The sequence below is a fragment of the Pseudomonas sp. WS 5051 genome (assembly GCF_012985715.1).
In the GTDB taxonomy this organism is placed as follows: Bacteria; Pseudomonadota; Gammaproteobacteria; order Pseudomonadales; family Pseudomonadaceae; genus Aquipseudomonas; species Aquipseudomonas bubulae.
Genome location: NZ_JAAQWV010000009.1, coordinates 114,841 through 171,142, shown reverse-complemented (window position 1 = coordinate 171,142; position 56,302 = coordinate 114,841). Strand labels below are relative to the sequence as shown.

Below are 56,302 nucleotides of genomic sequence, written 5' to 3'. Positions count from 1 at the left end.
ATTGCTTGATCTGCGCAGCACGGGCTTTTTGCTCGACCTTCTCCTGCTGCTGGCGGTTCAGTTCCTGGTCGCGCTTGACCTTCTCGGCCTTGGCTTCGGCAGCCAGACGCTGCTGGGTGTCGTCCAGTTCGATCTGGCCTTTGTGGGCCAGACGCTGTTGTTTCTGTTTTTCTTTGCCGGCCTGCTTGGCCTGCTTCTCGTTGACCAGTCCGGCTTTGAGCAACTGGTCGCGTAGGGAAATGCTCATCTACTTACTCACTTAGGCAAACTCAGCCGCAGCTGGGCAAATTCTTTTCCTGGCGCTTGGCTTCACCCCACAGGGCGTCCAGGTCTTCAAGGGTGCAACTTTCAATGGGACGCAGGGTATCGCGCAATGCCTGCTCGATAAACCGGAAACGTCGATCAAATTTTGCATTGGCACCACGCAAGGCGTTTTCCGGGTCCACTTTAAGATGACGGGCCAGGTTGACCACGGAAAACAGCAGGTCGCCGATTTCGTCATGAATGGCCGCCGAATCGTTGTCGGCCATGGCCTCCAGCACTTCATCCAGCTCTTCACGCACCTTGTCCAGCACCGGCAATGCCGCTGGCCAGTCAAAACCGACCTGGGCGGCGCGCTTTTGCAGCTTGGCGGCGCGGGACAGGGCAGGCAAGGCGACGGGCACATCGTCAAGCAAGGACAACTGCTCGGGGGCGGTAGACTTTTCTGCGCGCTCCTCGGCCTTGATCTCATCCCAGCGTACCTTGACCTGTTCTTCGCTCAAGCGCGGCACATCCAGCGGCGCATACAGGTCACCGGTGGGAAAGACATGGGGGTGACGGCGGATCAGCTTGCGGGTAATGCTGTCGATCACCCCGGCAAACTCGAAACGGCCTTCTTCCCGGGCCAGCTGGCTGTAATACACCACTTGAAACAGCAAATCGCCGAGTTCGCCCTGCAGGTGCTCGAAGTCACCCTGTTCAATGGCGTCAGCGACCTCGTAGGCCTCTTCGAGGGTATAAGGCACGATAGTGGCGTACGTTTGCTTGATATCCCACGGGCAGCCGTACTGCGGGTCACGCAGGCGGGCCATGAGGTGCAGCAGGTCGTCGAGGTTGTACATCTGTAATCCTTTGGCACACGCTAACCACACCCTGTGGGAGCGGCTTGCTCGCGATATGAACACCCCGGTACAGCTGACTCACCGAGGTGATGCAATCGCAAGCAAGCCCGCTACCACAAAGGATCAGCGCGGCTCACTACGCCCGATCCGGCGGGTTTCGATGATGTTCGGCAGTTGCGAGATCCGCCCCAGTAAACGCCCCAGCGCATCCAGCCCCGGGATCTCGATGGTCAAGGTCATCAACGCGGTGTTGTTTTCCTTGTTCGAGCGGGTGTTGACCGCCAGCACGTTGATCCGTTCGTTGAGCAACACCTGCGACACATCACGCAACAAGCCCGAACGATCGTAGGCGCGGATTTCGATATCCACCGGATAGGTCGAGACCGGGATCGGCCCCCAGTTGACCTGAATCATCCGCTCCGGCTCACGACTGCCCAGTTGCAGCACCGAGGCGCAGTCCTGGCGGTGAATGCTGACGCCACGGCCCTGGGTGATGTAACCGACAATCGCATCCCCCGGCAGCGGCTGACAGCACCCGGCCATCTGGGTCAGCAGGTTGCCGACGCCTTCGATCTGGATGTCTCCACGCTTGCCCGGCTTGTAGCCCATGGCCTTGCGCGGGATCAGCTCCATCTGCTCGCTGCCGCGCTCAGGCTCGACCTGTTGCTGGGCCAGGTTGATCAACTGCGCCAGGCGCAAGTCGCCAGCCCCGAGCGCCGCGTACATGTCCTCGGCGGTTCGCATGTTGGCCTTGTCGGCGAGCTTCTCGTAATCCACCGCAGGCAGGCCCAAACGGCCGAGTTCGCGCTCGAGCATGGTTTTGCCGGCAGCGACGTTCTGATCGCGCGCCTGCAACTTGAACCAGTGGACGATTTTCGCCCGCGCCCGCGAGGTGGTGACATAGCCCAGGTTCGGGTTCAGCCAGTCGCGGCTCGGCGTACCGTGCTTGCTGGTGATGATCTCGACCTGCTCACCGGTCTGCAGACTGTAGTTGAGCGGCACGATGCGCCCGTTGATCTTGGCACCACGGCAGTTGTGGCCGATCTCGGTGTGAACCCGGTAGGCAAAGTCCAGCGGCGTCGCGCCTTTGGGCAGATCGATGGCGTGACCGTCGGGGGTGAAGATATACACCCGGTCCGGCTCGATATCGACGCGCAGCTGATCGGCCAGGCCACCGATATCGCCCAGTTCTTCGTGCCACTCCAGCACCTGGCGCAGCCACGAGATTTTCTCTTCGTACTGGTTGGACCCGGCCTTGACGTCAGTGCCCTTGTAGCGCCAGTGCGCGCAAACCCCCAGCTCGGCCTCTTCGTGCATGGCATGGGTGCGAATCTGCACTTCCAGGACCTTGCCTTCAGGCCCGATCACGGCAGTATGCAGCGAGCGGTAGCCGTTCTCCTTGGGGTTGGCGATATAGTCGTCGAATTCCTTCGGGATATGCCGCCACAGGGTATGGACGATGCCCAGCGCGGTATAGCAGTCGCGCATTTCCGGCACCAGTACCCGTACGGCACGCACGTCATAGATCTGGCTGAAGGCCAGGCCCTTGCGCTGCATTTTGCGCCAGATCGAGTAGATGTGCTTGGCCCGGCCGCTGATGTCGGCGTCGGTCACGCCGGTGGCTTCCAGCTCGGTACGCAACTGGTTCATCACATCGCTGATAAAGCGCTCTCGGTCGAGGCGGCGCTCATGCAGCAAGGTGGCGATTTGCTTGTACTGCTCGGGCTCCAGATAGCGGAAGGACAGGTCCTCCAGCTCCCACTTGATGTGGCCGATGCCCAGGCGGTGCGCCAATGGCGCATAAATATCGAACACCTCGCGGGCGACGCGGTTGCGCTTCTCGTCCGGGGCATTTTTGACTGCGCGAATCGCGCAGGTACGTTCAGCCAGCTTGATCAGTGCCACGCGCACGTCATCAACCATGGCAACCAGCATCTTGCGCAGGTTTTCGACCTGGCCCTGAGTGCCCAGCACCATCGATTGACGGGGGCTGAGGCTGGCACTGATGGCCGCCATGCGCAGTACACCATCAATCAGTTTGGCCACCACCGGACCGAAGCGCTGGCTGACGGCAGGCAACAGCACCTGCCCTTCGCGCACGCAACGATAGAGAATCGCGGCAACCAGGGAATCCTGATCCAGTTTCAGATCGGCCAATATCTCGGCGATTTCCAACCCGGTACGAAAGCTTGAGGTGCCCTCGGCCCACAGGTTTTTCGCCGCATTGGCTTGCTGCTCGGCCTCGCGTGCAAACTCACACGCTTCTTTCAAGGCTTCACGGTCCAGCGCCACATCGACACTCACCGCATGATCCAGCCATGCCTCGAGGTTGAGACTGCCGTCGGTGTTGATCGGCTGGTGTGCTCTGACCTGTACCATCTTGCTTACCTTCCCTACAGCGCAGGTTCAATGCGCCGAAATCACAGGCCCTGATCCCAACCGCGCGCTACAGGGCATAGCGTCGCGGGTTGCGGGCCCGTTGAAATAGACAGACATCCTAGTCTGCTTCAAATAACGCCATCGCCTCGACATGCGCTGTTTGCGGGAACATGTCGAGGATTGCGGCACGTTTTAACCGGTAACCCTGTTTAATCAGTTCAACCGTGTCGCGCGCCAGGGTGGCCGGGTTGCACGACACATACACCAAACGTTTGGCACCCAGGCCAGACAACTTTCGTACCACTTCATAAGCGCCGTCGCGAGGCGGATCAAGCAGTACGGCACTGAAGCCGGCTTTGGCCCAGGTTGCATCCACCAGCGGCTGTGACAGGTCGGCCTGAAAAAACACTGCATTATGCAGGCTGTTACTGACCGCGTTTTGCGCGGCGCGTTCGACCATGGTCGCAACACCTTCAACAGCCACGACTTCACGCGCTTTTTGTGCCAGTGGTAATGCGAAGTTACCCAGCCCACAGAACAAGTCAAGAATCCGTTCGTCAGCTTGTGGCGCAAGCCACTTTATGGCTTGAGCCACCATGGCTTCGTTGACGCCGGCATTGACCTGGACAAAATCCCCGGGGCGATACGCCAGCTGCAAATCCCATGTTTCCAGACGATAGCCCAAGGCCCGGGTCAAATCGACCGGCTGTGGCTCGCCTTCGCCATGCAGCCACAATTGGGCGTTATGGGTAATGCAAAATGCCTCAAGGACCTGCATGTCGGCAGCGCTCAGCGGCGCCATATGGCGCAGCAAAACCGCAATCGCCGAACCACTGAACAACTCCACGTGGCCCAGTGCCTTGGGGTTGCCCAGTTGACGCAACATGGCGGGCAGCCCGGTCATGATAGGTTGCAAAGCCTGTACCAGAACCAAACAGTGATCGATGGCGACGATGTCCTGGCTGCCAGCAGCACGGAAACCCACGTCCAGGTGCTTGGCCCGCGCATCCCAGCGCACGGCGATACGTGCCCGGCGGCGGTAGCCAAACTCGGGACCGGTCAGCGGCGCTGCCCACTCTTGAGGTTCGACACCGGCCACGCGGGACAGTTGCTCGGCGAGCATGCGCTGTTTCAGTGCAAGCTGCTCTTCATGGGGCAAATGCTGCACGCTGCAGCCGCCGCACTTGCCCGCATGGGCACAGGGTGCCTGGCGACGGATCTCGCTGGCCTTGAAAACACGCTCGGTACGGGCTTCAACGACCTTGCCATGGGCACCCAGCACCCGGGCTTCGACTTCTTCACCGGCCAGAGCCCCCGAAACAAACCAGGTACGCCCTTCAATAAAGGCAATACCGCGGCCGTCGTTGGCCAGGCGCTCGATATTCAAACGCTGTTTCTTGCCCGCAGGCACTTGCGCAGCCTTGGTGCCGCCAGCAGGCTGGAAGCGCAGGCCTCTCTCTTGCTTGGCCATCAGTTGGGCGCATCGTAAATGCCGGTCGACAGATAACGGTCGCCTCGGTCACAAATGATCGCGACCATCACCGCGTTTTCGACTTCCTGGTTCAGGCGCAGCATCGCTGCCACCGCCCCGCCCGAGGACACACCACAGAAAATGCCTTCTTCACGGGCCAGTCGGCGGGTGACGTCTTCGGCTTCGCGCTGGGCCATGTCGACGATGCGGTCTACGCGGTCGGCCTGGTAGATCTTGGGCAAGTACTCGGTCGGCCAGCGGCGGATGCCCGGAATGGCAGCGCCTTCCATCGGCTGCAAACCGACGATCTGCACGCCCGGGTTTTGCTCCTTGAGGTAGCGCGACACGCCCATGATGGTACCGGTAGTACCCATCGAACTGATGAAGTGGGTGATGGTACCGTTGGTCTGACGCCAGATTTCCGGGCCCGTACCGGTGTAGTGAGCCTCGGGGTTGTCACCGTTGGCAAACTGGTCGAGCACCTTGCCCAGGCCCTGGGCCTGCATCTTGTCGGCCAGGTCGCGGGCGCCTTCCATGCCCTCTTCCTGACTGACCAGGATCAGCTCGGCACCGTAGGCGGTCATGGCAGCCTTGCGCTCGGCGCTGGAATTGTCGGGCATGATCAGGATCATCTTGTAGCCCTTGATCGCCGCGGCCATGGCCAGGGCAATCCCGGTATTGCCCGAGGTGGCTTCAATCAGGGTATCGCCAGCCTGGATCTGGCCGCGCGCTTCGGCGCGGGCAATCATCGACAGAGCCGGACGGTCCTTGACCGAGCCTGCAGGGTTGTTCCCTTCGAGCTTGAGCAACAAGGTGTTGGTGGTGTTTCCAGCCAGGCGCTGCAAGCGCACCAGAGGAGTGTTGCCGACGCAATCGGCGATAGTTGGGTACTGCAATGTCATGGCGTATTCGCAATCCAGACCGCGGGGCCGCACATCATACCGACAAACGCCGACAGCCCATATCACGCAAAGTACGGTGCTTATGGTTAAAGGCTATAAGCGCCGCAAACCCATCACAATTATTCCTGTGGGAGCCGGGCTTGCCCGCGATTCTGACGCCGCGGTCTGTCAGGTAAAACGGACTGATACCATCGCGGGCAAGCCCGCTCCCACAGGGATGTCTGTACAGCCGCGGCCTGAGCGTTTAAGCGGCATGTCCGGCAAGCAAACGAACATGCACCCGCAACCCGCCGCCGTGGTTCTCTGCCCACAAACTGCCACCCTGCAGCCGCAGGGCATTGCGCGCAATACTCAGGCCCAGACCAAAGCCGCCATCGCCGGGACGCGAGCCATCAAGGCGGGTAAAAGGCGCAAAGATCCGCTCCAGTTCTTCAGGTGCCACACCTGCGCCCTGGTCATCGAGCCACAGGTGCCACATATTGCCTTCGCGCCGGCCATCAAGGCTGACGATACCCTCGGGTGGTGAATGGCGAATGGCATTGCGCAGGATATTTTCCATGGCTTGAGCCAGGCTGTTGAGATGCCCGCGCACCCAGCAATGCTCATCCACCAGACAAGGCAGTCGCGATTGCGGCCAGCCACTTTCAAAGCGGGCGTTTTCGGTGAGCATCTCCCACAGCGCCTGCACCTGAATGTCTTCCACCGGCAGCGGCCCGCGCTCGGCATCCAGCCAGGCCAGTTGCAAGGTGTCTTCGACCAGCCGTTGCATGCCGTCGACTTCACGGCCCAGGCGCTCACGCAAGGCCTCGCCCCCCTGCTCGCTGTCACAGGCTACCCGCAAACGGCTCAAGGGCGTGCGCAGCTCATGGGACAAGTCGCGGAGCAATTGCTGCTGTTGCGAGACCGTACTCTGCAAGCGCTCGGACATCTGATCGAACGCCCGCGCCAGCTCACCCAGTTCGTCCTGGCGGCTGGTGATCTGGCTCGATAGCCGCGCCCCCAGTTGATCAGCCCGCCAGGCATTGGCCTGTTCGCGAAGATGGTTAAGCGGCACGATCAGCACGCGGTACAGGCCCACGCACAGCAACAGGGTCAGCAAGCCAGGAATTACGCCGTTGGTGACAATCCGCCAGATCACCTGGGAGCGCCCGGGCATAAAGCGTTGCGGCAACTCGATCACCAGGCTGCCCGCCGACGGGTCGCGGGGAAAGGGCACCTTTATCCATGGCCGCGCCGTCTTGATATGGCTGATGGGCCAGTCCAGGCCGCGCAAAAAGGTCAGCCGCTCACTTTCTCGATCACTCAGCGGGTAGCTGCTCAGCGACTGCAGGTCCTGACCAATCACCCCGACCCAGCCCGGCTCCCTGTGCCCCATGCCCTGCAACCACTGGTCGACGCCGGCTTGCTGAGCGCTCTCCCAGGCGCGCTCGGCCTCACCGGCATAGCGCACCAGGGTGCCGTGGGCCTGCTCGGACAAAAAGCCGGTGCGCTTGTCCATATAGCGACCCCAGGACCAACTGAGCCAGATCATCAGCAAGCAGAAAACCACCAGCAAACACGCCAGCTTCCAGAACACCGAATTCTTGCCGGGCACCTTACGGGGCATCGCTGGCACTAAGGACATAGCCCTTGCCCCACACCGTGCGTACTTCATGCTGGTAATAGCCGATAGTTTTGAGCTTTCGCCGGATCTGGCTGATATGCATGTCCAGGCTGCGGTCATGGGCTGCATATCCGCGCTGCAAGACCTGCTGATAGAGAAAGGCCTTGCTCAACACTTCGTCGGCATTGCGCTGCAGGGTATCGAGCAGACGGAACTCGCTGCGGGTCAACCCGGCCCATTGCTCGCCCCGGCGCACATCGCACGCCTCGTCGTCGAACAGCAAACCGCTCTCGGCCGGTGGCAGTTCCTGCACCGTTGGGGCGCCAGGCATGCGATCCAGGGCCACGCGACGCAGGATGGCCTGAATGCGCACCCGCAGTTCGGCCATGCTGAACGGCTTGGGCAAATAATCATCGGCGCCCAGCTGGAAACCGCTGATACGGTCGGCCTCGGCACCCAGCGCCGACATCAGGATCACCGGCAAAGCGTGGGTCTGACGCAGTTGCGTCAGCACCTGCAAGCCATTCATGCCGGGCAGCAGGATATCCATCAGCACCACGTCAAAGTGCTCCTGGCGGGCACGGGCCAGACCTTCCAGGCCATTCTGGCACCAGATAACGTCAAACCCGCAACGCCCCAGCTGCTCGTGCAGATAGGCGCCCAGAACGGGGTCGTCTTCAATGGTCAGTAGGCGCGAGGGGCTAACAGCTACGGGATTCATTAGCGTCTGCAAGTAATTCTCAATCGGCGATTATTCAAGATTGAGCCCCTGCGGGCAACCGGCACGGGCTTTACCCCGTCTGATAAACCGAAATTGATGGCAAATTTTCAAAGATTTGCCGGGCACCATATGGCTACACTGCCACCTGATCCGGGCGGGAAGCCCGGATCACTCTTAAAAGAATGCAGGGCTGGAGAGTTGTGTGCTTAAAAACCTCGGTATCAAAGGCCGCGTATTGCTGTTAACGCTATTGCCCGTCAGTTTGATGGCAAGCGTGCTCGGCGGCTATTTCACCTGGCTGCAACAGTCCGAACTGCAATCGCAACTGTTGCAGCGCGGGGAAATGATCGCCGAACAACTCGCCCCCCTGGTGGCCCCCGCCATGGGGCGCCACGACACCGCATTGCTGGCCCGTATCGCCACCGAATCTCTGGAACAACAGGATGTGCGCGCCGTGGCGTTCCTCAACGCCAACCACGAACCGCTGGCCCATGCCGGGCCGATCATGCTCAATCAGGCTCCACTGGGCAGCAGTACCCATCTGCAACAGCGCACCGACAACGATGCCACGCGCTATTTATTGCCCGTATTTGGCCGCCATCGCAACCTGGCCGGGGATGTGATCCCTAACGAAGCCCATCGCCTGCTGGGCTGGGTCGAACTGGAGCTGTCCCATAACGGCATGCTGCTGCGCAGCTATCGCAACCTGTTTGCCAGCCTGTTGCTGATCGTCACCGGGCTGGTGCTGACCACCCTGCTGGCCTTGCGCATGAGCCGCACCATCAACGCACCGTTGGGGCAAATCAAACAAGCCGTGGCCCAGCTCAAGGACGGGCATCTGGAAACCCGCCTGCCGCCACTGGGCAGCCACGAACTTGACGAACTGGCCTCGGGCATCAACCGCATGGCCGAAACCCTGCACAATGCCCAGGAAGAACTGCAGCACAGCGTCGACCAGGCCACCGAAGACGTGCGCCAGAATCTCGAAACCATCGAAATCCAGAACCTTGAACTCGATCTGGCCCGCAAGGAAGCCCTGGAGGCCAGCCGTATAAAGTCCGAGTTTCTGGCCAACATGAGCCACGAAATCCGCACCCCGCTCAACGGTATCCTCGGTTTTACCCACCTGCTGCAAAAAAGCGAGTTGACCCCGCGCCAGTTCGACTACCTGAACACCATCGAAAAATCGGCCGACAACCTGCTGGGCATCATCAACGAGATTCTCGATTTTTCGAAAATCGAAGCCGGCAAGCTGGTGCTCGACAGCATTCCGTTCAATTTGCGCGACCTGCTGCAGGACACCCTGACCATCCTCGCCCCTTCGGCCCACGACAAGGGCCTGGAACTGGTCAGCCTGGTGTATCGCGACACCCCGCTGTCGCTGATCGGCGACCCGCTGCGGCTCAAGCAAATCCTCACCAACCTGATCAACAACGCCATCAAGTTCACCCGCGAGGGCACCATCGCGGTGCGGGCCATGCTTGAAGACCAGGACGAAAATGAAACCGACGGCAGTGTGCAACTGCGCATCAGCGTGCAGGACACCGGCATCGGCCTGACCGCCCAGGATATCCGCGCCCTGTTCCAGGCTTTCAGCCAGGCTGACAACTCACTGTCTCGCCAGCCCGGCGGCACCGGGTTGGGGCTGGTGATTTCCAAGCGACTGGTCGAACAGATGGGCGGCGAAATCGGCGTTGAAAGCACCCCTGGCGAAGGCTCGGTGTTCTGGATCAGCGTCAGGCTGCCCAAGGCTCGCGATGATGTCGAAGACTTGCCCGGCGCGCCGCTGCTGGGCCGGCGCGTAGCCATCCTGGAAAAACACGACCTGGCCCGCCAGGCCCTGCACCATCAACTGGAAGACTGCGGCCTGGAAGTCACGCCCTGCACTACTCTGGAAAACCTCACCAATTGTGTGACCGGCGCTCACCAGACCGCCCAAGCTATTGATCTGGCAGTTCTGGGCGTAACGGCCAATGACACCCCGCCAGAGCGTCTCAACCAGCACATCTGGGATCTCGAGCACCTGGGTTGCAAGGTACTGGTTCTGTGCCCGACCACCGAGCAGGGCCTGTTCAACGCGGTGGTGGACAACCCTCACAGCCAGCTCCAGGCCAAACCCGCCTGCACCCGCAAACTGCGTCGGGCCCTGGCCGACCTGGTCAGCCCGCGACAAACCCGCAGCGAACCCGGCGAACCGCTGGCCAGCCGCGCGCCGCGCATTCTGTGTGTGGATGACAACCCGGCCAATCTGCTGCTGGTGCAAACCCTGCTTGAAGGCATGGGCGCCAAGGTGACTGCAGCGGACAGCGGTTATGCCGCCATTGATGCGGTCAAGGCACACGATTTCGATCTGGTGCTGATGGATGTGCAAATGCCCGGCATGGACGGGCGCGAGACCACCGAAGTCCTACGCCAGTGGGAAAGCGAGCGCCACTGTACGCCGCTGCCGATCGTTGCACTCACAGCCCACGCCATGGCCAACGAAAAACGCGCCTTGCTGCAAAGCGGCATGGACGACTACCTGACCAAACCGATCAGCGAACGGCAGTTGGCCCAAGTGGTGTTGAAGTGGACGGGCTTGGCCTTGCGCAATCAGGCCAGCGACAACTCGCACGAACCGGCCCGTCACACCACGCAACTGCTCGTCCTCGACCACGATGAGGGGCTGCGACTGGCGGCAGGCAAGGCGGACCTGGCCATCGACATGCTGGCCATGCTGCTGGCTTCGCTGGAAGCCGACCGCGACGCTATCCGCCAGGCCCGTGAGGCCAGAGACAACAACGCATTGATCGAGCGCGTCCACCGCTTGCACGGCGCAACCCGTTACTGCGGCGTACCGCAATTGCGTGCGGCCTGCCAGCGCAGCGAGACCCTGCTCAAGCAGGCAAGCCCCAACGCCGTCGCCGCCCTGGACGAGCTGGATCAGGCCATCACACGCCTGGCCAAAGAAGCACGCAGTACTGCATAGCAAAATCATCGTGTGGGAGCGGGCTTGCTCGCGATTCGGGCGGCGCGGTATGTCAGGTAAACCGCCGTGATGCCATCGCGAGCAAGCCCGCTCCCATAAAAGCCGATTTGTAGTTACAGACCAAGGAAGACCCCATGCGCACGATTCTTTTCAGCAGCCAGACCTACGACCGCGACAGTTTCATCGCGGCCGCACAAGACGACGGTAACGAGCTGCATTTCCAGCCCGCGCGCCTGACCCTGGACACCGTAGCACTGGCCCATGACTACGAAGTGATCTGTCCGTTTATCAACGACGACCTCAGCGCCCCGGTGCTGGAGCAACTGGCTGCTGGCCGCACCCGCCTGATCGCCCTGCGCTCGGCCGGCTACAACCATGTGGATCTGCCCGCCGCCAAACGCCTGGGCCTGAGTGTGGTGCGCGTCCCCGCGTACTCCCCCCACGCCGTCGCCGAACATGCCGTGGCCCTTATCCTGGCGCTCAACCGCCGCTTGCACCGCGCCTACAACCGCACCCGCGAAGGCGACTTCACTCTGCACGGGCTGACCGGTTTCGATCTGGTGGGCAAGACCGTGGGCGTGGTGGGCACCGGCCAGATCGGCGCCACGTTCGGCAAGATCATGGCCGGTTTCGGCTGCAAGCTGCTGTGCTTCGACCCTTATCCAAACGCCGAACTGCTGGCGCTGGGCGCTCGCTACGTCAGCCTGCCCGAACTGCTGGCCGGTTCGCATATCATTTCCCTGCACTGCCCGTTGACCGCAGACAACAAGCACCTGATCAACGCCACCAGCCTGGCCACCCTCATGCACGGCGCCATGCTGATCAACACCGGACGGGGGGCGCTGGTCGACACCCCGGCGCTGATTGAGGCGCTGAAAAGTGGCCAATTGGGCTATCTTGGGCTGGATGTGTACGAAGAAGAGGCCCAACTGTTCTTCGAGGACCGCTCCGACCTGCCCTTGCAGGATGACGTGCTGGCCCGGCTGCTGACTTTCCCCAATGTGATCATCACGGCCCATCAGGCGTTTCTGACCCGCGAGGCGTTGAATGCAATTGCCAGCACGACCCTGAGCAATATCGCAGCCTGGAGAAACGGTACGGCGCAAAACCTGATCGAAGGTTGAGTCTGGACTTTGATGCCTGCGTGCTAGCATAGCGACTTACTTGGAGGACCCATGGTCGAACACGATTTCCGCTACAGCCTGCTTAACCCGCAGCACACCCTGATTGAATGCCGCGCTCTGGCGCCGGGCCTGTATCAAGTCACCGGCAACGGCGGCTCGATTCAAGCCGGTGATGTGCTGATTGTGTCCCTCAAGGGCAGCAAGACCTTGTCCATGCGTTTGAGCGTCGACAAGGTGCGCCACCTGATCAACCCGCGTGGCCAGTGGGTTGCCGTCACCAAAGGGCCGGTGTTCGGCGAATTGGCGATTCATGAATGGCAGGTCAACTGCGATGCTTGCGCCAAAGAGCTGAAGTTCGAGTTCGCAGTCGACGCCAAACTCGGCACCAAGGCGCAAAAGCCCGCAGCCACGGCGCGGATTGCCGAGCTGGGCTGGAGCACTGAAGGCAGCAAGCACCTGTGCCCGCAATGCCAAAAGGCCGCGCAATGAAACGCTTGATCCTGCTGGCCGTGCTGGGCGCAAGCCTGACGGGGTGTGCGGGTGATCCGGTGAAGTTGCAGCAAAACCACACCTACGTGCTGGAGTGGATCGGCGAACGACCGCTGATCGACAACAGCCACCTGACCGTCACCCTGGACGATGCTGGCCGGGCCTATGGCAGTGGCGGTTGCAACCATTGGTTCGCACCTTACACCCTCGACGGCGACAAGCTGACCTTTGGTGGCGTAGGCAGCACCCGCAAAGCCTGTGCGCCGGCGTTGATGGAGCAGGAGCAGCGATTCTTCGAGGCCTTGCAGACCGTACAGCGCTGGGACATATCGCCGATCGAGCAGGTGCGATTCTGGCCTGAACAGGGCAAGCCGCTGCGGCTTTGGCCTGAAGAAGGCTGATACCGCGGCGCTTGAATCACGAGCAAGCCCGCTCCCACAGACTGGTGCCAGCCTGTGGGAGCGGGTTTGTTCGCGATGGCTTCGACTCAGGCCCCTCTCAATTCCTTGATCTTCGCCAACACCCCGGCCGCCGTCTGTTCGCCCATCAACGTTGCCCGCACCTTGCCTTTCTCATCCAGGATATAAGTCACCGGCAAGGCTTCGCTGCGTGGTAAATCGAACACCTCCGCCGGATCCTGCGCCAGCACGGTAAAGGTGATGCCCAGCGCGGTACTCGCGTCGCTCAGCTCCTTGCCCTGCAAACCATCGTAGTTGACCCCGAACACTCCCACCGACTGCCCCTGCAGCTGTTTTTCCAGCGAGTTGAGTTCAGGAATCTCGATACGACACGGGCCACACCACTCGGCCCAGTAGTTGATGACCTTCCATTGCTTGTCCAGACGCTCCGAGGCGATCTTCTGTCCGTGCTGATCGACCCCATAATCATTTCCGCAGCCGGCCAGCAATAATGTGGCGCAGACGGTAACTGCTGCCATGAGTCGCTTAAACATGCGTTGATCCTTCCCGGTAAATACATACAAAAATACATCAGCGAGCGGCCATTTACCGCATACGGTTCAGGCGCGCCCGTCAGGCAGGTAGAATAGCCGCCACCTTACGCAAGATGCGACCCGCACATGACCGATCTGACGCTTTATCACAACCCGCGCTGCTCGAAATCCCGCGGTGCGCTCGAACTCCTCGAAGCCCGCGGCCTGACCCCTACCGTAGTGCGCTACCTCGAAACGCCGCTGAGCGCCGCCCAACTGCGCGACCTGCTGGCCAAGCTGAACATCAGCGCACGGCAATTGCTGCGCAGCGGCGAAGACGAGTACAAGGCCCTCAACCTGGCAGACAGCGGTCTCACTGACGCGCAACTGATCGACGCCATGGCTGCACATCCCAAGTTGATCGAGCGGCCGATCCTGGTCGCAGGCGACAAAGCCGTGATTGGTCGCCCACCGGAAAAAGTCCTGGAGATCCTGTCGTGAGTGCGCCTTATATTCTGGTTCTGTTCTACAGCCGCAACGGTTCGACCAGCGAAATGGCCCGGCAAATTGCCCGTGGCATCGAACAGGGCGGCCTCGAGGCGCGCCTGCGCACAGTGCCGGCCATTTCTGCCGAATGTGAAGCCGTGGCCCCTGCCATTCCGGACGAAGGCGCGATGTACGCCAGCCTCGACGACCTGAAAAACTGCTCGGGGCTGGCCCTGGGCAGCCCGACGCGTTTCGGCAACATGGCCGCACCGCTCAAGTACTTCCTGGATGGCACCAGCAACCTGTGGCTGACCGGCGCGCTGGTGGGCAAGCCGGCCGGTGTGTTCACCTCCACTGCCAGCCTGCACGGCGGCCAGGAAAGTACCTTGCTGTCGATGCTGCTGCCACTGATGCACCACGGCATGCTGGTCACCGGCCTGCCCTACAGCGAATCGGCCCTGCTGCACACCACGGCAGGCGGAACGCCCTATGGCCCGAGCCATCACGCAGGTGCCGACGGCAAACGCGGGCTGGACGAGCACGAAATCGCCCTGTGCCGGGCCTTGGGTCAGCGTTTGGCCACCATTGCCCGCAAACTGGAGAGCAACCGTGGCTAAAAAGCCAAAAGTGCTGCCGCCCATCGAGTGGCTGCAGCCGCGGGTAAGGCTGATGCGGGTAGTGAGCCTGGCGTGCTTCTTTGGCCTGATCGCCCTGCTGTGTGTTTATTACCTGATGTTTGCCAACCTGCACGGCGCGCGCCCGTGGGTGATCCTGCTGATCGAACTGGTGCCCTTGATGTTTGTGGTACCCGGCATGCTGATGGGCAGCCCCCGTGGGCACTCGTTCACCTGCTATGTGGTCAACCTGTACCTGATCAAGGGCGCGCTGGCGGCATTCGACCCGAACCGCCAGGTGTTCGGCCTGCTGGAGATCGCCGCCAGCGTGGCGGTATTTGTCAGTGCATTGCTGTTTGTGCGCTGGCGCTACCAGCTGGATCGACGCCTGAGCGGCGAGTGATGCAGCTGTTGTGGGAGCGGGCTTGCTCGCGAACGGCCTTCGCGAGCAGGCTCGCTCCCACAATTGAAGTTGCTCGGCGGCTTAGTGATTCACCGTAAACGCCAGCATCTGTGACAGCTGGCACATCGGCCGGCCACTTTCGGCGTGCCACTGGTTGAAGGCGTTCTGCACAATCGCCAGGTCACGCAGGCTGGTGGGTGCCTTGTCCACCAGCTTCTGCGCGTTCAGCGCGGCCACCACGTCATAACTTGGCACAAAGGTGTCCTTGCCAACCATGCGTAAAAAGCGTGGAGCCGACAAACCACCCAACTGATGCCCATGCTTGGCCAGGTACTTCCACAAACCGACGATATCAGTCACTGGCCACTGGGCGATAAACGCGCCAAAACTGCCGTACTCGTGGGCAATGTCGAGCACCATCTGGGCATTGCGTGGCACGCTTTTAAGCTTGCCCAGATGGCGAATGATCCGCGCATCCTGCATCAACCGCTCCAGATGCTCGGCGCCCATCAGCACGACTTTCTCCGGGTCGAAACCGAAAAAAACCTCTTCAAATACCGGCCACTTGGCATCAACCACACTGTGTTTGAGCCCGGCACGGAACACCCGCAGGGCCAGGGTCGACAGGTAGCGATCATCGCTGATATGGCGCAACTGTTCCGCAGTTCTCGGGACAGGCAATTGGGCTTCAAGTGCGGCTGACGAACCAAAGCGGTTCAGACAGTATTCGTGCAGCCATTTGTAGTCGCGCATGCCCTCTCCTCTCGGCAATTTACAGATTGAGCAGGTTGACGAAACGCGGCGTTGCGCTTTCGTCGATCTTCAGGCTCGCGAAATCAAACAGGTTACGGTCCGCCAACTGAGACGGGATCACGTTCTGCAGGCTGCGAAAGATACTCTCGGTGCGGCCCGGCGTCTTGCGGTCCCACTCCTGGAGCATGTCCTTGACCACCTGGCGCTGCAGGTTCTCCTGGGAGCCACAGAGGTTGCACGGGATGATCGGGAACTGCTGCCAGTCGGAATAGGCCTGAATATCCTTCTCGTTGCAGTACGCCAGCGGACGAATCACCACATTGCGCCCGTCATCGGAGCGCAGCTTGGGCGGCATCGCCTTGAGGCTGCCATTGAAGAACATGTTGAGGAAGAAGGTTTCGACGATATCATCGCGATGATGCCCAAGTGCCATCTTGGTCGCACCGATTTCATCGGCAAAGGTGTACAGGGTGCCGCGACGCAGGCGCGAACACAGCGAGCAGGTGGTCTTGCCTTCGGGGATCAGCTCCTTGACCACCGAGTAAGTGTCTTTTTCAACGATGTGGTATTCCACACCCAGCGACTTTAGATATGCCGGCAGCACGTCCTCGGGGAAACCCGGCTGCTTCTGGTCCATGTTCACGGCCACGATCTCGAACTGGATCGGCGCGACTTTCTGCAGGTGCAGCAACACATCAAGCAGGGTGTAGCTGTCCTTGCCGCCCGACAGGCAGACCATCACCTTGTCGCCATGCTCGATCATGTTGAAATCGGCAATTGCCTCACCGGTCAATCGACGCAGGCGTTTCTGGAGTTTGATTTGAGAGACCGAGTGAGTGCCCATAGCGCTTCAATTCCGCGAGTTAAGACCAAAAGCCGGGGATTTTACCGAAAAATACCCGGTCAACGAACCCCTTGCCTGCCTAAAGACGCCAATGCGATAAGACCGCCTCTGACAGCACAATAAGCTCTAAGGAGCCGAGGTTATGGGGCGGCAGGTTTCCTATACTTGTCATCAAGGCCGCACGCCTGTCTGCTTCTCAATACGTTCTGGCTGCGCGACCGGCACGCGTCCCACTGGGGGCGATGCGTCTTATACAGGAGCGACAGCCATGATCCATCACGTTGTGGGCCTTTTCACCCACCCCGATAAAGAGTGGCGCGAAATCCGTGGTGATGCCGAAGAAAGCATCGGCCATATGTATTTCACGCACACGTTAATTCTGGCAGCGATTCCAGCCATTTCTGCATTTATTGGCACTACCCAGGTGGGCTGGGTAATCGGTAACCGCGCGCCGGTGATGCTGACTCTGGACAGCGCCCTGTGGATGACCCTGCTGTCCTACGCCGCCATGCTGGTGGGCGTGGCCGTGATGGGCGCATTCATTCACTGGATGGCCCGTACCTACGATGCACAACCCAGCCTGCCGCGATGCGTGGCCTTTGCCACCTACACGGCCACCCCGCTGTTTATCGGCGGGCTGGCGGCGCTGTATCCGCATATGTGGCTGGGCATGATGGTGGGCACCGCTGCCATTTGCTACACGGTGTACCTGCTGTACGTGGGCCTGCCTACCTTTATGAGCATCGACCCGGACGAAGGCTTCCTGTTTTCCAGCTCGGTGCTGGCGGTGGGCCTGGTGGTGCTGGTGGCGATCATGGCATTCACCGTGATCGTCTGGGGCCTGGGCGTCGGGCCGATCTACACCAACTAGGCCACAACCCGTGGAAGCGAACCTGCTCGTGATTGCTGTTCGCGATCAGGCTCGCTTCCACGGGCTCATGAAGACCATTGGGCGCCAACAGGTTCGCAACCCCAGCGCTTGCGGCATAATCGCCGGCTCTGGAGAACCGAACCGCATGCCCGAGCTGCTCAATACCCGCGTCGAAGACTGTTTCCAACAGGCCGAAGTGTTTTTCAAACGCCCCTTCAAACGCCCCGTCGTCAGTTTCAAACTGCGCGGGCAAAAAGCCGGGGTCGCCCATTTGCATGAAAACCTGCTGCGCTTCAACCCGCAGCTGTACCGTGAAAACAGCGAAGACTTCCTCAAGCAGACCGTCCCCCATGAAGTGGCGCACCTGGTTGCCCATCAACTGTTTGGCGAGCGCATCTCGCCCCACGGCGAAGAATGGCAATTAATCATGCGCGGGGTGTACGAACTGCCGCCCAATCGCTGTCATACCTACGCCATCAAGCGTCGCAGCGCCACCCGCTATATCTACCGTTGCCCCTGCCCTGACAGCGACTTCCCGTTCTCGGCCCAGCGTCACGCTTTGGTCAAACAAGGCCGCGGCTACCTGTGTCGACGCTGCCGTAACCCCCTGGTGTTCAGCGGCCTGACCCGGGTCGAATGAGCAGGCATAAAAAAACCCGTCCGAAGACGGGTTTTTTTATGCACTCAAACTTACTTGAGCAACACCGGGGCCGGGCCTTCAGCCACACCCAGATCATCTTGCGGACGGGTATCCTCCAGCGGACGGCCGCCAGAGTTCAGCTCGGTTTGCAGGGTGTCGGTGTCCAGTTCCTTGACCCACTTGGCCACCACCAGGGTTGCTACCGCGTTACCGATCAGGTTGGTCAGGGCGCGGGCTTCGGACATGAAGCGGTCGATACCCAGGATCAGCGCCAGACCGGCTACCGGCAAGTGCCCTACAGCCGACAGGGTTGCCGCCAGTACGATAAAACCACTACCGGTGACGCCAGCAGCACCTTTGGACGACAGCAACAGCACCAGCAACAGAGTGATCTGATGCGTGATATCCATATGGGTGTCAGTCGCCTGGGCGATAAACACGGCCGCCATGGTCAGGTAGATCGAAGTACCGTCGAGGTTGAACGAGTAACCGGTCGGGATCACCAGACCCACTACCGATTTCTTCGCGCCCAGACGCTCCATTTTAACCAGCATGCGTGGCAGGGCCGATTCCGACGAGGACGTACCCAGTACGATCAGCAGCTCTTCACGGATGTAGCGGATCAGCTTCAAAACGCTGAAACCGTGAGCGCGGGCAATACCGCCCAGCACGATCAGCACGAACAGCACGCAAGTGATGTAGAAGCAGATCATCAACTGACCCAGCTGAACCAGCGAGCCTACGCCGTAAGCGCCGATGGTGAAGGCCATCGCGCCCAGCGCACCGAGGGGCGCCAGCTTCATGATCATGTTGATGATATTGAACATCACGTGAGCGAAGCGATCGATAAAGTCCAGTACCGGCTTGCCGTAGGCACCCAGGCGATGCAGGGCGAAACCGAAAATCACCGAGAACATCAGCACTTGCAGGATATCGCCATTGGCGAAGGCGCCAACAATGGTCGACGGGATCACGTTGAGGATAAAGCCTACGATGCTCTGGTCTGCACCTGCCGACACGTAACCGGCAATTTTGCTGGCATCCAGGGTCGACACGTCAATATGCATGCCTGCGCCAGGCTGAACCACGTTAACCACGACCAGGCCGATCAACAGCGCGATAGTCGACACGACTTCGAAGTAGAGCAAGGCATAGCCGCCGGTCTTGCCGACCGATTTCATGCTCTGCATGCCGGCAATACCGCTCACCACCGTACAGAAAATAATGGGCGCGATGACCATCTTGATCAGTTTGATAAAGCCATCACCCAACGGCTTGAGGGCAACACCGGTTTCCGGGTAGTAATGGCCCAACAAGATACCGATAGCGATCGCTACGATTACTTGCACATACAGGGATTTGTACAGTGGCTGACGAGTCGTCATTGCAAAGTTCCTCAAGTGCATCACTCAATCATCATTCCGTCTGAGACTGGTGACACCTAAAGCGCGAACCCTCCTGTACTTGGAGGGATTTGTTTTTGGGGCTGCTCTTACGGCAGCCCTCTCGCACTTATTGCAAGCCGTGGGCCACATTGCGCAAATGCCGCGCAATAGCCTATGGCGCCTGAGTTTGAAGGAAAATTCTTATATATTTTGCAGGTCAGGGTTTGGCGGGATTCCGCCCATTGGGCGTGTTGAAACGCAGAAGGTGGCGGATATCCGCCTGAACCCCACGTACTCCCGTAGCAGCTACCAGGGTTCGTCGATTAGCCCGCCGGGAAATAAATCCTGAACGCCGCGCCGCCCAACGAGGAATCTTCCAGGGTCAAGGTGGCGTCATAGCTTTCAATGATGTCCTTGACCACCGCCAGACCAATGCCCTGCCCCGGATGCTGGCGGTCAAGCCGTTCGCCGCGCTGCAGGATGCGCGCACGCTGATCCGGCGGCACTCCAGGACCGTCATCTTCGACGCAGACCTCAATGCCGTGAACGTTACGGTGCAGACTGATACGTACCTGGCTCAAGCACAGCCTGTAGGCGTTTTCCAGCAAGTTGCCCAGTAATTCCAACAAGGCATTCTGCTCAATCGGCACATGGCTCAGCTCAGGGATGTCATAGCTGACCTTGACCCCCTTGTCGCGATAGACCTTGTCCAGCGTATTGCACAAGCTCTGTACCACCGGCAGCAGTTCGACCTGGTGACGTACCAGACCACTCTTGCGCAAGCTGGCACGCTGCAACTGATAGCCGATTTGCTGGTTCATGCGCTCGATCTGGCTTTGCAGGACCCAGGCCTGTTCACGGTCAGCCGGGCGCTGGGCCATGCTTTCGCTCACGCCCTGCAATACCGCCAGCGGGGTTTTCAGGCTGTGGGCCAGGTCATCAAGAGAATCGCGATAACGTGAGCGCTGTTCGCGCTCGCTTTGCAGCAAGCGGTTCAACGAGCCGGTCAGGCGCAGCAGCTCACGCGGGTGCTGCTCGCTGAGGCTGTCGCGCTCGCCGGTTTCGATTTCATCCAGTTCCTGACTCAAACGTCGCAAGGCACGTAACCCCCACGTCAGACCAATCCATAGCAATGCCAGCAGCACAATCAAAGCTGCGCCGAACCCCAGATAAAGATTTTCCCGCAGGCCTTCCAGTGTGCGGTTGTATTCGCGCATCGGTTGCAGGGCGACAAAGCTGAAGGCAGCACTTTTGCCACCGAGCAACTTGACCTCAACGTCGTAGACAAAAAACTCTTCGCCGTTATCTTCGCGAATACTTGCAAACTCGTTGCCGCGCCCGTCATAGCGCGGCCGGTAATTGATGGTTTCTTCCTGAGTGGCCCGCGAGCGCCACACCAGGTGCCCGTCGCGGTCATAGATATAACCCAGCAGGCGACTGTCCGGCAGATCGAACTGCTCATCGGGCAGCAACGCCGGCATCTTGAGGCGGTTCTTTTCCATCTTTGCCGCTGAAATCAGCGTGGTGACATCTGACGCCAGGCGCTGCTCTATGGCGTCCTTGAGCGCCAGACTGAACGCTCCCTGCATCGCCGGCAACAGCGCCAGCATAAACAACACGGCCAACAGGGTTGCCGCCAGCATCAATCGAACGCGAAGCGAACGAATCATCGGCAGCGCTCAGTAAACAAGTACCCCAGGCCGCGCACCGTATCGATTGGCTTAAAGCCGTTTGCCCCCTCCAGCTTGCGTCGCAGGCGCCCGACCAGCACCTCGATCACATTCGGATCACGCTCCTCGTCATCCGGGTACAGCTGTTCCATCAGTCGGTCCTTGGCCACCACTTGCTGGTGATGGCGCATCAGGTATTCAAGAATCCGGTACTCATAAGCGGTCAGCGCCAGCGGCTCGCCGTCGAGCACCGCCTGCTTGCGGTTAATGTCCAGCACCAGCGCCCCCGCCACTATCGTCGGCTGGGTAAAGCCACTGGAGCGGCGCAGCAAGGCATTGAGCCGCGCATCCAGCTCTTCGAACTGAAAGGGCTTGACCACATAGTCGTCAGCGCCCGCTGCCAGCCCTTCGACCTTGTCCTGCCAATTGCCACGGGCGGTGAGAATCAGGATCGGAAACGTCTTGCCCCGGGCACGCAACTGGCGAATCAGTTCCAGGCCACCTAGCCCCGGCAAACCCAGGTCAATCATCGCCAGGTCATGATTGAACTGTTCGGTCTGGTACAGCGCCTCTTCGGCATTGGCCACCGCTTCGACCACATGGCCACTTTCTGTCAGACGGGTTTGCAAGTGATGGCGCAGCAACGCCTCATCTTCAACCACCAGCAATTTCATCGCGCTCTCCCAAGCCAATCCGCGTCTCGAAGGACGTGTGTCCCATACAGCCTAGCCACACAGTAAGTTGTGTGCCCTGAACATACTCTGAACAATTGCACAGCCGGGCCAAGCCCCGGCACAATGCCCGGCATGAACCGACTCCCCGCCCTGCCTGCCTGCTGCACGCCATTGCGTGACGACTGGCCCTTGCCAGAGGTCCTGCCCGCCAGTGTGTGGCTGAGCACAGACTTTATCCCGGCACAGCTTGAAGACGACGACTTTGCCCGCAGTGCAATCGATATGCCTGCGAGTATTCAACGCTCAGTGGCCAAACGCCAAGCCGAATTTCTGGCCGGGCGCCTGTGCGCCCGCGCAGCGCTGCGGCAACTGGATGGCACTTGCGTGGCTCCCGGCCTGGGTGAAGACCGCGCGCCCGTGTGGCCAGACCATATCAGCGGCGCCATCACCCACAGCAACGGCCGCGCCGGGGCACTGGTAGCCTTTAAACGTGACTGGCAGGCCCTGGGTATCGACCTGGAAACCCTGCTCAGTCTCGAACGCGCCAGGCGCCTGGCCAAGGAAATCCTTACTCCCGATGAGCTTGTGCGTATGGCCGCCGGGCCTGCAGATCAGATTGCGCTGCTGGTCACCTTGACGTTTTCGGTCAAGGAAAGCCTGTTCAAGGCGCTATACCCGCTGGTGCAAAAACGCTTCTACTTTGAACACGCCGAAGTGTTGAACTGGACCCCCCAAGGGCATGTACGCCTGCGTCTGCTCACCGACTTGTCACCTGAGTGGCAACATGGCAGTGAGCTGGATGCGCAGTTTTGCCTGCTGGACGGACAACTGCTCAGCGTGGTGGCGATAAAAGCCTGACCCCGTTGCCCTGTGGCCGCGGGATACGCCCGCCATGCTATCGTGCGCGCCCCTGTTCGAACGGTTTGCCACCATGCCTGTGACGTCTCGCGCCCTGCGTCTGGCGCTGTATTGCCTGTTGATCCTGGCCGGAGCCATTCTGGCTGGCGGCTGGGCGATGCGTCAGGCCAAACAGCACGCACTGGAAGAGAGCGCCAGGCGCGGGCCTGAACAATTGAGCCTGTATGCCAATTCGCTGTACACGGTGATCGAACGCTATCGCGCCCTGCCAGCCGTACTGGCACTGGACCCGGAGTTGTCGGACGCACTGGCGCACCCCATGACGCCGCAGGTGCAGGCGCTGCTCAACCGCAAGCTGGAACGTATCAACGGTGCAGCACAATCTTCGACACTGGAGTTGCTCGACAGCACCGGCCTGGCAGTAGCCGCCAGCAACTGGAACACGTCCAATAGTTACGTCGGTCACAACTACGCGTTCCGCCCGTATTTCAGCCAGACACGCAGCCAGGGTACCGGCAGCTTTTATGCCGTGGGCGTAACCAGCGGCATACCGGGTTACTTTATGTCCAGCGCGGTACAGGGTGCTGACGGCCGGTTTCTGGGCGCCATGGTGGTCAAACTGGAGTTTCCGGAACTGGAGCGCGAGTGGAGCCACGGCAGCGACACGCTGCTGGTCAGTGACAACCGGGGCATTGTATTTATTGCCAATCAGCCCGGCTGGCGCTATCGCCACCTGCGCGAGCTGAACGACCGCGACCGCAGCGCCATCAGCGTGACGCGACAATACGACAAGCAACCGCTAACGCTGATGACCTCGCAGACCTTGCACAGTTTTGGTGACAACAGCTACCTGAGCCGCGTCAATGGCCCGCAGGGCCAGGCTGACTACCTGTGGGGCTCGCAACCCCTGAACATCGAGGGCTGGACGCTGCACTTGCTGCGTCGCCCGGCAATACCGGCCGAAGACAGCCGCAATGCCGCCCTGGCGGCAATCGGCCTGTGGCTGACGCTGGTATTTCTGGGGCTGTTTTTACTCCAGCGCTGGCGGCTCGCCCGTTTGCGCCAGCGCAATCGGGCAGAACTTGAACAACTGGTCGAGGCCCGTACCCGGGATCTGCGCACCGCCCAGGATGGCCTGGTGCAATCCGCCAAACTGGCGGCGCTGGGGCAAATGTCAGCGGCGCTGGCCCATGAAATCAACCAGCCCCTCACCGCCCAGCGCATGCAGCTGGCGACCTTGCGCCTGTTGCTCGATCACGGTCGTATCGATGACGCCTACAAAGCCCTGGAACCCCTGGAGCAGATGCTCACACGTATGGCCGCCCTCACCGGCCACCTGAAAACCTACGCCAGGCAAAGCCCCAGCGGCCTGCGTGAAAAACTGGATCTGGCTAATGTGGTGGATCAGTCCCTGCAGCTGCTGGAGCCGCGCCTGAAGGACGAACAGATCGACTTGCGCGTCAATCTGCAGCGTCCGGCCTGGGTGCGTGGCGACGCAATTCGCCTGGAGCAGGTACTGATCAACCTGCTGCGCAATGCCCTGGACGCCATGGGCGACAAACCGCGTAAACACCTTGAGATCCGTATCGAAGCCGACCAGCAACTGTGGCGCCTGACCGTCACTGACAGCGGCGGCGGAATTGCCGATGAATATTTGGGTAAAATTTTCGACCCGTTCTTCACCACCAAACCCGTGGGCGATGGATTAGGCTTGGGCCTGGCGGTGTCATACGCCATTGTTCATGAAATCGGTGGTCGCCTGACTGCTTGCAATCACGTTGATGGCGCGCAATTCACGCTGACACTGCCCATCGCACAGGAATCTTGAGACATGCTCAACTCGGTGATCGTGGTCGATGATGAGGCCAGTATTCGCAATGCCGTCGAACAGTGGCTGAGCTTGAGCGGCTTTGACGTGCAGCTTTTCAACAACGCCGAAGACTGTCTGCACCGGTTGCCTGCGCATTTTGCCGGAGTGATTGTCAGCGATGTGCGCATGCCGGGCATGGGCGGCCTGGCCCTGCTGACCCGGTTGCAGCAACTGGACGCGGATTTGCCGGTGATCTTGCTGACCGGCCATGGCGATGTACCCATGGCAGTAGAAGCCATGCGTGATGGTGCCTACGACTTTCTGGAAAAGCCCTTCAGCCCCGAAGCCCTGCTCAGCAGCCTGCGCCGCGCGCTGGAAAAGCGCCAACTGGTACTGGAAAACCGCCGCTTGCATGAGCAGGCAGACCTGCGTGAGCAGATCGACGGGCGCCTGCTTGGGGTATCGCGCAGCTTGCAGACCTTGCGCCGTCAGGTCCTGGAACTGGCGCCTCTGCCCGTCAATGTGTTGATTCGCGGCGAGACCGGCAGCGGCAAGGAGCTGGTCGCCCGCTGCCTGCATGATTTTGGCCCACGTGCCGACAAGCCCTTTGTGGCCCTCAACTGCTCGGCAATCCCCGAGCAACTGTTTGAAGCCGAATTGTTCGGCCATGAAAGCGGCGCCTTTACCGGCGCCCAGGGCAAGCGCATCGGCAAGCTGGAGTACGCCGATGGTGGCACCTTGTTTCTGGATGAAATCGAAAGCATGCCACTGGCCCAGCAAGCCAAACTGCTGCGAGTGCTGCAGGAGCAAAAACTCGAGCGTCTGGGCTCCAACCAGAGCATCAACGTGAACTTGCGGGTGGTTGCCGCCACCAAACCCGACCTGCTCGACGAAGCCCGCGCCGGACGCTTTCGTGAAGACCTGGCCTATCGCCTGACCGTGGCCGAATTACGCCTGGCGCCGCTGCGTGAGCGGCGCGAGGATATTCCCTTGTTGTACGACGCCTTTTCACGCAATGCCGCTGAACGCCTGGGGCGCAGTGCACAAGTGCTGAGCGGCCCGCAGCTGTCGCGTCTGCTCAGCCATGCCTGGCCAGGCAATGTGCGCGAGCTGGCCAACGTAGCCGAGCGGGATGTGCTGGGTTTGGGCGAGCCGCAATTGCCCGACACCGACGCGGGGCAATCACTGGTGGCGCAACAGGAAGCCTTCGAGGCGCAGTGCCTGCGCGCGGCGCTGACCCGGCATAAAGGTGATATCAAGGCAGTGCTCAATGAGCTGCAGCTGCCGCGACGTACCCTGAATGAGAAAATGCAACGCCACGGGTTGGCGCGTGAAGCATTTTTAAGTGCCGAATAAACCACCCCCCTGGCCTTTCGGGAGAGGGACGCGGGGCTTTTGTTCAGCCCTAGCGCGCCTTGTCCTCACGCCCGCGCAGTACCTGGTCGGGCATCGCCAGCGCCGCCGCCAGCCCCAGCAATGACACTGCCGCACTGATGCTCAACAGATGACGGAAGGTCAGCAGCAGTTCTGCTCTCAGGCTTTGCAGCGCCGGCCCCTGAACCGCGCTCAGACTGTCGAGCAGTACATTGCCCGAGCTGCCTTCGCCAATCAGCGGCTGGCCCATGACCGGTACCGGTAACGAGTCATGCAGCAATGCCAGCAGCAGGGCCGACATCAAGGCCACCCCCATCGCCCCGCCCAGGGCACGAAACAGGTTGGTGGTGCTGGTCGCCACGCCAATATCATGCTGTTGCACCGAGTTCTGCGCGCCCACCAGCGACGTCGGGAACTGCATGCCGGAAGCTATCCCGCTGAACAGCATAAACACCCCGCTCAACAACTCGGCGCCGGGCGGGCTGAATGCCATGCCCAAAATGGACAGGGGCATCAGCGCCGCCCCGCTCAAGATCATCGGTTTGTAGCGCCCGGTTACCGAAGTCATGCGACCGGCAAAATAAGCCCCCATCGGCAACCCGATGGCCAGCGGCAACAGGTGCAGGGCCGCGCTGTCGGCACCGGCGCCAGTGATGCTCTGATAGCGCAGCGGCATCAACACAATCAGCGAAATAGCCTGAAAACTGGTGAAAAATACCGTGCACCAGCACAGCACCGCATGGCGGTTGGCAAACAGGTGCATGGGCAGCAACGGCTCTGGCGTGCGCCGTTCATGCCAGACAAACAGCGCCAGGGCGATCAGCGCCACCACCAGAAAGCCTGCGACCTGTTGGTCATGCCAGCTTTGGCCCTGACCGATAAAGGTGATGCTCAGCAGCAGTGAAGTCAGGCCCAGGATCATCAACATAGTGCCCAGGTAGTCAATCACGGGTTTGCGCTGCGGCACCGGCAGGCCGACCAGGGTACGGTGGGAGATCCACCAGGCCGCCAGCCCCAGCGGCAGGTTGATCAGGAATACCCAGCGCCATGACAGGTACTCGGTCATATAACCGCCCAGCACCGGCCCGGCAACGCTGGCCAGGGCATACATGCTGCTGAAGTACCCCTGGTAGCGGCCGCGTTCACGGGGCGGGACGATATCGCCGATGATCGCCTGGCTGACAGAAATCATCCCGCCGGCGCCAATGCCCTGAATGATCCGCGCCAGCACCAACTGCTCCATGTTCTGTGCCAGCCCGCAAAACAGCGAAGCCAGGGTAAACAGGCCCATGCCGAACAGCATCAGGCGGCGGCGCCCGTACAGGTCACCGAGCTTGCCGTAGATCGGCACCGCCACGGTCATGGCCACCATATAGCCGGAAATCACCCACGCCAGCTGGCTGACATCCTTGAACTGGGCGGAAATGGCGGGCATGGAGACGGCGACGATGGTCTGATCCAGCGCCCCCAGAAAAATCGCCAGCATCAGGGCAATCAAAATGCTGCGAATGGCCGGTTTGGCCTGGGGAGGCTGGTTCAGACTGGTCACGTGAACACCTGTAGGCGAAGCTTGTATCGGATGGCCCTCAGTGTACTCGATAGGATCCTATTCGATAGCTTCGTAAGGGAGCCCGACGTAATTTTCTGCAATGGTGGTGCGGCCTGCCTCGGAGTCGACGAAATACGCCAGCTCGCTGTCAGTAATGCGCTGGCTGAAGCCGTCGCTGTCCGGAAAACGGTGCAACATCGAGGTCATCCACCACGAGAAGCGCTCGGCCTTCCAGATACGCCGCAGGCACACCTCGGAATAGCGCTCCAGCAAGTCGGTGCGGCCCTCGGTGTAGACCTTGCACAACATAGTGAACAGGGTGCTGACATCGCTGGCCGCCAGGTTCAAACCCTTGGCCCCGGTCGGCGGCACGATATGAGCGGCATCCCCCAGCAGAAACAGGCGCCCGTACTGCATCGGCTCAACGACAAAACTGCGTAGCGGCGCGATACTTTTCTCGAGGGAAGGCCCGGTCACCAGGCGTTCGGCCAGAGCCGTGGGCAGGCGGGTTTTCAGCTCGTCCCAGAAGCGCTGGTCGGACCAGTCCTCGACCTTCTCCCCAGCAGGAACCTGCAGGTAATAACGGCTACGGCTGGCCGAGCGCTGACTGCACAGGGCAAAACCGCGCTCGTGGCGGGCATACACCAGTTCGTCATTGACCGGTGGAGTGTCGGCCAATACACCGAGCCAGCCGAAGGGATACACCCGTTCGAAAATTTTCAGTACATCACTCGGAATCGACTGGCGCGCCACCCCGTGAAAACCATCGCAGCCCGCAATGTAATCGCAGTCCAGGCGCCAGCTTTCGCCCTCTTTATCGAAGGTGACATAAGGTGTATCGGTTTTCATATCGTGGGGCTGGACGTTGCTGGCGCTGTAAAGGGTTTGTGCGCCGACGGCCTCGCGAGCGTCCATCAGGTCGCGGGTGACTTCGGTCTGGCCATAGACCATCACGGTCTTGCCGCCGGTCAGGCCCTTGAGGTCGATATGCACCTGGCGATCATCCAGCGCCAGCTCAAAGCCCGCATGCACCAACCCTTCGGCGTCCATGCGCTGGCTGACACCGGCCTGGCGCAACAGGTCGACCATGCCTTGCTCCAGCACCCCGGCGCGAATCCGCCCGAGGACATATTCGCCGGTCTGGCGCTCGATGATGACGTTATCAATCCCGGCGTTGTGCAGCAGTTGGCCAAGCAGCAGCCCTGAAGGACCGGCACCGATAATAGCGACTTGAGTTCTCATTATTGTTGTCTCTCGCAGACTCGACCCCAAGGGGTGAGTAGATTCTTATAGGTTAGTGCCTGTATTTTTCGCTTGCGAGAGCAGCAATTGAAGGTGATAACCCTGGGATTACCGGTACTTTTCGCCAATCAGTGCGATTATCGGCCGACGATACGACAACAGGTACGACGCCAATGATGCCTTCAGTCCCGGTGTTCAAGCTTTATGGCGAGCAGCAAGACCGGCTTGGCCCCGATCTGCTGCACTGCGAAACCATATCGCTGCGCAGCCGCGTCCACGATTGGGAGATCCGCCCGCACAGGCACGCCGACCTGTGCCAGTTGCTCTATGTCCACCAGGGTCGGGCGCAGGTTGAGGTCGAGGGGCAGCGCCATATCCTGGAGCAATCGGCGGTTCAGGTTATCCCGCCTTTGTGCGTGCACGGGTTTGAGTTTTCGCCCAACGTAGAAGGCTTTGTCCTGACCCTGGCCGCGCCGTTGGTGGCGCAGTTGCAAGCCCAGCTGGGCGACAACATCAGTCTGTTGCAGCGGGTCGCCAGTTACCCCGCAGGCAAGGACGGTGATTACCTCAACAACCTGTTCAGTGAGCTGCAAAGCGAATACGACAGCGTACGCCCTGCCCGCGAAATGCTGCTGCAGTCGCTGGTCAGCGTGCTGTTGGTGTGGGTGGCACGCCAGGTGCTCCAGCGGCGTGAGGCGCGACAGTTGCTACCACGGGGGCACGAGTATCTGGGCCTGTTCAATCAACGGGTCGAGGCGCAGTTTCGCCAGCAGCCCAGTGTTGAGCAGTTGGCACATCAGGTGGGCATTTCAGTGGCGCACTTGAACAGCATCTGCCGCGAGCTGGCGGGACAGTCGGCGTTGCAGATCATTCACCAGCGGTTGTTATTGGAGGCCAAGCGTCATTTGATTTATACACCGATGACCATCAGCGAAGTGGCTGATAGCCTGGGTTTTGCAGATCCGGCGTACTTTGCGCGGTTTTTCCGACGCCTGAGTGGGACATCACCCAGTACTTTTCGAACCGGGCGGACTGACATAATCAGCCCGCCCTGACACTCCGGGGCATCCTACCTCAGAGCGCTGAACATGGCATTGCAGTGCGCGCCATTGCAACTGGCGATCAATCCGGCTGCCTGGCGGGTTTGCTCGGCGCGGTAGCAAGCGCTAGCAAACAGGACAGCGGCAGCGAAAACGATAAAAACAGTCATACATGTTGTTTTTGTTTTGGTAGTCATGGCATTGGCTCCCTTGACGTCACAGCTTTGAGGCTAGTTCAGACACAGGTTCTTGCCATGCCAGTTGTACGAGTGGTCGTGCCCGATTTCATCCTTCAAATGGACTAGACATATAATTCCTGTAGCCGCTGCAGCGAGGGAAAACTGCACTTGTGGGAGCGAGCAGGCTCGTTCCCACAATAGGGCTTGATCTGCAACAGCGTATCTATAGATATTTATCCCACACCGGTTCGTCGGTAAAGCGCTCGGCGAGGAAGTCGAGCATGCTGCGCAGCGTGGCCGGCATATGTTTACGTGAGGCGTACACCGCGTAGATGTTCATCAGGCGCGGTTCTGCTTCGGGCAACAGGCGCACCAGCTCACCGCGCTGTACAAACACCCTGGCCTGATAGCTGGGCAGCAGCGAAATTCCCGCGCCAGCCAGTGTGGCACTCAACAGGGTGCTGGCTTCATTGGCGCTGATATTGCCCTGCACCGGTACCGACACCTCCTCTCCCCCGCAGGTGAAATGCCACATGCTCTTGCCGTAGTAGGAGTGGGTCAGGCAGTTGTGCCCACTAAGGTCATCGACCTGCTGCGGCGCCGAGTGTTGGCGTAAATAGGCCGGGGATGCGCACAGCACCGAGCGACAAACGGTCAGCTTGCGGGCAATCAGGCTCGGATCCAGGTCATTGCTGGTACGAATTGCCAGGTCGATGCGTTCATCCACCAGGTTCACGGTACGATCGAGCATCTGCAGGTCGATGCTGACCTGGGGGTAAAGCCGTACGTAGTCGGTGACTGCCGCCGCCAATTGCGCCTGGGCGAACGAGGTGCTGACGCTGATGCGCAACAGCCCCCGCGGCGCATCACTGGGCACCTCCACCGCGGCCTGCATGTCGTCGGCCAGTTCCAGCAACTGCCGGCAGCGCGGCAGGGTTTCATTGCCCGCTGCCGTCAGACTCAGCTTGCGCGTGGTGCGGTGCATCAGGCGTGCGCCCACCCACTCTTCAAGTTCGGCCAGGTAACGCGACACCACGGGGCGCGACAGATCCAGGTGGTCGGCTGCCGCAGACTGGCTACCGAGGTCGACGACGGTGACAAACACCCGCATTGCAATAAGACGATCCATGATCTGCCCGATATCTGAAACAAACAATGTTCAAGCATCGCATTTTTAGTTCGCGATCGGGCAACTAAGCTCTGTCCATCGCCAACCCTGGCCACTGATTCAGGAATCACCCATGAGCGGATTTTCCACCCTTCGCCGTTTTGCCCTCAGCGCTGCAATGCTGGGTTTTGCAGCCCATGCGGCGGCGGCCCCGGCGCCTTTGACCCTTGACGTGTACAACCCCGGTGCAGCGGCGATTTTCCCGGTTTCTTCGGTGCTGATCAGTGGTGACAAGGACGCCATCCTGGTCGATGCCCAGTTTGGCAAGGCCCAGGCCCGCCAGGTGGTCGACAAGATTCGCGCCAGCGGCAAACACCTGACCACCATCTATATCAGCCACGGCGACCCGGACTACTACTTCGGCCTGGAGACCCTGACCCAGGCGTTCCCTGACGCCAAGGTGGTGGCCCCGGGGCCGGTGGTTGAGCATATCAACCAGACCAAAGACGCCAAGCTGGCGTTCTGGGGCCCGCAGATGGGGGCCGACATGCCGCAACAGTTGATCGTGCCGCAGGTGCTCAAGGGCAACACCCTGGACCTTGAAGGGCGTGAACTGGATATCGTCGGCCTGAGCGGACGTCAACCGGACCGCACCTTTGTGTGGATCCCTTCCATCAAGGCGGTGGTGGGCGGGGTGGTAGTCGCCGACAACCTGCACGTATGGATGGCCGACACCCAGACACCGCAATCGCACAAGCAATGGCTGGCCACCCTTAAACGTATCGACAGCCTGCAACCGAAAATCGTGGTACCGGGCCATTACCTGGGTGACAGCGACCGCTCGTTGAAAGCGGTGTACTTCACCCGCGACTACATCAAGGCGTTTGACGAAGAGGCGCTCAAGGCCCGCAACTCGGGCGAATTGATAGCGGCCATGAAAAAACGCTACCCGGACCTGGGCGAAGAATCTTCGCTGGAACTGAGTGCCAAGGTGGCCAAAGGCGAAATGAAGTGGTGAACGCTACTACCTACTCACTGGAGAATATCATGAGCAAAATCGCAATCATCGGGGCTACCGGTCGTGCCGGCAGCCAACTGCTGGAAGAAGCCCTGCGTCGTGGTCACAGCGTCACGGCCATTGCCCGCAATGCCTCGAAAAAACTGGGTGAGCGTACGGGAGTGGTGGTCAAGGATGTCGATGTCAACAACGCCCAGGCCTTGCAGGACGCCGTTGCTGGCCATGATGTGGTGCTCAGCGCCGCGCATTTCTCGACCCTGCCGGCCTCGGCCATTATCGAGCCGGTAAAAAAAGCCGGGGTCAAACGCCTGCTGTTTGTGGGCGGTGCAGGCTCACTGTTGCTGCCGGGTGACACCAAAGTCATCGACAGCCCGGGCTTCCCCGACGAATACCGGCCTGAAGCCACGGCAGGCGGCGTCTACCTTGACACCTTGCGCGGCGAAAAAGACCTGGACTGGAGCTTCCTGTCACCCTCGGCCGAATTTGTCGAAGGCGAACGCACGGGCAAGTTCCGTCTGGGCAGCGACCGCCTGCTGATCAACAGCGAAGGCAAAAGCTGGATCAGCTTCGCCGACTTTGCCATCGCCATGCTCGATGAGGTCGAACAGCCCAAGCATTCCCGCCAGCGCTTTACGGTGGGGTATTAAGTTTCAGGGTACGGGGCGATTGCGCCATTTCGCGCTTCGCCCCTTGCCGGTGGACTCAATCAAACCTTCGGATTTCAAAGCGCGTAACACCAGGCGCACCGTGTCTCGGCTCGTACCGGGGCATGCCTGCTCAATCTCGCTGATTGAAAAGGGCAGTGAACGGTTCAGTACGGCTATGCGAACGCGGCTGCTCTTGTTACCGTACTTTTTCTCAATGGTTCCAACCCGCGCTTCAAACTCTTTATAGGCTTTGATCAGCGCGCCCCAAAAGTAATTGAGCCAAGGCCCTGCATCGTGAGTGCCTGAATGCCAATTAACAGAGCTGGCCTCCAGGGTTTCGTAATAGCTCTCCTTGCTGTCTTCAAAAATCCGCTCAAGGCTGATGAAACGGCCTACGACGTAATCAAACTGATAGAGCAGCAAGAGAGTCAGCAGGCGTGCAACGCGACCGTTGCCGTCTGCAAAGGGGTGGATACACAAAAAGTCCAAAACACACAACGGAACCAAAACCAGTGGATCGGCAAGTTTTTGCTGATTTGCGCTGTAATAGCGGCTTAGCAGATCACTCATGGCCATCGGCGTCAGATGAGCGGGAGTGGGTGTGAATCTCACCCTGAGACTACCATCAGGATGACGCTCGATGATGTCGTTGTTGGTTGATTTCCAGCTGCCTCCCTCTTGTGGCAAGTATCGATAAAGAATCGTATGTAACTGGCGTACCGTGCCTTCCGAGAAAGGCATGGCATCGCAGGCTTCGTGTATCAGCGACAGCGCATCCCGATAGCCGGCAACTTCCTGCTCGGAGCGACTTTTAGGCTGGGCATTTTTGATCATCAAGGATTTCAGGCGGCTGGGCGAAACGATTACGCCCTCCAGACGGCTGGATGATTCTGCGGACTCAATTACTGCCTGCTGCTTGAGATCTGCGAGCGCTTCTGCCGATTGGGCGACAAACAGCTTTTGCTTGCCCCTGTACTCGCCCAGCGCCCTCAGGGTTGAAAGCTGCAGGCCGTCAAAGCGAAGTTGGGTCAGATGTTCGACGGTGAGCGAGTGCATAAACGTCCTTAAATAGGGTAATCCAAAGGATTAAATGGGGCTTTATTGACTGTTTTTACCCCATTTACTCAAGAAATACCCCCTTTAAACTGTTACAGCGATTTTTTCCGCACCAGGAGAAATTGGCTGTATCGATACAGGGTTAATCCGTGCAGCGCGTCTGCTCCACCAGCCAGTCCAGCAACTCGCGCAACGGCGCTGACGCCTCGTGGCGTGGTGAGCACACCAGCAGGTAGGCGGCGCCGGTACGCACTTTGAAATCGAAAGGCATGGCCAGTCGGCCTGCCTTGAGGTCGTCGCCAATCAATGACCAGTCGCCTATCGCAACACCGTTGCCCTGGGCGGCAACGGTCATGGCCAGGTCCAGGGTGTCGAAGTACTGGCTCTTGCGGATCGCCGACACCTCGCCCCCCGCCGCATTCAGCCACTGGGTCCAGTCCTGCTGGTCTCGGCTGGGATGTAGCAGGGTGTGCTGCGTCAGATCGCCCAGCTGGTTGATGGCATCGCGACCCTCCAGCAGCTGCGGGGCACACACCGGGGTCAGTTGTTCGTCAAACAGGTGCCTGCCCTGTCGCTTGGGCCCTGGCTGCGGGCTGTACACCACTGCCGCATCAAACGCCTCACGGCGAAAATCCACCCCGTGCTGCACACTACTGGTCAGTTCCACCGGCACATCCGGGCGCAATGTTTGCCAATGCAGCAATTTGGGTAGCAGCCAGCGCAGCATGCAGGTGGGTGCCTTGATCTGCAGCGGGGTACGGCGAATGCTGGCGTACTCCACGGCCTCGCCAATCAGGTCGAATACCTGTTCGATACGCGGGTACAGCGCCTGGCCCTGCTCGGTCAGGCTCAGGCCACGGGCCTGGCGGTGGAACAGCGGGTAACCCAGATGCTCTTCCAGCCCGGCAATTTGTCGGCTCACCGCCCCTTGGGTGATATGCAACTGTTCGCCGGCACGGGTGAAGTTGCAGCACTGGGCCGTGATCAAAAACGTATGCAGCGCAGGAAGTGGTGGAAGGCGTTTCATCAATGGTCAGCCATGAGTCCAGGACATGGCTAGTATGAGCACGTTTGCGTTGTGCGTACCACAGCCGGCCGTTTCAATGGTCTTTTCCAGAACAAAAAAGGAACAGGACACATGGCGACGTGCGGCGAAGTATTGGTCAAGTTGCTGGAGGCGTACGGAGTCGAACAGGTGTTCGGCATTCCGGGAGTGCATACCGTTGAGCTGTATCGAGGGCTGGCCGGTTCGACGATCAACCACATCACCCCGCGTCATGAGCAGGGTGCTGGCTTTATGGCCGACGGCTATGCCCGCACCAGCGGCAAACCGGGGGTGTGTTTTATCATCACCGGGCCGGGAATGACCAATATCACCACCGCAATGGGCCAGGCCTATGGCGACTCGATCCCGATGCTGGTGATTTCCAGTGTGCAGTCGCGCAGCCAACTGGGCGGCGGGCGCGGCAAGCTGCACGAGCTACCGAACCAGAGCGCGCTGGTGGCCGGGGTGGCGGCGTTTTCCCATACGCTGATGTCGGCGACGGAACTACCAGGCGTACTGGCCCGGGCCTTTGCCCTGTTTCAGGCCGGCCGACCGCGGCCGGTGCATATTGAAATACCTCTGGACGTGCTGGTGGAGAATGCCGACGCCCTGCTCGCCAGCCTGCCGGTGAGCATTGCCCGCCCCGGCGCCGCGCCTGCTGCCATTGAACAGATGGGCCAGCTTCTGGCCCAGGCCAAACACCCGCTGATTCTGGCGGGTGGCGGCGCCATCGATGCAGCGCCAGCCCTGTTGCAACTGGCCGAGCGACTGGGCGCGCCGGTGGCCCTGACCATCAACGCCAAGGGCATGCTGCCCTCCTCTCACCCGCTGTTGATCGGCTCGACCCAAACCCTGGTCGCCACCCGCGCGCTGGTGGCCGAAGCGGATGTGGTGCTGGCTATCGGCACCGAGTTGGCCGAGACCGATTACGATGTGACTTTTGCTGGCGGCTTCGAGATCCCGGGCGCGTTGCTGCGTATTGATATCGACCCGGACCAGACCGTACGCAATTACCCGCCGACCCTGGCGCTGGTGGCCGATGCCAACCTGGCGAGCGAGGCATTAGTGGCAAGTCTGGCGCAGTTGCCAGCACGGGATCCGCAGTGGGGTGCTGTGCGGGTCAGCCGTCTGCAGACGCAGTTGGCCACCGAATGGGATGCCCCGACCCGCGCCCAGACGCGTTTTTTGCAGGCGGTTTTCGATGTTCTACCGGATGCCGTGTGCGTCGGCGATTCGACTCAGCCGGTGTACACCGGCAACCTGACGTTTAACCCCGAGCAGCCACGGCGCTGGTTTAACTCATCGACCGGCTACGGCACCCTCGGCTACGCCCTGCCCGCGGCAGTGGGGGCCTGGCTGGGGCGGCGGGCCAATGGCAAAACGGGTGGCCCGGTGCTGTGCCTTATTGGTGATGGCGGACTGCAATTTACCCTCGCCGAACTGGCCAGCGCAGTGGAAGCGCAAACCCCGATCATCGTGCTGCTGTGGAATAACCAGGGCTATGGTGAGATCAAAAAATACATGCTCAATCGCGCCATCGAACCCGTGGGGGTCGATATCTACACCCCGGACTTTATCGCTGTGGCCAAGGCGCTGGGCTGCGCCGCGCAGGTGGTCGAGGGCGAGGCGCAATTGCGCGCCGCCCTGGCCAGTGCCGCCGACCGCCAGGGGCCAAGCGTGATTGAAATCGACGAGGCGCGCTGGCAAGAATTGCTGACGCTATAGGCTCATGCGCAGGCGCGCCAGGTCTCGAACCGGGGGCGCGCCAAACTGGCGGCTGTACTCGCGGCTGAACTGCGACGGGCTTTCGTAACCCACACGGTAACCCGCCGCCGAGGCATCGAGCCCCTCGCTGAGCATCAGTCGCCGGGCTTCGTTGAGACGCAACTGCTTTTGGTACTGCAACGGACTCATGGCGGTCATGGCCTTGAACCTGTGGTGCAAGGTCGACACGCTGAGATTGGCTTCGCGCGCCAGGCTGTCGATACGAAGCGGCTGCTCAAAGTTGCCGTTAAGCCAGGAAATAGCTCGGCTGACGCGATGGTTCTGGCTGTTCTGGCTGGCGATTTCATACAAGCGATAGCCCTGGGGGCTGCGCAACAACCGATACAGAATCTCACGGCGAATCAATGGCGCCAGCATGGCAATGTCTTTGGGTGTGTCGAGCAGACGTGTCAGACGCAAGACTGCGTCGAGCATCGGCTGGTCTATAGGCTCAACATACAGCCCGCGCCCGGTGGGTCGCGACGGCACGCCCAGGGGGCCGGCATCGCTGATCAACGTGGTGATTTCCACCGGATCGATATCCAGGCGCAAGGCCAGTACCGGGTGTTCGGGGGAGATTTCCAGCACCCGGCCACTGATCGGCATCGACACGGACACCACCAGATAATTGAGCGGGTCGTAGGCAAAGTACTCGTCCGCCAGACGCACCTCCTTGCGCCCCTGGGCCATGATGCACAGCGCGGGTTTTGGCAGGCTGGGAGCGAAATCGCTGGGATGACTGTGGCGCGACACAAACAGCGCGTCGACACCGGTGGTGAACGAACCGTCTTGCGGGGCATGGCGAAAAATCAGGTCAGCCAGTTCCACGCGCTGTTTTTCAAGCGCGGGCTCGAGCGCGGGTCGCGGCGGTTCCAGCAGTGACATGGGTTGCATCCTCATCAAAGCAACAGGGCAGGCACAGCTTAAGTTTGTGCAAGGCCAAGGGGTAGCTGATTTCTGTCGTTGTCTTGCCTGATCCTGTCATTGCCTGAAGGAACAGGCCTGCCCAAGCCGTTACAGACGCTTGACCTTGCTCGAAACCCTGATGAACTGGCCCTTTGCCCGATGATGCCATGAGGCAGCGGTTCGGTGCGCTTTTGCAGAATCGTGCAAGCCTGGGGCAGGAATCGACTAACGGCGTACAGGGGCCGGCCCCTAAGCTTTGAACCTCCCCCCAACACCACTTTGCTTTGTGGAGGCCTGCATGCCCCAGCTTAATGCCGTCAGTCATTTGACACTGGTTCGCGCCCGCGCAGGGTGTTCGGCCCGGGTCGAGGCTTGCCTGAGCCAGTTGATCGAACCGACGCTCCAGACCCCCGGCTGCCTGCACTTTGCCTTGCAGCATTGTGATAACGACCCGCAGCTGTGGCAGGTGGCGGGCTACTGGCAGGATGAACCCTCGATGCTCGCGTATTTCAATTCATCGCTTATGGAAATATACGGCGCGCTGGTGCACCAGCAAGTGGTGGACAGTCTCGATTTTCAGACCTTCAGCGATGTGGGCGGGCTGAACAGGTAGAATGCCGGTTTTTCCATAGGCCGGGAGTTGAAGCATGGCGCGTAAAGAATTTGCACAGTTTGAAGCGGTATCAGCTGTAGTTCCGGTTGAGCCCGGCGTTTATCACGCAGCGATTGCGGTCAAAGCCTTGTACGAAGGTGGAGCGCCGCGCTTTCACAAAATTCTCACCGAGCACACCTTCAAGACTGCGACCGCCGCCGATGCCGCCGCGGCCGAGCAACTTGAAGCCCTGCAAGGCGTCACTGATGACGCCGAACTGGTTTGGTAATCAGCGTGGGCGATGCATTTTGAACAGTGCTTCAGGGCCCAGCTGGAAGTAGTCCGCCGGGCCGCCACCACGCAGGATCGGTTCGGCGGCCGCGGTATCGTAAATCCCGTCCTTGAGCAGGTGCCTGGCAATATGCACCGCCACCACCTCCCCCAGAATCAGCCAGCTCGGCACCAGTTCCTTGTCTGCCCGTTGCAACTGAATGATCTGGGTGACCTTGCATTCGAACGACACCGGCGTCTCGGCCACCCGTGGCACGCTGATCACCCGTGACGGTACGGTGCTCAGCCCGGCCAGCTCGAACTCATTGACCTCGGGCCCAACCATGGCACAGCTCTGGTTCATGGCTTCGGCCAGCGGCCGGGTGGCGAGGTTCCAGACAAACTCGCCGGTTTGTTCAATGTTATTGAGACTGTCTTTGCGGCCCACACTGCAAAACCCGATGATCGGCGGGATGTAGTTGAACGCGTTGAAAAAACTGTAAGGCGCAAGGTTCAGACGGCCCTGGACATCCTGTGACGAAATCCAGCCGATAGGTCGCGGGCCGACTATGGCATTGAACGGATCATGGGGCAGGCCGTGGCCCTGGGAAGGTTCATAGAAATGGATATCGTCATGCATGGGAAGTGTCCGCAAACGGCTGAGATAGAGGGCCTATAGTGCAAGGCATTTGCCGGGATTACAAAAGCTTGCGAGGTTTTGTAGCAACTGCCGTAGGAACGAGGCTGCTAAGGATTGGATCTCCACTGTCTTACCCCCAAAAACGACTAAGCCCGGCCAAGGCCGGGCTGGAGTGCCTGATTCAGGTGTTAGCTGAAGTGGGCGCCGTGAGTGCGATCGTAGCCATCAGCAGCGAAGGTGTCCGATTTGGTACGGCTGAAACCGTCTTCTGCAAAGGTGGCCGAGCCGGTTTTGTCGTAGCCGTCCTCTGCAAACGTAGCCGAACCTGTGCGGTCATAACCGTCAGCAGCAACTGCAGCAGAACCTGTACGGCTGTAGCCATCTTCAGCAAAGCTCGACGAATGGGTTTTATCGAAACCATCGGCGGCAAAAGCGTTGAAGGCCAGGGCAGAAAAAGCAGCAGCGAGGATAAGTTTGGTTTTCATGATAAAGCTCCTTGTTTCGTGTTTGGGGTGTTCAGTGGGTATGGGTTTAAGACTACGCCGATTAATTTGATTAAAAAGCGCAAAAAATAGCGCCAAAGAATCGATTAATTCGATATATAAGTCCGCGCCGAACCAGGCTCTTGACGACGTCCAGCTCCCGGTGGGGCGGCACACATGTTCTGCCGGCCATAGAGGTGTTGCTGAGATTGATAGTGGGCTAACAGAATTAACTGACTATTAATTCAAATAAATCGCACTCACAGACAGGCTTTCATCAGTCCATTACCCATTTTTTGCTGCGCGAGCACCCGTCTTCGCCGGCAAAAAAGCCGGTACCCAAACGGCTTTGTACCCCTCGAGAACTGGAGCCTGGAATGAACGAACTTCCTCAGTTCACCTTGGCGTTTTGGGTGATAAAAGTTTGCGCCACGGCTTGGGAACTGCCTTGGGTGACTACCTGGCGGATGATTCGGAGCTGGATTTCGGCACCATCGGCCCTTGGCGGGTACTGGCGGGGATATTGGTGGCCATGATCGCCGGGAGGCGGATCTGAAAAGCAAACAGGCCGGCCAATTGGCCAGCCTGTCAAATAGCAGTATCGGCTAACCCCTGTGGGAGCGGGTGGGCTGTCAGTCAGTCTCGATGCGCGAGTGCTTGCGGGTGTCTTTCATGGTGGCGTACACCGCCAGCGAGCAGGCAATACAAGCTGTCACGTACCAGTAGTAACCGGTTTCCATACCTGCACTCTTGAACCACAGAGCGATATATTCAGCTGTACCGCCGAAGATCGACACGGTCAGTGCGTAAGGCAAACCAACACCCAGTGCGCGAATTTCCGTGGGAAACAGTTCCGCTTTCACCACGGCGTTGATCGAGGTGTAGCCACTGACAATAATCAGCGCGGCCATGATCAGGAAGAACGCACCCCACCAGGTGGTAATGGTGTGCAGAGTGGTCAGGATCGGTACGGTAAACAGGGTACCCAGTACACCGAAGGCGATCAGGATCGGACGACGGCCGATCTTGTCGGAAAGCGCGCCCACCAGCGGCTGAATGCACATGAACAGAAACAGCGTGGCGGCCGAGATGGTGGTGGAATCCGAGATGCTCATGCCCACCGTGTTCACCAGGTACTTCTGCATATAGGTGGTGTAGGTGTAGAACGCCAGCGTGCCGCCCATGGTCAGGCCAACTACGGTCATCAGCTCTTTGGGGTGGCGCAGCAGGGTGCGCATGGCGCTTTCTTTAGGCTTGACCCTGGTTTTTTTGAACGACTCGGTTTCTTCCATGCCTCGACGCAGATACAGCGCGACCACGGCACACAGGGCGCCGATCACGAACGGTACGCGCCAGCCCCAGCTGTACAGTTGCTCTTCGGTGAGGGTCTGTTGCAGCACGATCAGCACGCCCAAAGCGATAAGCTGCCCCGAGATCAGGGTTACATACTGGAAGCTCGAGAAGAAACCGCGACGTTCCTTGGTCGCCATTTCACTCAGGTAAGTGGCCGAGGTGCCGTATTCGCCACCCACCGACAGGCCCTGCAGCAAGCGGGCGAAGACCAGCAGGATAGGCGCCCACACGCCGATGGTTTCGTAACCCGGCGACAGGGCAATTACCAGCGAACCGAAGCACATCAACAGGACCGAAGCCATCAGCGCGGCCTTGCGGCCTTTGCGATCCGCGTACAGGCCCATTAGCCAGCCGCCGATCGGGCGCATCAAAAAGCCCACGGCGAAGATCGCGGCGGTGTTGAGCAGTTGTGCGGTGGTGTCGCCCTTGGGGAAGAAGGCCTTGGCGAAGTACAGCGAAAACGCGGCGTAAACGTACCAGTCGTACCACTCGACCATATTGCCGACGGAACCGCTGAAAATCGATTTGATACGGCTGGAGGTGGTCTTTTCTTTAGGCGCCGCAGACACGGCCCCGGCAGGCAGGGTGCTGGAGTTATCCATTGAATGGATCCTTCTTTCATTGTTTTTTTATAGCGCGTCAAAACGCGAGCTTGCTGGGCTATAGCAGAACTTGTGCCAACGCTTGAGACCACGGTTTACATGGCTTGCGGGAGATGGGTAGGCGGGAATCCGCTGATTTTCAGCGTTGCAATAAGCGGAAATCCGCCGACAGGCACATGCAGGTATGACTGACGCCACACATCAGCCCCCTCTCCCTGCGGGAGAGGGCCGGGGTGAGGGGCAAACCCTCAGCACAGGCTCAAGGTCGAGCGCTGATCTGCTTCTGCAGGTTCTGCATCTGGCTTTGCAGGGTGTTGATGTTGCGCGTCATCTGGGCACGGAACACATCGAACTCGGCAGCATTGGCACCTTGAGCTGGTGCGGGGCGGTTCTCAAGTTCGCTTTTGAGCACGATCATATCCTGCTCCAGGCGCTCCACCGCCGCGCCCGGGTTGCCCTGTTTCTTCAAGGCCGCCACATCCGTGGCCTGTTGGGCGACACCTGCCTTGAGCGTGGCCAGTTCAGTACCCAGACTCTTGATATCGGCTTCGAGCCTGGCCTGGCTTTCTTTCTGGGCAGTCACTTGCATCAACATCGCGGCATTGATTTGCTCAAAGCGCTGATCCAGATCCCCCTGCTGCCCCGCCACCAGCCCTTGCTGACGCTTGCTCTGCTCAAGCAGCTGTTCTTCTAGCTGCTTGATCTGCAACTTCAAGGCTTCGCTGCCATTGTTGATTGTCGATTCACTGGCAACCACCTTGCCGGATATGGCCTGCAGGCGCCCGGCTGCCTCTTCGCTGATACGGGCAAAGCTCTCCTGGGTGGCCACCAACTGCTGCTCCATCAGCGAAATCTGCTGGAAGCTCCACCAGCCCAGCCCGCCAACGGCCACCAGCAAGGCGCAGATCATGGCCCACAAAGGCCCGGTACTCGGACCCTTGACCTTGATCACCGGGGTATTGCGCGAATACACCGTAGTGCGCTCACGGGCACCAAAGCTGGACGCCGGTTCGTCATGGTCATCGGTATCGGCGCGAAGGGTCGGCACATTGTCAAAGTCGTCGCGGGCATCGTTACGCATCGTAAACCTTTAAAAATGGCGGCAAGCGGTTAGCGGTAAGGGGATTCCTGAGCTTTCCACCAACCACAGAATTCATCAAGCGCGGACCACAGACTCACCTTGGGATCGTAGTCGAGGTAGTGCCGGGCGCGGCTGATGTCGAGGGTAAAGTCTTTATCCATGATCTGCACCCCCAAACGCGAGAGTGACGGCTCGGGCTGCCCCGGCCATAACTTGCAGGCAGCTTCGTTAAGCGCGCCACGGCTGTAGGCCGTGGCGTAACCACGATAACGGGTCACTTGCGGCACGTTCATCTGGCGCATCACATAATTGACTACATCCCAATACGGTATCGGCGTGCCATTACTGATGTTGTAGGCCCTGCCCAACGCCGCTGCACTGCTCAACAGGCTGCTCATCAGCGCTTCGTTGAGGTTTTGCATACTGGTGAAATCGACCTTGTTCAGACCGTTGCCAACAATGGCCAGACGACCTTTGCGCTGCTGTTTGATCAATCGCGGGAAGAGGCTCATGTCCCCTGCCCCCGTCACAAAACGCGGGCGCAGGGCAATCACTTCAAGGCCAAACTCCTGGGCACCGAACACCTTCTGCTCCGCCAGGTTTTTAGTGGCGGCAAAAGGGTGCCTGAAGCGCTTGGGCAACTGTTCTTCGGTCAGGTCGGTGTGGTTGCGACCATCGAAGTACAACGCTGCCGATGACAAATGCACCAGGCGCCGCACCCGCTGTTTCAGACAGGCTTCAACTACGTTTTCAGTCACCAGCACGTTGTCGCGGTGGAAGTCCTGATAGCGCCCCCAGGCACCCACGTGCCCCGCACAATGCACCACCGCATCGACATCCACGCACAAGTCGCGCACCAGCAGGCCATCGGTCAAATCACCCGGGATAAATTCAGCGCCGCGTCGCACCAGATGTTCGACACCTTCGGCCCGACGCCCGCTGACCCGTACGTCAAAGCCCTGCTCCAGGGCAAAACGCGCAAAGCGTCCGCCAATGAAGCCGCTTGCGCCGGTGACCAGAATCTTCATCAATCACTCCAAATGCTGTAATTCGTGCTGCTTGCTCTTTAAACGCCGGTTATCAGGCCAAAGGCACTAGCCGAACGCGATAAATGTTCGGTCAGTTGCCCCAGCAGTTGTCCGCCATTGCGCCAATGATGCCAGTACAATGGCACGTCGATGGGCTTATCTGGCAAAAGCTCCACCAGGCTGCCATTTTCCAATTGTTCGCGCACTTGCAGCTCAGGCACCAGCCCCCACCCAAGACCGGCCTCGGTCAAACGAATGAAGCCTTCTGAGGATGGGCACAAATGGTGCTCGAAGCCGCCGTCCACCCCCAGTGCCGCCAGGTAACGATGTTGCAGAAAATCATCCGGGCCAAACACCAGCGCAGGGGTCTTGGGCAACTGCGCAGCGCTGACGCCATCCGGAAAATGCCGGGCGATAAACGCCGGGCTGGCCAGCGCCCGGTAACGCATGGCGCCCAGCAGCACGCTGCGGGCCCCGGCGACCGGCCGTTCACTGGCACACAGGCAGGCAGCCACTTCGCCGGCGCGCATGCGCTTGAGGCCAACGGTCTGATCCTCAACCACAAGGTCCAGCAACAGGTGCTGCTCGGCGCAAAAATCCCCCACGGCCGGCGCCCACCAGGTGGCCAGGCTGTCGGCATTCAAGGCGATGCGCAGGCGCTCGGGCAAACCTTCATCGTCCAGCGCCGGCACCGCACTTTGCAAGTCACGCTCCAGCAAACGCACTTGCTGTACATGGTTGAGCAGGCGCCGGCCGATTTCGGTCGGGCTTGGCGGCGTCGCGCGTACCAGCACCGGCTGGCCGATACGGGCTTCAAGCAATTTGATGCGCTGGGAGATGGCCGATTGGGACAGCCCAAGCACCTGCGCCGCCCGTTCAAAACCGGCCTGTTCCACAACGGCGGCCAGGGCCGAGAGCAACTTATAGTCGAACATCAGTTTTCCTAATGAGCGATCAGCAATATTGGTTTTTCTTATACATCCAAGGGCAGGAGAATAGCCAGCAGCAACCCCGCCTGCAGTACAACGAGTAATCCTTATGTGGCAAAGCTACCTTAATGGCCTGTTGGTCGCGTTCGGCCTGATTATGGCCATCGGCACCCAGAATGCCTTTGTGCTGGCGCAAAGCCTGCGCCGTGAACACCACCTGCCCGTGGCGGCATTTTGCGTCGTGTGCGATGCCCTGCTGGTGGCGGCCGGGGTGTTTGGCCTGGCGACCCTTCTGGCGCAAAACCCGCTATTACTCAGTGTTGCGCGCTGGGGCGGGGCGGTGTTCTTACTCTGGTACGGCACCCAGGCACTGCGCCGGGCGTTTTCCACATCGAGCCTTGAGCATTCTGCCAGCCAGACTGCTCGCTCGCTCAAGGCAGTGATGCTCAGCGCACTGGCCGTCACCCTGCTCAACCCCCACGTTTACCTTGATACAGTGTTGCTGATCGGTTCACTTGGCGCCCAGCAAAGCGTGCCCGGCGCTTATGTGGTGGGCGCGGCCAGTGCTTCGCTGATGTGGTTTTTCACCCTGGCGCTGGGTGCGGCCTGGCTTGCACCGTGGCTGGCACGGCCAAACACCTGGCGTATCCTGGACTTGCTGGTAGCGGTGATGATGTATGCAGTGGCGCTGCAGTTAATTGTTTCAGGCTGAGCATAACCCTGTTCCCACAGGCAAAAAAAAATAGTCCCACATGTGCTGAAACGTCTATCCCACACAGTTGTCGCGTGGTTATGCCGTCACCCCGGTGCTATGATCCTGACCCTGCGCCGCAAAGAGTAAAAACTCATCGGCGCGTGTTTGGCCGCCCGTGATCGGCCTTGCGCTCATCGCAACTGACCTGATTAGGAGAATCATCATGGCTTTCGAATTGCCGCCGCTGCCGTACGCACACGATGCCCTGCAGCCGCACATCTCCAAAGAAACCCTGGAGTTTCACCACGACAAGCACCACAACACCTACGTCGTGAACCTGAACAACCTGGTGCCAGGCACCGAGTTCGAAGGCAAAACCCTGGAAGAGATCGTCAAAACCTCTTCGGGCGGTATCTTCAACAACGCCGCTCAGGTCTGGAACCACACCTTCTACTGGAACTGCCTGGCGCCAAACGCCGGCGGCCAACCGACTGGCGCGCTGGCTGATGCCATCAACGCTGCCTTCGGTTCGTTCGACAAGTTCAAAGAAGAATTCAGCAAGACTTCCATCGGCACCTTCGGCTCCGGCTGGGGCTGGCTGGTGAAGAAAGCTGACGGTTCCCTGGCCCTGGCCAGCACCATCGGCGCCGGCAACCCGCTGACCAGCGGCGACACCCCGCTGCTGACCTGCGACGTTTGGGAACACGCCTACTACATCGACTACCGCAACGTGCGTCCGAAGTATGTAGAAGCGTTCTGGAACCTCGTTAACTGGAAGTTCGTTGCTGAGCAGTTCGAAGGCAAACCCTTCACTGCCTAAGTCTCGCTCCAGATAAAAAAACCCGGCATTGCCGGGTTTTTTTTGGCTTGCTAAAAAGCCCATCCAATCCGGGCCAGCTAGTATGAAAGCGGCGGGAATTTTTCAGGCTGCGCCTCAAGTTCAAGGTGAAGATACCGACACAGTAGCCGTTACAAGCGCTGCACATTGGTCACTTGCACTCTGGCAAAAAATCGTTCACATACAAGGCCACAGGCATTAATGGCAGGAACAGGGAATAGCGCTTTGAAGCGGCAATTCAAAAACAGCTTGTCACTCAAGTTGCTCCGCATCGTGCTGCTTTCAGCAGTGGTCGTTGGAGGCGTGCTGAGCTGCGCACAGATCGTGTTCGACGCCTACAAAGTCCGACAAGCCGTTACGGCAGATGCCGAACGAATCCTCGACATGTTTCGCGACCCCTCAACCCAGGCGCTTTACAGCCTGGATCGCGATATGGCCATGCAGGTTATCGAAGGTCTGTTCCAGGATCCGGCGGTGCGCAAGGCTGCCATCGGCCATCCCAATGAAGCGCCGCTGGCCGAAAAAAACCGCGAGTTGCAAAGCTCATCGAGCCGCTGGGTGACCGACCTGATACTGGGTCAGGAGCACAGGTTCCGCATTCCGTTAGTTGGCCAAGGCCCATACAGCGAGTACTACGGCGACCTGAGCATCACCCTCGACACCGCAACTTACGGTCAGGGCCTGTTGACCGATTCGGCGGTGATGCTGTTTTCCGGCCTGTTGCGCGCTCTGCTCATGGGGCTGGTGTTGTATCTGGTCTATCACTGGCTGCTGACCAAGCCGCTGTCAAAAATCATCGGGCACCTGACCAGCATCAATCCCGATCGCCCCAGCGAACATGTGATCCCTCTGCTCAAGGGCCACGAGCACAACGAGCTAGGGGTGTGGGTCAATACATCCAACCAGTTGCTGGCCTCGATCGAGCGCAACAACCGTTTGCGTCACGAAGCCGAAAGTTCGTTGCTGCGCATGGCCCAGTACGACTTTTTGACCGGCCTGCCCAACCGCCAGCAATTGCAGGGGCAACTGGGCAAGATCCTCACCGATGCCGGCCGCCTGCAACGGCGTGTCGCCGTGCTGTGCGTGGGTCTGGACGACTTCAAGGGCATCAACGAACAGTTTGGTTATCAAACCGGCGACCAGTTGCTCCAGGCCCTGGCCGACCGTTTGCGCGCCCACAGCGGCAGCCTCGGTGCGCTTGGCCGTCTGGGCGGCGATCAATTTGCCCTGGTGCAGGCCCATATCGAACAGCCCTATGAGGCTGCCGAACTGGCCCAGAGCATTCTCGACGACCTCGAATCGCCGTTCAGCCTTGACCAGCAAAATATCCGCCTGCGCGCCACCATCGGCATCACCCTGTTCCCTGAAGACGGCGATACCACCGAGCAGTTGCTGCAAAAAGCCGAACAGACCATGACCCTGGCCAAAAGCTATTCGCGCAGCCGTTATCAGTTTTATATCGCCAGCGTCGACCGCGAGATGCGACGCATGCGCGAACTGGAAAAAGACCTGCGCGAAGCCCTGCTGTGCAACCAGCTTTACCTGGTCTATCAACCGCAGATCCGCTACAGCGATCACCGCGTGGTCGGCGTAGAAGCCCTGCTGCGCTGGCAGCATCCGGAGCACGGCATGGTGCCGCCCGACCTGTTTATTCCGCTGGCCGAGAAAAACGGCAGCATCATTGCCATTGGCGAATGGGCGCTGGACCAGGCCTGCGGCCAGCTGCGCGAATGGCACGACCTGGGTTTCAGTGAATTGCGCATGGCCGTCAACCTGTCCACCGTGCAGTTGCACCACATAGACCTGCCCCGGGTGGTCAACAACCTGCTGCAACGCCACCGCCTGGCCCCGCGCAGCCTTGAGCTGGAAGTGACTGAAACCAGCCTGATGAAAGACATCAGCACCGCTGCCCAGCACCTGCTGAGCCTGCGACGCTCCGGTGCATTGATTGCGATTGATGATTTCGGTACCGGTTATTCATCCCTGAGTTACCTCAAAAGCCTGCCGCTGGACAAAATCAAGATTGATAAAAGCTTTGTGCAGGACCTCATCGATGACGGTGACGATGCCACCATCGTGCGCGCCATCATCCAGCTCGGTAAAAGCCTTGGCATGCAGGTCATCGCCGAAGGTGTCGAAACGGTCGAACAGGAAGCCTATGTGATCGCCGAGGGCTGCCATGAAGGCCAGGGCTACCTGTACAGCAAACCCCTTGGGGCACGGGAGCTGGTGGCTTATCTCAAGCAGGCCCGACGTAACAAGGCCGTCATTATGTAAGTCCTTATTTCGAGATTCACGAAAGACCCGGGGCAGAGCTGAAGTAAATAAGAAATATTTCCAACAGTAGCCCTTTACAGAAAATGCATATCTTTCGCATCATGTGGCAGTTTCGCGTGCAGCCGCACGCTTGTCCCACCTCTCGAAGCAGGATTTTCGCCATGATTCGTATGCCTCTGGCTACCGCCAGTCTGCTGGCCATTGCTATCTCACTCGCCGGCTGTGGCGACAAGGACAAGGAAAAAACCGCAGCAACCCCTACGCCAGCAGCCGCCACCAGTACCGCGACGCCTGCCACTGACATCACGGCGGCAAAAGTCGACGAAGCTGCCGCCAAGGCCGTCGTTGCCCATTACGCCGACATGGTTCACGCCGTGTACAGCGATGCCGAAAGCACTGCCAAGAAACTGCAAACCGCCATCGATGCATTCCTGGCCAAGCCCAACGACGAGACCCTCAAAGCTGCCCGTGCCGCCTGGGTTGAAGCTCGCGTGCCTTACCTGCAGAGCGAAGTGTTCCGCTTCGGTAACACCATCATCGATGACTGGGAAGGCCAGGTGAATGCCTGGCCCCTGGACGAAGGCCTGATCGACTACGTTGACGCCAACTACGCCGGCGCACTGGGCAACCCGGGTGCCAACGCCAACATCATCGCCAACCCCCAGATCCAGATTGGTGAAGACAAGGTCGACGTAACCGAAATCACCCCGGAAACCCTGGCCAGCCTCAACGAACTGGGCGGCTCCGAAGCCAACGTAGCCACCGGCTACCACGCCATCGAATTCCTGCTGTGGGGCCAGGACCTCAACGGTACGGGCCCGGGTGCAGGCAACCGTCCTGCTTCGGACTACCTGGAAGGCGAAGGCGCCACCGGTGGTCATAACGATCGTCGTCGCGCCTATCTGAAAGCCGTGACCCAACTGCTGGTCAACGACCTCAACGAAATGGTCGGCAACTGGGCACCAAACGTGGCTGACAACTACCGCGCTACGCTGGAAGCCGAGCCGGTACAAAACGGCCTGCGCAAAATGCTGTTCGGCATGGGCAGCCTGTCGCTGGGCGAACTGGCCGGCGAGCGGATGAAAGTGTCCCTGGAAGCCAACTCCCCTGAAGACGAGCAGGACTGCTTCAGCGACAACACCCACAACTCGCACTTCTACGATGCCAAGGGCATTCGCAACGTGTATCTGGGTGAGTACGTGCGTGCTGACGGCACAAAAATGACCGGCCCAAGCCTGTCGTCGCTGGTGGTGGTCATTGACCCGGCTACCGACGCCACGCTCAAATCCGATCTGGCCGACACCGAAGCCAAGATCCAGGTCATGGTTGACCGCGCCAACAAGGGCGAGCACTACGACCAGTTGATCGCAGCTGACAACGCTGCGGGCAACCAGGTTGTGCGTGATGCCATCGCTGCCCTGGTCAAGCAGACCGGTGCCATCGAGCAAGCCGCTGGCAAGCTGGGCATCAGCGACCTGAACCCGGACAACGCCGATCACGATTTCTGATCTGCAACGTTTGAGTGAATGAACAATAAGGCGACCTTCGGGTCGCCTTTTTTGTAGGCCGCTTCGGCGCGAGCAAGAGAACTTCAATATCGAGCCTGCTCGCTACGACAAGGTTTTGCCTTTGCCTTTGCTTTTGCTGTGGCCACTCGATTAGCCAAGCGACGTGAATGCCCCTCACAGAAGGCCGAACGCAGGTGCTGTTATGGGGGTGGCGCGGCAGGACGCCGCGCCAACCGCGATGGGCCATGGATGGCCCGTCGCGGCGTGCCCCCATAACAGTGCCGGAGTGAGGGCGGAACCCGTAGAGAGCCGTGGCACATCGAATGGATATGTACTTGGTGGCTCTAACTTGAACTTTGAGTACATATCCGGCATTCATGTCTAACTGGGATATTGGTTTCGCTCTTACAGCGAGTCACTTTTTCCAGACGCCGAAAAAGTAACCAAAAAGGCTTGCCCCTGGCGTACGGCCTTCGCTGCGCTCAGGTTCCCTCGCTCCGGTCCCGCTCCGTGGGCACGCCGCCACGGGCCATCCATGGCCCATCGCGGCTCTCCCGGCATCCATGCCGGTCGACCCACTGCGCAGAACCTCCACTCGGCCTGCCGATGGGGCCAGCAGATCAAAATCAAAAGCCAGATCAAAAGCGGCCGAGGCGATCGAGCGGCCGGTTTGGATGAGGGATTTGCGAACAACAGGCGGGCTTGATCGGCAACAGAGTTTCTACAGGGTCATTTGTCTGCCCCAAGTCACAGCAAACGCTAATCCCTCTTATTTCAATTCCCCTTCCCTGCTAAACTTTGCGCCCTCGATTTTGCTCGCTGATCTGGACGTTTGATGCCTTCGTTGCCTCTTCGCCTGTCTCTGCTGCTCATGGCCCTGTGCCTTGGCGGTTGTGATAATGCCCCGCGCTTTACCAAACCCGAGCCCGGCGAAGCCCGCTCAGGCGGGGCTACTACGGTGCGCAAAACCGATCAGAACTCGTTTTCCATGCCCTCGGCCAACTTGTCGCCCACCCGGCGCCTGGATTTCAGCGTCGGCAACAGCTTCTTTCGCAGCCCCTGGGTCATAGCCCCGTCCACCACCACCGCCCGTGATGGCCTGGGCCCGTTGTTCAACACCAACGGCTGCCAGAACTGCCACATCAAGGATGGTCGCGGCCACCCTCCCGCTCCGGGCGCCAAGAACTCGGTGTCGATGCTGGTACGCCTGTCGATCCCCAACGACCCTGCTTACGCCACGCTGATCGAGCAGGCAGGCATCGTGCCCGAGCCGGTCTATGGTGGCCAGTTGCAGGATATGGCCGTGCCCGGTGTAGCTCCCGAAGGCAAGGTTCGGGTCGATTACGAGCCGGTCAGCGTGCGTTTCAAGGACGGCACTGAAGTCGAACTGCGCAAGCCCACCCTGCAGATTACCCAGCTGGGTTATGGCCCGATGCATCCCGACACCCGCATGTCGGCCCGCATTGCACCCCCGATGATCGGCCTGGGGCTGCTCGAGGCCATTCCCAACGAAGCCATTCTGGCCAATGCCGACAAACGTGAGGGTATTGCCGGGCGCCCGAACTGGGTGTGGGATGACGCGCAACAAAAGACAGTGTTGGGCCGTTTTGGCTGGAAAGCCGGGCAACCGAATCTCAATCAACAAAATGTTCACGCTTTTTCTGGTGATATGGGGCTCACGACCTCCCTGAGACCCTTCGATGACTGCACCAAGGCCCAAACTGCCTGCCTCGAGGCGCCCAACGGCAATGGCCCCGATGGCGAACCCGAGGTCAGCGACAACATTCTGCGCCTGGTGGAGTTCTACACTCGCAACCTGGCCGTACCCGCCCGCCGTGATGTCGGCGCACCCCAGGTGCTGGCCGGGAAAAACCTGTTCTACCAGGCCGGCTGCAACTCATGTCATACGCCAACGTTCACCACATCGGCCAACGCCGCCGAGCCCGAGCTGGCCAATCAGGTCATCCACCCCTACAGCGACTTGCTGCTGCACGACATGGGCCCGGGCCTTGCCGATAACCGCAGCGAATTCGCCGCCAGCGGCCAGGACTGGCGTACGCCGCCGTTGTGGGGAATCGGCTTGACCCAGGCGGTAAGTGGCCACACCCAGTTTTTGCACGATGGTCGTGCCCGCAACCTGCTGGAAGCCGTGCTCTGGCATGGCGGCGAGGCCGAACCGGCCAGGCAGCAGGTGTTACGCTTTAATGCCGAGCAACGCGCCGCGTTGCTGGCGTTCCTGAACTCTCTTTAACGCTTTACAAGATCGGGGACCCCGACATGTTTCGACCCAAGCTGTTGTTCACCAGCCTTGCCGCCATCGCCCTGGCGGCCTGCTCGCCACAAGACCCGCAGGCCGTCACCTCGGCAGCCATCGCCAAACAAGTGATCCTGCCTACCTACAGCCGCTGGGTTGAAGCTGACCGCCAGTTGGCCGTCAGCGCCCTGGCCTACTGCCAGGGCAAGGAAACCCTGGAAACGGCCCGCGCCGACTTCCTGCATGCGCAAAAAGCCTGGGCCGAGCTGCAACCTTTGCTGATCGGGCCTCTGGCCGAGGGTAATCGTTCGTGGCAGGTACAGTTCTGGCCGGACAAAAAGAACCTGGTCGGCCGTCAGGTCGAACAACTGGTGATCGCTCAGCCGCAGATCGATGCCGCGGCCCTGGCCAAGTCCAGCGTTGTGGTGCAAGGCCTGTCTGCCTACGAATACATTCTGTTCGACAGCAATATCAACCTGGCCGACGATGCGCAAAAAGCCCGTTACTGCCCGCTGCTGACTGCCATCGGCGAACGTCAGAAGCAACTGGCCGAAGAGATTCTGGCCAGCTGGAACAGCACGGACGGCATGCTCGCGCAAATGAGCAAGTTCCCCAACCAGCGCTACGCCGACTCCCACGAAGCCATCGCTGACGTGCTGCGCGTGCAGGTCACCGCACTCGATACCCTGAAGAAAAAACTCGGCACGCCAATGGGCCGCCAGAGCAAAGGCATCCCGCAACCGTTCCAGGCTGATGCATGGCGCAGCGAGTCGTCACTCAAAAGCCTGGCCGCCAGCCTGGCCGCAGCCCAGACCGTTTGGGCCGGTGTCGACAACAAGGGCCTGCGCAGCCTGCTACCCGCTGAACAAAAGCCGTTGGCTGACAAGATCGACGCGGCCTACGCCACCTCGCTCAAGCTGTTCAATGACAACCAGCGCACCCTCAACGAGTTGCTGGCTGACGATGCCGGGCGCGCCCAGCTCAACGCCATCTACGACAGCCTCAACGTGGTTCACCGCCTGCACGAAGGCGAACTGGCCAAGGCCCTGGGCATCCAGCTGGGCTTTAACGCCAACGACGGCGATTGATAAAGGAAGGTTCGATGATGCGCAGGCAAGCACTCAAGCTTGGTGGCTTATTGCTCAGTACAATCACGCTGGGCGGTTGGTCACTGTTTAAACAGAAAGGCCAAAGCCCGTTGCTGCTGAGTGCCCGCGACGATGCAGACGGCAATCACCTGGCTGTTGGTTATCGTCTGGATGGCACTCAGGTGTTCAGCACCCGGGTCGGCCAGCGCTGCCATGACATCATTAACCATCCGACACTGCCCATTGCCCTGTTCGTGGCGCGGCGCCCCGGTACCGAAAGCTACCTGATCAGCCTGACAGACGGGGAGTTGCTGCAAACCCTGACGTCCCGGCCCAACAGGCATTTTTATGGGCACGCGGTCATCCATAAAGACGGCGAGTGGCTGTACACCACTGAAAACGACACCACTGATCCGGGCCGTGGCTTGCTTGGGGTTTATCGCTTTGAAGGCGAGCGCCTGATCCACAGCGGTGAAATTCCCACCCACGGCGTCGGCCCGCATCAGGTGTCGTGGATGCCTGACGGTGAAACACTGGTGGTGGCCAACGGCGGTATTCGTACCGAAGCCGAAAGCCGGGTCGAAATGAACCTGAACGCGATGGAACCCAGCCTGGTGCTGATGCACCGTGATGGCAGCCTGATCAGCCAGGAAACCCTGAGCCAGCAGATGAACAGTGTGCGCCATTTGGGCATTGCCAGTGACGGCACCATCGTCGCTTGCCAGCAATTTATGGGGGATGCCCATGAGTTGTCGGAACTGTTGGCCATCAAGCGTCCCGGCCAGCCATTTGAACCCTTCCCGGTGGCCGAGCAGCAACTGCGCGCCATGGGCCATTACACCGCAAGTGTCGCGGTTCACAGTGAGTTGCGTCTGGTTGCGCTGACGGCTCCGCGGGGCAATCGGTTCTTTATCTGGGACCTGGACAGCGGCGCCTTGCGCCTGGATGCGCCATTGCCTGACTGTGCGGGGGTGGGTGCAGTGGAGGATGGCTTTGTGGTTACGTCCGGCCAGGGCCGTTGCCGTTTCTACGATTGCCGTCAGAGCGAGCTGATAGCCAAGCCATTGGATTTACCCTCGGGGCTTTGGGACAACCATTTGCATATCATGTAGAGCTGCAGAAACACTTGTAGTCGCTGCCTAAGGAAAGAGGCTGCGTCCGGCTGCGCAGCAGTCGTAAACCCAAAGATCACGGTGTATCAGATACACCAACGCTGGATGGCTTTACGACTGCTGCGCAGCCGGACGTAGCCTCGCACGGCTCGTCAACTGCTACAGGGACTTGGCTACTACTTCTTCAGCCCCTGGCTCATTCCAAACATAAACAGCAACAGGTCGTGGTCGGGCCGGGTTGCTACCGCAGCTTTGACCACGCGCGGCAACGGACAATGAGCCCCTATTTGGGCCCCGCTCAACACTCGAGTCACAGGCTGTTCCCAAGCGGCAAACGCCACGCCAGCAATGACCAGGGCACCCAGCAGAAACAAACTTCGTGCTATTTCTCGCTTCATCACCGTAAACCTTTGATAGCGCTGCCAAACACTGTTTTATAAAAGTAGATCAGTCTGTCCCACTCTGTAGCACTCCACGACGAATGGCGCCGCAGTTGTTTAAGATCGTGGGAAGCGGCTTTTTGGGCCGTCAGGCGTTGCCGACTTTTTTCCAGGTCCAGCAAAGCCACGTCAACCTCGGCTCCCTCGCCCTGCCCCGTCACCCGTACAAAGACATGTTTGGCGTACAGGCAGCCGTGCTGCCAACGGCCCAGGTGCATACGAGCCAAGGTATGGCCTATCGCTTCAAGCACTCGGTCATGTACCGCTTCACCGCAGCGCTCGCGCTCACCGGCGGCGTACCAGTTATCGATTTCAACAAAGCCTTCCAGGCCCACGGTCACCAGCAATGCACGCCATTGCTTGTCTGTTGCTTGTTGCGCTCCGCAGTACACCAGCTCCGGCACACCAACCGACAAAGCGCTCAAGGCCAGCAACGCATCCTGTTCACGCAACACCGTCGGGCGACCCAGCGGGTAACGCCAGCTACGGTAGGTATGCCCCACCTGTCGTTTGGCGTAGAGCAAGCGCCCTTCACCATCATGAATCCGTTGTACACCACTCTCGCCACCACGACGCTGATTGGGCTCTTCAACCCATTCGCCTTGCTGATTCCAGTAAAACTCGAATGGGTCTTCAGTCGCAGAGGGGGATTGCTGTACAAAATCAACGGTCATGAGTTATCTCTTTCGTAATACGTAAACCCGCCACATCGCATAGAGCGGAATAAAGTCCAAATGGTCCTGAACGGTGAAACCTGCCTTTTTGAATTCCGCCTCCACTGTAGCAGCAGGTAACACAAAACGATTTTGGTAACCGTATTGATCTGCCTCTGCAGCGCGTTGACGCTCGAGACGCTTGCGTTTCCAGGCCTTAAAATTGCCATCTACCCACAACGAGATAATCACACTGTCCCGGCTAACGCGATGAAGCTCCCGTAATAGAGCCATCCGGTGGCTTGCATCGCCAATGTGGTGCAACAAGCGCATGCAAAAAACACTGTCAACCGAGTTGTCAGGCAAATCTATTTCAAAAGCTGACATCTGCAAGCGCCGTACCCGTTTCACTACGTCGGCGGGTTGGGCCAAAGATGCCACCTCCAGCATGGACGCCGAGTTATCGGCACCGATGATCTCGCGGCTTGGCATTTGTGCCAGCAACGGCCAGAAACGGCCCGCGCCACAAGGCAAATCGAGAACGACCTGAGGTTCGCCTGCCAGCTGCAAAGCGCGACGCGCCAATTGTTCATCGCGCTTGTGCGACAAACGTCGGGCCAGGCCGTCCTGATGCTTGATCAGGTATTGCGTAGCGTGATGCTGGTCGTACTTTTCAGAAAATTTGAGTTTGATGATCGAGTTCATGCAAGTGCTCCAGAAGCTAATGAGCACTACCTTAATCAGCGGGACGTGTGCATCAGGTCATGGACAGGTGAAAATTCTGTCAGACCATTCATACAAACATTTCAAGGTTTTACAGGTTGAAAGTACTGG

General features: G+C 59.7%; 53 protein-coding genes (1 of these 53 cut by a window edge). 25 read left to right on the top strand and 28 right to left on the bottom strand.

The genetic code is table 11. From position 1 onward, the window contains the following. The 7 genes from HBN79_RS16250 to HBN79_RS16220 all read right to left on the bottom strand — a co-directional run. Positions 1–247: the beginning of a DUF2058 domain-containing protein gene (locus HBN79_RS16250; protein ID WP_019827734.1), read on the bottom strand. 299 nt of this gene lie to the left of the window's left edge; the window shows 247 of its 546 coding nt (coding positions 1–247); it begins with the start codon at positions 245–247; the stop codon falls past the left edge of the window. Positions 248–269: 22 nt separating this feature from the next. Continuing rightward, positions 270–1,103 carry a nucleoside triphosphate pyrophosphohydrolase gene (gene mazG, locus HBN79_RS16245; RefSeq protein WP_095019422.1) on the bottom strand — a complete coding sequence of 278 codons (834 nt, stop codon included), beginning with the start codon at positions 1,101–1,103 and terminating at the stop codon, positions 270–272. Between the two features lie 123 nt (positions 1,104–1,226). Next, positions 1,227–3,482 (bottom strand): GTP diphosphokinase, encoded by a 2,256-nt coding sequence (relA, locus tag HBN79_RS16240; protein WP_169916886.1) that lies wholly within the window; start codon positions 3,480–3,482, stop codon positions 1,227–1,229. A 118-nt stretch (positions 3,483–3,600) separates the two neighbouring features. Further along, positions 3,601–4,953 (bottom strand): 23S rRNA (uracil(1939)-C(5))-methyltransferase RlmD, encoded by a 1,353-nt coding sequence (gene rlmD / locus HBN79_RS16235; protein ID WP_095019421.1) that lies wholly within the window; start codon positions 4,951–4,953, stop codon positions 3,601–3,603. Next, the gene (gene cysM, locus HBN79_RS16230; RefSeq protein WP_095003072.1) at positions 4,953–5,855 is read right to left on the bottom strand and encodes a cysteine synthase CysM; all 903 of its coding nucleotides are present in this window, start codon (positions 5,853–5,855) and stop codon (positions 4,953–4,955) included. Before cysM ends, rlmD begins: the two co-directional genes overlap by 1 nt. A 244-nt stretch (positions 5,856–6,099) precedes the next feature. After that, on the bottom strand, positions 6,100–7,461 hold the full coding sequence (locus HBN79_RS16225; protein ID WP_095003071.1) for a sensor histidine kinase: 1,362 nt from the start codon (positions 7,459–7,461) through the stop codon (positions 6,100–6,102). Then, a complete protein-coding gene (locus HBN79_RS16220; RefSeq protein WP_095019419.1) occupies positions 7,451–8,179 on the bottom strand; it encodes a response regulator transcription factor in 729 nt (242 codons plus the stop codon). The genes HBN79_RS16225 and HBN79_RS16220 overlap by 11 nt, the downstream gene beginning before the upstream one ends. A 202-nt stretch (positions 8,180–8,381) precedes the next feature. Between HBN79_RS16220 and HBN79_RS16215 the strand changes: the two genes are divergently transcribed. The 4 genes from HBN79_RS16215 to HBN79_RS16200 all read left to right on the top strand — a co-directional run bounded on the left by HBN79_RS16215 (position 8,382) and on the right by HBN79_RS16200 (position 13,161). Next, positions 8,382–11,147, top strand: a complete 2,766-nt coding sequence (locus tag HBN79_RS16215; protein ID WP_169916885.1) for a response regulator — start codon at positions 8,382–8,384, stop codon at positions 11,145–11,147. A gap of 134 nt (positions 11,148–11,281) precedes the next feature. Then, positions 11,282–12,271: a 2-hydroxyacid dehydrogenase gene (locus HBN79_RS16210; RefSeq protein WP_095003068.1), complete on the top strand. Its 990-nt coding sequence runs from the start codon at positions 11,282–11,284 to the stop codon at positions 12,269–12,271. Between the two features lie 51 nt (positions 12,272–12,322). Then, the gene (locus HBN79_RS16205) at positions 12,323–12,760 is read left to right on the top strand and encodes a hypothetical protein (RefSeq protein ID WP_095003067.1); all 438 of its coding nucleotides are present in this window, start codon (positions 12,323–12,325) and stop codon (positions 12,758–12,760) included. After that, positions 12,757–13,161 carry an META domain-containing protein gene (locus tag HBN79_RS16200; RefSeq protein ID WP_095003066.1) on the top strand — a complete coding sequence of 135 codons (405 nt, stop codon included), beginning with the start codon at positions 12,757–12,759 and terminating at the stop codon, positions 13,159–13,161. The genes HBN79_RS16205 and HBN79_RS16200 overlap by 4 nt, the downstream gene beginning before the upstream one ends. An 86-nt stretch (positions 13,162–13,247) precedes the next feature. On the opposite strand, the gene HBN79_RS16195 is transcribed toward HBN79_RS16200, so the two are convergent. Further along, positions 13,248–13,712: a TlpA disulfide reductase family protein gene (locus tag HBN79_RS16195; protein ID WP_095003065.1), complete on the bottom strand. Its 465-nt coding sequence runs from the start codon at positions 13,710–13,712 to the stop codon at positions 13,248–13,250. 126 nt (positions 13,713–13,838) lie between these two features. On the opposite strand from HBN79_RS16195, the gene arsC reads away from it, so the two are divergent. From arsC to HBN79_RS16180, 3 genes are read left to right on the top strand one after another with little or no spacing between them, the layout of a single operon-like run. Continuing rightward, positions 13,839–14,192 carry an arsenate reductase (glutaredoxin) gene (gene arsC / locus HBN79_RS16190; RefSeq protein ID WP_095019417.1) on the top strand — a complete coding sequence of 118 codons (354 nt, stop codon included), beginning with the start codon at positions 13,839–13,841 and terminating at the stop codon, positions 14,190–14,192. Further along, positions 14,189–14,794 (top strand): NAD(P)H:quinone oxidoreductase, encoded by a 606-nt coding sequence (wrbA, locus tag HBN79_RS16185; RefSeq protein WP_095003063.1) that lies wholly within the window; start codon positions 14,189–14,191, stop codon positions 14,792–14,794. The genes arsC and wrbA overlap by 4 nt, the downstream gene beginning before the upstream one ends. Further along, the gene (locus tag HBN79_RS16180; protein WP_095003062.1) at positions 14,787–15,194 is read left to right on the top strand and encodes a DUF2069 domain-containing protein; all 408 of its coding nucleotides are present in this window, start codon (positions 14,787–14,789) and stop codon (positions 15,192–15,194) included. The genes wrbA and HBN79_RS16180 overlap by 8 nt, the downstream gene beginning before the upstream one ends. 81 nt (positions 15,195–15,275) lie before the next feature. Here HBN79_RS16180 and HBN79_RS16175 read toward each other — a convergent pair whose 3' ends face one another. Both HBN79_RS16175 and ttcA read right to left on the bottom strand, forming a co-directional pair. After that, entirely contained in the window at positions 15,276–15,947 is a 672-nt protein-coding gene (locus HBN79_RS16175) for a DNA-3-methyladenine glycosylase I (protein WP_095020929.1), read from the bottom strand. A gap of 19 nt (positions 15,948–15,966) precedes the next feature. After that, the gene (gene ttcA / locus HBN79_RS16170; RefSeq protein WP_095003060.1) at positions 15,967–16,791 is read right to left on the bottom strand and encodes a tRNA 2-thiocytidine(32) synthetase TtcA; all 825 of its coding nucleotides are present in this window, start codon (positions 16,789–16,791) and stop codon (positions 15,967–15,969) included. Between the two features lie 268 nt (positions 16,792–17,059). Here ttcA and HBN79_RS16165 point away from each other — a divergent pair, with 268 nt between their 5' ends. Both HBN79_RS16165 and HBN79_RS16160 read left to right on the top strand, forming a co-directional pair. Beyond that, on the top strand, positions 17,060–17,662 hold the full coding sequence (locus HBN79_RS16165; RefSeq protein WP_095003059.1) for a Yip1 family protein: 603 nt from the start codon (positions 17,060–17,062) through the stop codon (positions 17,660–17,662). 145 nt (positions 17,663–17,807) lie between these two features. Then, complete coding sequence (locus tag HBN79_RS16160) at positions 17,808–18,302, top strand: SprT family zinc-dependent metalloprotease (RefSeq protein ID WP_095019416.1); 495 nt, start codon at positions 17,808–17,810, stop codon at positions 18,300–18,302. Between the two features lie 50 nt (positions 18,303–18,352). Here the strand turns inward: HBN79_RS16160 and HBN79_RS16155 are convergent, their stop codons facing one another. From HBN79_RS16155 to HBN79_RS16145, 3 genes are all read right to left on the bottom strand, one after another. Then, positions 18,353–19,687, bottom strand: a complete 1,335-nt coding sequence (locus HBN79_RS16155; protein ID WP_095003057.1) for a dicarboxylate/amino acid:cation symporter — start codon at positions 19,685–19,687, stop codon at positions 18,353–18,355. A gap of 323 nt (positions 19,688–20,010) precedes the next feature. After that, the gene (locus tag HBN79_RS16150; RefSeq protein ID WP_095019415.1) at positions 20,011–21,357 is read right to left on the bottom strand and encodes an ATP-binding protein; all 1,347 of its coding nucleotides are present in this window, start codon (positions 21,355–21,357) and stop codon (positions 20,011–20,013) included. Continuing rightward, positions 21,354–22,031: a response regulator gene (locus HBN79_RS16145; protein ID WP_016779832.1), complete on the bottom strand. Its 678-nt coding sequence runs from the start codon at positions 22,029–22,031 to the stop codon at positions 21,354–21,356. Before HBN79_RS16145 ends, HBN79_RS16150 begins: the two co-directional genes overlap by 4 nt. 132 nt (positions 22,032–22,163) lie before the next feature. Between HBN79_RS16145 and HBN79_RS16140 the strand changes: the two genes are divergently transcribed. From HBN79_RS16140 to HBN79_RS16130, 3 genes are all read left to right on the top strand, one after another. Continuing rightward, on the top strand, positions 22,164–22,889 hold the full coding sequence (locus tag HBN79_RS16140; RefSeq protein WP_095003055.1) for a 4'-phosphopantetheinyl transferase superfamily protein: 726 nt from the start codon (positions 22,164–22,166) through the stop codon (positions 22,887–22,889). A gap of 73 nt (positions 22,890–22,962) precedes the next feature. Further along, positions 22,963–24,717 carry an ATP-binding protein gene (locus HBN79_RS16135; protein ID WP_095025580.1) on the top strand — a complete coding sequence of 585 codons (1,755 nt, stop codon included), beginning with the start codon at positions 22,963–22,965 and terminating at the stop codon, positions 24,715–24,717. A 3-nt stretch (positions 24,718–24,720) separates the two neighbouring features. Further along, positions 24,721–26,055, top strand: coding sequence for a sigma-54 dependent transcriptional regulator (locus HBN79_RS16130; protein WP_095019414.1), 1,335 nt, complete (start codon positions 24,721–24,723; stop codon positions 26,053–26,055). Between the two features lie 49 nt (positions 26,056–26,104). Here the strand turns inward: HBN79_RS16130 and HBN79_RS16125 are convergent, their stop codons facing one another. Both HBN79_RS16125 and pobA read right to left on the bottom strand, forming a co-directional pair. Beyond that, a complete protein-coding gene (locus HBN79_RS16125; protein WP_095019413.1) occupies positions 26,105–27,622 on the bottom strand; it encodes an MDR family MFS transporter in 1,518 nt (505 codons plus the stop codon). A gap of 57 nt (positions 27,623–27,679) precedes the next feature. Further along, on the bottom strand, positions 27,680–28,864 hold the full coding sequence (gene pobA / locus HBN79_RS16120) for a 4-hydroxybenzoate 3-monooxygenase (RefSeq protein ID WP_095003052.1): 1,185 nt from the start codon (positions 28,862–28,864) through the stop codon (positions 27,680–27,682). 173 nt (positions 28,865–29,037) lie between these two features. Between pobA and HBN79_RS16115 the strand changes: the two genes are divergently transcribed. After that, a complete protein-coding gene (locus HBN79_RS16115; RefSeq protein WP_169916884.1) occupies positions 29,038–29,919 on the top strand; it encodes a helix-turn-helix domain-containing protein in 882 nt (293 codons plus the stop codon). A gap of 387 nt (positions 29,920–30,306) precedes the next feature. On the opposite strand, the gene HBN79_RS16110 is transcribed toward HBN79_RS16115, so the two are convergent. Next, the gene (locus tag HBN79_RS16110) at positions 30,307–31,212 is read right to left on the bottom strand and encodes a LysR family transcriptional regulator (protein WP_169916883.1); all 906 of its coding nucleotides are present in this window, start codon (positions 31,210–31,212) and stop codon (positions 30,307–30,309) included. Between the two features lie 112 nt (positions 31,213–31,324). Between HBN79_RS16110 and HBN79_RS16105 the strand changes: the two genes are divergently transcribed. Together HBN79_RS16105 and HBN79_RS16100 are read left to right on the top strand one after the other, a co-directional pair. Further along, positions 31,325–32,209, top strand: coding sequence for an MBL fold metallo-hydrolase (locus HBN79_RS16105; RefSeq protein ID WP_095003049.1), 885 nt, complete (start codon positions 31,325–31,327; stop codon positions 32,207–32,209). A gap of 29 nt (positions 32,210–32,238) precedes the next feature. Then, a complete protein-coding gene (locus HBN79_RS16100) occupies positions 32,239–32,856 on the top strand; it encodes an NAD(P)-dependent oxidoreductase (protein WP_095020927.1) in 618 nt (205 codons plus the stop codon). Between the two features lie 3 nt (positions 32,857–32,859). On the opposite strand, the gene HBN79_RS16095 is transcribed toward HBN79_RS16100, so the two are convergent. Next, complete coding sequence (locus HBN79_RS16095; protein WP_095003047.1) at positions 32,860–33,912, bottom strand: Fic family protein; 1,053 nt, start codon at positions 33,910–33,912, stop codon at positions 32,860–32,862. Between the two features lie 142 nt (positions 33,913–34,054). Then, positions 34,055–34,939 (bottom strand): LysR substrate-binding domain-containing protein, encoded by an 885-nt coding sequence (locus tag HBN79_RS16090; RefSeq protein WP_095003046.1) that lies wholly within the window; start codon positions 34,937–34,939, stop codon positions 34,055–34,057. A gap of 111 nt (positions 34,940–35,050) precedes the next feature. On the opposite strand from HBN79_RS16090, the gene HBN79_RS16085 reads away from it, so the two are divergent. Further along, positions 35,051–36,682, top strand: a complete 1,632-nt coding sequence (locus tag HBN79_RS16085) for a 5-guanidino-2-oxopentanoate decarboxylase (protein WP_169916882.1) — start codon at positions 35,051–35,053, stop codon at positions 36,680–36,682. Here HBN79_RS16085 and HBN79_RS16080 read toward each other — a convergent pair. After that, a complete protein-coding gene (locus tag HBN79_RS16080) occupies positions 36,677–37,606 on the bottom strand; it encodes an AraC family transcriptional regulator (RefSeq protein WP_095003044.1) in 930 nt (309 codons plus the stop codon). The two genes, HBN79_RS16085 and HBN79_RS16080, sit on opposite strands and share 6 nt — an antisense overlap. 319 nt (positions 37,607–37,925) lie before the next feature. On the opposite strand from HBN79_RS16080, the gene HBN79_RS16075 reads away from it, so the two are divergent. Both HBN79_RS16075 and HBN79_RS16070 read left to right on the top strand, forming a co-directional pair. Beyond that, a complete protein-coding gene (locus tag HBN79_RS16075; protein WP_095003043.1) occupies positions 37,926–38,240 on the top strand; it encodes an antibiotic biosynthesis monooxygenase family protein in 315 nt (104 codons plus the stop codon). 34 nt (positions 38,241–38,274) lie between these two features. Further along, the gene (locus HBN79_RS16070; protein ID WP_095003042.1) at positions 38,275–38,508 is read left to right on the top strand and encodes a hypothetical protein; all 234 of its coding nucleotides are present in this window, start codon (positions 38,275–38,277) and stop codon (positions 38,506–38,508) included. On the opposite strand, the gene HBN79_RS16065 is transcribed toward HBN79_RS16070, so the two are convergent. The 6 genes from HBN79_RS16065 to HBN79_RS16040 all read right to left on the bottom strand — a co-directional run bounded on the left by HBN79_RS16065 (position 38,509) and on the right by HBN79_RS16040 (position 44,610). Beyond that, positions 38,509–39,129 (bottom strand): flavin reductase family protein, encoded by a 621-nt coding sequence (locus HBN79_RS16065; protein ID WP_169916881.1) that lies wholly within the window; start codon positions 39,127–39,129, stop codon positions 38,509–38,511. Between the two features lie 188 nt (positions 39,130–39,317). Beyond that, positions 39,318–39,614 (bottom strand): hypothetical protein, encoded by a 297-nt coding sequence (locus HBN79_RS16060; protein WP_095003040.1) that lies wholly within the window; start codon positions 39,612–39,614, stop codon positions 39,318–39,320. Between the two features lie 629 nt (positions 39,615–40,243). Beyond that, positions 40,244–41,566 carry an MFS transporter gene (locus HBN79_RS16055; RefSeq protein WP_095019406.1) on the bottom strand — a complete coding sequence of 441 codons (1,323 nt, stop codon included), beginning with the start codon at positions 41,564–41,566 and terminating at the stop codon, positions 40,244–40,246. Positions 41,567–41,825: 259 nt separating this feature from the next. Then, the gene (locus HBN79_RS16050; RefSeq protein WP_095019405.1) at positions 41,826–42,647 is read right to left on the bottom strand and encodes an ATPase; all 822 of its coding nucleotides are present in this window, start codon (positions 42,645–42,647) and stop codon (positions 41,826–41,828) included. 29 nt (positions 42,648–42,676) lie between these two features. Beyond that, positions 42,677–43,675, bottom strand: coding sequence for an NAD(P)-dependent oxidoreductase (locus HBN79_RS16045; RefSeq protein ID WP_095003037.1), 999 nt, complete (start codon positions 43,673–43,675; stop codon positions 42,677–42,679). 38 nt (positions 43,676–43,713) lie between these two features. Beyond that, positions 43,714–44,610, bottom strand: coding sequence for a LysR family transcriptional regulator ArgP (locus HBN79_RS16040; protein WP_130871925.1), 897 nt, complete (start codon positions 44,608–44,610; stop codon positions 43,714–43,716). A 103-nt stretch (positions 44,611–44,713) separates the two neighbouring features. On the opposite strand from HBN79_RS16040, the gene HBN79_RS16035 reads away from it, so the two are divergent. The 7 genes from HBN79_RS16035 (at position 44,714) to HBN79_RS16005 (ending at position 54,375) form a co-directional block, all read left to right on the top strand. After that, complete coding sequence (locus tag HBN79_RS16035) at positions 44,714–45,316, top strand: LysE/ArgO family amino acid transporter (protein WP_095003035.1); 603 nt, start codon at positions 44,714–44,716, stop codon at positions 45,314–45,316. A 205-nt stretch (positions 45,317–45,521) separates the two neighbouring features. Next, positions 45,522–46,118, top strand: a complete 597-nt coding sequence (locus HBN79_RS16030) for a Fe-Mn family superoxide dismutase (RefSeq protein ID WP_095003034.1) — start codon at positions 45,522–45,524, stop codon at positions 46,116–46,118. A gap of 243 nt (positions 46,119–46,361) precedes the next feature. Then, positions 46,362–48,413: a GGDEF domain-containing phosphodiesterase gene (locus HBN79_RS16025; RefSeq protein ID WP_095003033.1), complete on the top strand. Its 2,052-nt coding sequence runs from the start codon at positions 46,362–46,364 to the stop codon at positions 48,411–48,413. A gap of 161 nt (positions 48,414–48,574) precedes the next feature. Further along, positions 48,575–49,921: an imelysin family protein gene (locus tag HBN79_RS16020; protein ID WP_095003032.1), complete on the top strand. Its 1,347-nt coding sequence runs from the start codon at positions 48,575–48,577 to the stop codon at positions 49,919–49,921. 835 nt (positions 49,922–50,756) lie between these two features. Next, complete coding sequence (locus tag HBN79_RS16015; RefSeq protein ID WP_169916880.1) at positions 50,757–52,172, top strand: di-heme oxidoredictase family protein; 1,416 nt, start codon at positions 50,757–50,759, stop codon at positions 52,170–52,172. A gap of 26 nt (positions 52,173–52,198) precedes the next feature. Next, positions 52,199–53,263 (top strand): imelysin family protein, encoded by a 1,065-nt coding sequence (locus HBN79_RS16010; RefSeq protein ID WP_095003363.1) that lies wholly within the window; start codon positions 52,199–52,201, stop codon positions 53,261–53,263. Positions 53,264–53,277: 14 nt separating this feature from the next. Beyond that, complete coding sequence (locus HBN79_RS16005) at positions 53,278–54,375, top strand: DUF1513 domain-containing protein (RefSeq protein WP_169916879.1); 1,098 nt, start codon at positions 53,278–53,280, stop codon at positions 54,373–54,375. 176 nt (positions 54,376–54,551) lie between these two features. On the opposite strand, the gene HBN79_RS23995 is transcribed toward HBN79_RS16005, so the two are convergent. From HBN79_RS23995 to HBN79_RS15995, 3 genes are read right to left on the bottom strand one after another with little or no spacing between them, the layout of a single operon-like run. After that, positions 54,552–54,773, bottom strand: coding sequence for a hypothetical protein (locus HBN79_RS23995; RefSeq protein WP_095003361.1), 222 nt, complete (start codon positions 54,771–54,773; stop codon positions 54,552–54,554). Then, a complete protein-coding gene (locus HBN79_RS16000) occupies positions 54,773–55,489 on the bottom strand; it encodes a lipopolysaccharide kinase InaA family protein (protein ID WP_095019398.1) in 717 nt (238 codons plus the stop codon). The genes HBN79_RS23995 and HBN79_RS16000 overlap by 1 nt, the downstream gene beginning before the upstream one ends. A 3-nt stretch (positions 55,490–55,492) precedes the next feature. Then, entirely contained in the window at positions 55,493–56,173 is a 681-nt protein-coding gene (locus tag HBN79_RS15995; RefSeq protein ID WP_095003359.1) for a class I SAM-dependent methyltransferase, read from the bottom strand. Positions 56,174–56,302 lie beyond the last annotated feature (129 nt).

Excerpts from the sequence above, each read along its gene's own strand:
- mazG (WP_095019422.1), bottom strand. The coding sequence starts at position 1,103 with ATGTACAACCTCGACGACCTGCTGCACCTCATGGCCCGCCTGCGTGAC.
- relA (WP_169916886.1), bottom strand. The coding sequence starts at position 3,482 with ATGGTACAGGTCAGAGCACACCAGCCGATCAACACCGACGGCAGTCTC.
- rlmD (WP_095019421.1), bottom strand. The coding sequence starts at position 4,953 with ATGGCCAAGCAAGAGAGAGGCCTGCGCTTCCAGCCTGCTGGCGGCACC.
- cysM (WP_095003072.1), bottom strand. The coding sequence starts at position 5,855 with ATGACATTGCAGTACCCAACTATCGCCGATTGCGTCGGCAACACTCCT.
- HBN79_RS16225 (WP_095003071.1), bottom strand. The coding sequence starts at position 7,461 with ATGCCCCGTAAGGTGCCCGGCAAGAATTCGGTGTTCTGGAAGCTGGCG.
- HBN79_RS16220 (WP_095019419.1), bottom strand. The coding sequence starts at position 8,179 with ATGAATCCCGTAGCTGTTAGCCCCTCGCGCCTACTGACCATTGAAGAC.
- HBN79_RS16210 (WP_095003068.1), top strand. The coding sequence starts at position 11,282 with ATGCGCACGATTCTTTTCAGCAGCCAGACCTACGACCGCGACAGTTTC.
- HBN79_RS16205 (WP_095003067.1), top strand. The coding sequence starts at position 12,323 with ATGGTCGAACACGATTTCCGCTACAGCCTGCTTAACCCGCAGCACACC.
- HBN79_RS16200 (WP_095003066.1), top strand. The coding sequence starts at position 12,757 with ATGAAACGCTTGATCCTGCTGGCCGTGCTGGGCGCAAGCCTGACGGGG.
- HBN79_RS16195 (WP_095003065.1), bottom strand. The coding sequence starts at position 13,712 with ATGTTTAAGCGACTCATGGCAGCAGTTACCGTCTGCGCCACATTATTG.
- arsC (WP_095019417.1), top strand. The coding sequence starts at position 13,839 with ATGACCGATCTGACGCTTTATCACAACCCGCGCTGCTCGAAATCCCGC.
- HBN79_RS16175 (WP_095020929.1), bottom strand. The coding sequence starts at position 15,947 with ATGCGCGACTACAAATGGCTGCACGAATACTGTCTGAACCGCTTTGGT.
- ttcA (WP_095003060.1), bottom strand. The coding sequence starts at position 16,791 with ATGGGCACTCACTCGGTCTCTCAAATCAAACTCCAGAAACGCCTGCGT.
- HBN79_RS16165 (WP_095003059.1), top strand. The coding sequence starts at position 17,060 with ATGATCCATCACGTTGTGGGCCTTTTCACCCACCCCGATAAAGAGTGG.
- HBN79_RS16160 (WP_095019416.1), top strand. The coding sequence starts at position 17,808 with ATGCCCGAGCTGCTCAATACCCGCGTCGAAGACTGTTTCCAACAGGCC.
- HBN79_RS16155 (WP_095003057.1), bottom strand. The coding sequence starts at position 19,687 with ATGACGACTCGTCAGCCACTGTACAAATCCCTGTATGTGCAAGTAATC.
- HBN79_RS16150 (WP_095019415.1), bottom strand. The coding sequence starts at position 21,357 with ATGATTCGTTCGCTTCGCGTTCGATTGATGCTGGCGGCAACCCTGTTG.
- HBN79_RS16145 (WP_016779832.1), bottom strand. The coding sequence starts at position 22,031 with ATGAAATTGCTGGTGGTTGAAGATGAGGCGTTGCTGCGCCATCACTTG.
- HBN79_RS16140 (WP_095003055.1), top strand. The coding sequence starts at position 22,164 with ATGAACCGACTCCCCGCCCTGCCTGCCTGCTGCACGCCATTGCGTGAC.
- HBN79_RS16135 (WP_095025580.1), top strand. The coding sequence starts at position 22,963 with ATGCCTGTGACGTCTCGCGCCCTGCGTCTGGCGCTGTATTGCCTGTTG.
- HBN79_RS16130 (WP_095019414.1), top strand. The coding sequence starts at position 24,721 with ATGCTCAACTCGGTGATCGTGGTCGATGATGAGGCCAGTATTCGCAAT.
- pobA (WP_095003052.1), bottom strand. The coding sequence starts at position 28,864 with ATGAGAACTCAAGTCGCTATTATCGGTGCCGGTCCTTCAGGGCTGCTG.
- HBN79_RS16115 (WP_169916884.1), top strand. The coding sequence starts at position 29,038 with ATGATGCCTTCAGTCCCGGTGTTCAAGCTTTATGGCGAGCAGCAAGAC.
- HBN79_RS16110 (WP_169916883.1), bottom strand. The coding sequence starts at position 31,212 with ATGGATCGTCTTATTGCAATGCGGGTGTTTGTCACCGTCGTCGACCTC.
- HBN79_RS16105 (WP_095003049.1), top strand. The coding sequence starts at position 31,325 with ATGAGCGGATTTTCCACCCTTCGCCGTTTTGCCCTCAGCGCTGCAATG.
- HBN79_RS16100 (WP_095020927.1), top strand. The coding sequence starts at position 32,239 with ATGAGCAAAATCGCAATCATCGGGGCTACCGGTCGTGCCGGCAGCCAA.
- HBN79_RS16095 (WP_095003047.1), bottom strand. The coding sequence starts at position 33,912 with ATGCACTCGCTCACCGTCGAACATCTGACCCAACTTCGCTTTGACGGC.
- HBN79_RS16090 (WP_095003046.1), bottom strand. The coding sequence starts at position 34,939 with ATGAAACGCCTTCCACCACTTCCTGCGCTGCATACGTTTTTGATCACG.
- HBN79_RS16085 (WP_169916882.1), top strand. The coding sequence starts at position 35,051 with ATGGCGACGTGCGGCGAAGTATTGGTCAAGTTGCTGGAGGCGTACGGA.
- HBN79_RS16080 (WP_095003044.1), bottom strand. The coding sequence starts at position 37,606 with ATGTCACTGCTGGAACCGCCGCGACCCGCGCTCGAGCCCGCGCTTGAA.
- HBN79_RS16075 (WP_095003043.1), top strand. The coding sequence starts at position 37,926 with ATGCCCCAGCTTAATGCCGTCAGTCATTTGACACTGGTTCGCGCCCGC.
- HBN79_RS16070 (WP_095003042.1), top strand. The coding sequence starts at position 38,275 with ATGGCGCGTAAAGAATTTGCACAGTTTGAAGCGGTATCAGCTGTAGTT.
- HBN79_RS16065 (WP_169916881.1), bottom strand. The coding sequence starts at position 39,129 with ATGCATGACGATATCCATTTCTATGAACCTTCCCAGGGCCACGGCCTG.
- HBN79_RS16060 (WP_095003040.1), bottom strand. The coding sequence starts at position 39,614 with ATGAAAACCAAACTTATCCTCGCTGCTGCTTTTTCTGCCCTGGCCTTC.
- HBN79_RS16055 (WP_095019406.1), bottom strand. The coding sequence starts at position 41,566 with ATGGATAACTCCAGCACCCTGCCTGCCGGGGCCGTGTCTGCGGCGCCT.
- HBN79_RS16050 (WP_095019405.1), bottom strand. The coding sequence starts at position 42,647 with ATGCGTAACGATGCCCGCGACGACTTTGACAATGTGCCGACCCTTCGC.
- HBN79_RS16045 (WP_095003037.1), bottom strand. The coding sequence starts at position 43,675 with ATGAAGATTCTGGTCACCGGCGCAAGCGGCTTCATTGGCGGACGCTTT.
- HBN79_RS16040 (WP_130871925.1), bottom strand. The coding sequence starts at position 44,610 with ATGTTCGACTATAAGTTGCTCTCGGCCCTGGCCGCCGTTGTGGAACAG.
- HBN79_RS16035 (WP_095003035.1), top strand. The coding sequence starts at position 44,714 with ATGTGGCAAAGCTACCTTAATGGCCTGTTGGTCGCGTTCGGCCTGATT.
- HBN79_RS16030 (WP_095003034.1), top strand. The coding sequence starts at position 45,522 with ATGGCTTTCGAATTGCCGCCGCTGCCGTACGCACACGATGCCCTGCAG.
- HBN79_RS16020 (WP_095003032.1), top strand. The coding sequence starts at position 48,575 with ATGATTCGTATGCCTCTGGCTACCGCCAGTCTGCTGGCCATTGCTATC.
- HBN79_RS16015 (WP_169916880.1), top strand. The coding sequence starts at position 50,757 with ATGCCTTCGTTGCCTCTTCGCCTGTCTCTGCTGCTCATGGCCCTGTGC.
- HBN79_RS16010 (WP_095003363.1), top strand. The coding sequence starts at position 52,199 with ATGTTTCGACCCAAGCTGTTGTTCACCAGCCTTGCCGCCATCGCCCTG.
- HBN79_RS16005 (WP_169916879.1), top strand. The coding sequence starts at position 53,278 with ATGATGCGCAGGCAAGCACTCAAGCTTGGTGGCTTATTGCTCAGTACA.
- HBN79_RS23995 (WP_095003361.1), bottom strand. The coding sequence starts at position 54,773 with ATGAAGCGAGAAATAGCACGAAGTTTGTTTCTGCTGGGTGCCCTGGTC.
- HBN79_RS16000 (WP_095019398.1), bottom strand. The coding sequence starts at position 55,489 with ATGACCGTTGATTTTGTACAGCAATCCCCCTCTGCGACTGAAGACCCA.
- HBN79_RS15995 (WP_095003359.1), bottom strand. The coding sequence starts at position 56,173 with ATGAACTCGATCATCAAACTCAAATTTTCTGAAAAGTACGACCAGCAT.